Genomic DNA, 56,534 nt, shown 5'->3' with positions numbered 1-56,534 from the left:
TGGCTGCCGCCAAACACCAGAAACCGGAACGGCTCTTCGCCGGCCGATGCAGCATAGGGTGTATTTGCCGCTTCCAATACTTGCGGCCTGACCGGATTGCCGGTGGTCACCGTCTTGGCGCCAGTGGCACTGATGTCTTCCGGCAGGAACCCGCCGGCAACGGCGTCGACGCGGCCGGCGAGCGCCCGGTTGGCGCGGCCCATCACCGCATTCTGCTCGTGGATCAGCGTCGGCACCTTGCGCCGGGTCGCCGCGTAAAGCGGCGGCAGTGTCGGATAGCCGCCGAAGCCGACCACGATGGCGGGCTTGATGCTGGCGATGACGGCCGATGCCTGCCTAACCCCGCGCCAGATTTTCCAAAACGCGGCGAGCATGGCAAAAGGATTCTTCGAGCCCATCGTCGCCGACTGGATCGGATGGATGGCGGCCGCCGGGAACTGCCCGGCAAAGCGCTCGGCACGGTCGTCCGTCGCAAGATGCACCGTCCAGCCGCGCCTGGTCAGTTCATGTGCCAGCGCCTCGGCCGGGAACAGATGTCCGCCCGTTCCGCCCGCCGCGAGAAGGATAACCCCCTTCGCCATCTCACTCCGCCGGCATCGCACGCGGCGGCGGCATGAAGCCCAGCTGCTTGCGCTTTTCCGGGCGCTTGCGCGTCAGCGCCAGCACCATGCCCATCGAGATGGCGATCGCGATCTGCGAAGAACCGCCGTAGGAGATGAACGGCAGCGTCATGCCCTTGGCCGGCATCAGCTGCAGATTGACGGCCATGTTGATGACCGACTGCAGCCCGAAGACCGTGACCAGGCCGCCCACCGCGTAGCGGGTGAAATCGTCCTGCTCCCTGAGTGCCGTGTTGAGACCGCGCAGCACGATGAAGCCGAAGATGGACATGATGAAGAAACACATGATCAGCCCGAATTCCTCGCCGGCGACGGAGAAGACAAAGTCGGCATGGCTGTCGGGGATGACCCGCTTGACGGTACCCTCGCCTGGCCCGACCCCGAACCAGCCGCCATTGATCAGCGCCTCGCGGCCCATGTCGACCTGAAACGTGTCGCCCTCGCCGGTCATGAAGCGGTCGATGCGGCCGGCAACGTGCGGGAACACCGCATAGGCGGCGAACACGCCGCCGACGCCGGCAGCACCCAGCGCGACGATCCACAGCCACGGCAACCCGGCCATGAAGAACATCACCCCCCAGGTGCCGAGCACCAGCATGGTTTGCCCCAGGTCAGGCTGCGCCACCAGCAGCGAGATGACCAGCGCAAGCAGCAACATTGCGAACAGATTGCCCGGAATGTCGGGCTGCCGCTTGTGCTCGGCGAACAGCCAGGCGCAGATGATGACGAAGGCCGGTTTCAGGAACTCGGACGGCTGGATCGACAGGCCGGCTAGCGACACCCAGCGCCGCGCGCCCTTCACCTCGACGCCGATATAGAGCACCGCCACCATCAGAAACAGCATGATGCACAACATGACCAGCGCCATGCGCCGGATCTGCCTGGATTCAAGGAACGAGACGGCCAGCATTACCCCAAGCGCCGGAATGGTGAAGATAATCTGGCGTGTCGCGAAGTGGAAACTGTCTAGCCCGATGCGCTCGGCCACCGCCGGGCTTGCGGCGAAGGACAAAACGATGCCGAGCCCCATCAGCGACAGGAACGCCGCCAGGAACCAGCGATCGATCGTCCACCACCAGGTCGCCACAGGGCTTTTGTCGAGACGGCTTTGCATTATCGTGTCCCTCCGATGGGCTTCACGCCATCAATGGCGGTTGCGGCTTGCCTGAACGCCTCGCCGCGGACTTCGAAATTCTTGAACTGGTCGAAACTGGCGCAGGCCGGCGACAGCAGCACCACTGCCTCGCCGCTACTATCCCTGGCCGCTTCGCGAGCGGCGTGTTCGACTGCCGCCGCCAACGTGCCTGATATCTCGTAGGGCACCGCTTCGCCCAGCGTCGCGGAAAAGGCCGGCGCAGCTTCGCCGATCAGATAGGCCTTGGCGATGCGCGGGAAGAAGCCGCGTAACGGCTCGATGCCGCCCTCTTTCGGCAGGCCGCCGGCAATCCAGTAGATACGCGCAAAGCTCGACAGCGCTGGTGCAGCGGCATCGGCATTGGTCGCCTTGGAATCGTTGACGAACAGCACATGGCCCTTGCGGCCGACCTGCTCCATGCGGTGCGCCAGCCCCGGGAAACTCTCCAGTCCGGACTGGATTTCGCCGAGCTCGAGCCCGACCTTGAGGCAGGCGGCGGCGGCGGCCAGCGCATTCTGCGCATTGTGCTGGCCGCGCAACGAGCCGATGCCTTCGAGGAAGGCGACCCGGCTGTAGCGGCCGTGCACGGCTTCCATCAGGTTGGTGCCGTCGGCGAAATAGCCGTCGGTCAGCGGCAGGCGCTTGGAGATCCGAATGACCTGCCGGCCCGCTCGCTCCAGCCGATCGGCGATCTGGGCGCACCAGGAATCGTCGACACCGATGATTGCCGTCTCGCTGCCGGCCACCAGCCGCTCCTTGATCGAGGCGTAGTGCTGCATCGTGCCATGGCGGTCGAGATGGTCCGGCGTCAGATTGAGCAGCACACCGGCCGTCGGATTGATCGAGGGGGCAAGATCGATCTGGTAGGAAGAGCACTCAACCACATAGTGCCGCTCAGGCTGCGGCGGATCAAGCGTCATCACCGCGCGGCCGATATTGCCGCCCATCTGCGTGTCGCGCCCAGCCAATTTGAGGATGTGCGCCGTCAATGCCGTGGTCGTCGACTTGCCGTTGGTGCCGGTGATGGCAATGAAGGGCGTTGCCGGCGCCCGCGCTGTCCGCTCGCGGCAGAAAAGCTCGATGTCGCCGATGATCTCGACGCCTGAGCCCCGCGCGAGCTCGACGGTCCAGTGCGGCTTGGGATGCGTCAGCGGCACGCCGGGCGACAGCACGAAGGCGGAAAACCTCGCCCAGTCCGCGCCGCGCAGGTCCGCTGTCGTGATGCCGAGCGCGCCGGCCTTGGCGACGCTGTCGGGATTGTCGTCCCAGGCCAGCACATCCGCGCCGCCCTCGATCAGTGCGCGCGCCGTAGCAATCCCCGAGCCGCCGAGCCCGAAGAGCGAAACGCGCTTGCCTGAAAAGGATGCGGCGGGGATCAAGCGGCCTCCTATCTGAGCTTCAGGGTCGACAGGCCGACCAGCGCCAGGATGACGGCGATGATCCAGAAGCGGATCACCACCTGGCTTTCGGTCCAGCCGAGCTTTTCGAAATGATGGTGGATCGGCGCCATCAGGAAGACGCGCTTGCCGGTCATCTTGAAGTAGCCGACCTGGATGATGACCGAGAATATCTCGACGACGAACAGGCCGCCGACGATGACCAGCACGATCTCGTGCTTGGTCGCCACCGCGACCGTGCCGATCAGCCCACCCAGCGCCAGCGAGCCGGTGTCGCCCATGAAGATCGCCGCCGGCGGCGCATTGAACCAGAGGAAGCCAAGCCCGGCGCCGATCACCGCTCCAAGGACCACCGCAAGTTCGCCGGTGCCGGGTACGAAATGAATCTGCAGATATTCGGCGAACACTGCATTGCCGGAGAGATAGGCGATGACGCCGAAGGATGCGGCGGCGATCATGATCGGCACGATCGCCAGCCCGTCGAGGCCGTCGGTCAGGTTCACCGCATTGCCGGCGCCGACGATGACGAAGCACGAGAACGGGATGAAGAACCAGCCGAGATTGACGAGAAACTCCTTGGCGAAAGGGAATGTCAACGATGACGAGAAGGGCGCCTGGCCGTTATGCATGATCACCCAGGCGGCGATGCCTGCGATGACGAATTCGAGCCCCAGCCGCGCTTTGCCGGAAAAGCCGAGATGCGATTGCTTCGTCACCTTGAGGTAGTCGTCGTAAAAGCCGATTGAGCCAAATCCCAGTGTCACCAGCAGCACCACCCAGACGTAGATGCTCGACAGGTTCGCCCACAGCAGCGAGGAACCGACGATGCCGGACAGGATCATCAGTCCGCCCATGGTCGGCGTTCCCGCCTTCTTGAAATGCGTCTGCGGCCCGTCGGCGCGGATCGGCTGGCCCTTGCCTTGCCGCAGCCTCAGCGAATTGATGATGGTCGGTCCGAAGATGAACACGATCAGCGCCGCTGTGATCAGCGCTCCGCCGGTGCGGAATGTTATGTAGCGGAAGACGTTGAAGACCGAGATCTTGTCCGCAAATTCGACGAGCAGTGTTAGCATGCGCTTGCGTCCCCCGGACCGATCCTAGGTCTGTCTGCTGGTTGTGGCTTCCGCCGGAAACGTGCCGAGCAACGCCTCGACCAGCTTTGAAAAGCCTATGCCCTTCGACGATTTGATCATGACCACGTCGCCGGGCTTCAATTCCGATAGAAGAACCGGTTTCAGATCTTCCGCGCCGGCGCGGTACTCCGTCCTGATCTCGCCGGGCAAGACGTCGGCCAGCGCCCGCATTTCCGGACCGCCGAGAAAAACCGTGCGCGTGTCGGTGCCGACGATCAGGTCGGCAAGCGCGGCATGCAATTTCGCCGAATGGCTGCCGAGCTCGAGCATATCGCCGAGCACGGCAATGCGCCTGCCTTCGCCCGACACCGGTGTCGTGTTGAGCAGTGCCATCGCAGCGCTCATCGACGCCGGATTGGCGTTGTAGCTCTCGTCGATCAGCGTGATCGGCCCCTTGGGATGACGCAACACATAGCGCTTGCCGCGTCCGCGTTCGGGCGAAAGATCGGCCAGCGCCTGCGCAACCCTGGTGACGTCGGCGCCGACCAGATGCGCTGCACCCAGCACCGCCAGCACATTCTGCACCATATGGCGGCCCGGCGCGCCGATCCTGGCGACGATCTCATGCCCGCCAATCTTAGCGGTGATGACGGAGTGATCGGCATTGAGCTCGCATTTGATCAGTTTGAAGGTCGCCCGGGCATTCTCGCCGAACCCGTAAACATGCTCGACGCCGGCCTCTTTCGCCAACTTCTCCAGCAGCTTCCAGCGCGAGTCGTCGCGGTTGAGAAGGGCAGCGCCACCGGGCTCCAGCCCTTCGAAAACCTCCGCCTTGGCCTTGGCGATCTCGTCCATGTTGCGGAAGAAGCCGAGATGAGCGGCGGCGATCAGCGTGATGATGGCGACATGCGGCCGGACCATCTTGACCAGAGGCCGGATCTCGTCCGGATGGTTCATGCCGATCTCGAAGACGGCATAGTCGCAATCCTGCGGCATGCGCGCCAGCGTCAGCGGCACACCCCAGTGATTGTTGAACGACTGGGCCGATGCATGCACGGTACCGACCGCGGAGAGAGCGTGTCGCAGTGCTTCCTTGGTGGTGGTTTTGCCCGCCGATCCGGTCACGGCAATCACCCTCGCGTTTGAGCGTGCGCGCGCGGCAACACCGAGCTTTTCCAGCGCGACGAGCACGTCTTCAACAACGATCATCGGTGCCGTCAGCCGTCCCAGCGACGGCAGCTTGCCCTCGGCGACGACCAGCACGCCGGCGCCCGTCTTGATGGCGGCGGTGACGAAATCATGGCCGTCCATGGCCTCGCCCTTGATGGCGAAGAAAGCGTCTCCCGGCTGCAGGCTGCGGCTGTCGATGGAAATGCCGGCGATGCCCTCAGGCATCGGACCGAGCGGCCGGCCATCCATGGCGGCAACCAGCGCCTCGGAGGTCCACAGATAGCTCACGCCGCTTGCTCCCGCAGCGCCGAGCGAACTTCCTCATGGTCGGAAAAATGCAGGGTCTCGGTGCGGATGGTCTGGCCTTCCTCATGGCCCTTGCCGGCCACGATCAGCGTGTCGCCAGCGTGAAGCATCCCGACCGCCTCGTGGATGGCCTTGCGCCGGTCGCCGATCTCGATGGCGCCAGGTGCGGCCGCGAGAATCGCGGCGCGGATCGTCTCGGGGACTTCCGAGCGGGGATTGTCGTCGGTGACGATGACGACGTCGGCCAGTCTTGTGGCGATCTCGCCCATGATCGGCCGCTTGCCCCGGTCGCGATCACCGCCGCAACCGAATACGACGATGACGCGGCCGGTGGTAAAGGGGCGCACCGAAGCCAGCACGTTTTCCAGCGCATCCGGCTTGTGCGCGTAGTCGACATAGACCGGCGCGCCATTGGCAGCCGTCCCAACGAGGTCGAGCCGCCCCGGTGCACCCTTCAATTTCTCTAGCGCTATCAATGCCTTGGCAACAGATGTTCCAGTCGAAATGGCGAGGCCCGCTGACACCAGCGCATTGGCGATCTGGAAGTCGCCGGCCAGCGGCAAGTCGACTTCATGGAGAACGCCGTCAACTTCGACCTCGGCGCGTTGGCGGTGGCGCTCGTGCTCGACCCGCTTCAGCCGCAGGAAATCGCCGTGGCGGCCGACCGTCAGCACGTTCAGTCCCGCTGCCCGCGCCGCCTTGATCGTCGGCTCCGACCACGGGTCATCGGCAAAGATGATGGCCGGCGCGCCCTTCGGCAGCAGCGCGTCGAACAGACGCAATTTGGCGCGATGATAGTCCTCGACCGTCGGATGATAGTCCATATGGTCGCGGCCGAGATTGGTGAAGCCGCCGGCCGCAAGCTTGACGCCGTCGAGCCGGCGCTGGTCGAGGCCATGGCTGGACGCTTCCATCGAGGCGTGGGTGACGCCGGCCTCCGCCAACTCCTTGAGCAGCCTGTGCAGCGCGACCGGATCCGGCGTGGTCAGCGAGCCATATTCGTTGCGGCCCGGCGCCACCACACCGGTCGTGCCGATCGAAGCGGCGACCAAACCCGCCTGCTCCCATATCTGTCGGGTGAATGCGGCGACGGAGGTCTTGCCGCTGGTGCCGGTCACCGCGACCATGGTTTGCGGTTGCTTGCCGAAATAACGGGCAGCACTCAGCGCCAGCGCAAGGCGCGGATCGTCTACGACAAGAACTGGAACTGGCAGCCCGGCGACCGCACTGCCCTTGCCGACCACGATCGCTGCAGCGCCGCGGCTCGCGGCATCGGCTGCATAGGCTGCGCCATCCGCCTTGGAGCCGGTGAGCGCGAAAAAGACGACACCCCGTGTTACCTGGCGGGAATCCGACGAAATCCCTGTAACCTCCATGTCGAAGGAAGCTGTCCCCCCGACAGGCAGGATACCGGCTAGATTTTTCAGCTTCATCGAACCCCGTTCATCGCAACAAAATAGCGCGCAGTTGCCGGCGCGCCCCAAGAATCATTGATAGGAAACCAGCGTTGCACCATTTTCATGGCTGAAATCTGGCTTCACGCCAAGCATGGAAGCCGCACGTCGGATGATGTTTGCAGCCATGATGCCCGCGTTCGAGGCGGCCGTAGCACCCATGCCGGGCTTTTCCGGCTTCGGTTCGTCGGCGATCGTAAGCACTATGTATTGCGGATCGTCCATTGGGAAAGCCGCAACGAAGGCGTTGAAATTCTTTTCCTTCGAGTAGCGGCCGTTGACGACCTTCTCCGCCGTTCCCGTCTTGCCGCCCACCCGGTATCCTGGCACCCGTGCATTGCGGCCGGATCCCTTTTCGGCATTGAGTGCATAGAGATAGCGCATGCCCTCGACGGTCTTGTCGCTGACCACTTTCTTGGCCACCGCCATCGCCTGCTCCTGCGTGCGCGGCAGGAAGGTCGGGTCCATCAGATAGCCGCCATTCATCAGCGCGGCGCAGCCGACCGCTGTCTGCAGCGGCGTCGTCGACACGCCGTGGCCGAAGGCGATAGTAATCGAATTGACCTGCTTCCAGACCTTGGGCTCGGTCGGCCGAGCGACTTCCGGCAGTTCGGTCTGCATCTTCTCGAGGATTCCCAGGCGATGCAGGAATTCGCGGTGTCCGTCGATGCCAACCGCTTCGGCTTCCTTGGCCGAGCCGATGTTGGACGAGTAGATGAACACTTCCGGCACCGACAGCACCCGGCCTTTGCCATGGAAATCATGGATGGTTTGATGGCCGATCCTGATCGGGCGCGACGCGTCGAAGCGGCTTTGCAGCGTTATCTTGCCGGAATCGAGCGCCATGGCGGTGGTGAAGCTCTTGAAGGTCGAGCCCATTTCGTAGAGGCCGGCCGACATACGGTTGAGCCGGTCCTTGTCCTGAGCGTTATAGGGATTGTTCGGATCGAAATCCGGAACCGAGGCCATCGCCAGCACCTCGCCGGTCTTGACGTTGAGCACAACGGCGCCCGCCGCGATCGCATGGTACTTTTCCATGCCGGTGGCGACCTCGTCACGCAGTATATGCTGGACGCGCAGGTCGATCGAGAGCTGCACCGGCTTCAAATCCTTGGCTACCGCCAGGCCCGACGCCTGAAGGTCGCTCAAACCCTGTTCGTCGATGTATTTCTCCATGCCGGAGATGCCCTGATTGTCGATGTTGGTGAGGCCGACAATGTAGGACGAGGTTTCGCCGGCCGGATAGAACCGGCGCTTTTCGGTGCGGAAGCCGAAGCCGGGGATGCCGAGCTGCATGATGTCGGCCTGCTGCTTCGGTGTCAGTTGACGCTGCAGCCAGACGAAGCCGGCGCCGCTCTTCAGCTTGTTGTATGTCTGCTCGTAGTCGATCTCGGGAAGTACCGTCGACAGCTTTTCGATCGCCTCGTCGGCATCGACGATGCGGCGCGGTTCGGCAAACAGCGACGCGGTCTTGATGTCGGTCGCCAGCACTTCGCCGTTACGGTCGACGATGTCGGGTCGCGATGCCGTCACCCGGCTCTGCGGGCCGCCCGACAGGTCGGGATTCTGGAAACCCAGATAAACCAGCCGCCCGGCAATGGTCGAATAGATGCCGAAGAACACCGCCATCGTCATGACGATGCGGGTCCTGCCCTTGCCACCGGTCGCCTTGCGGGCACCTTCGACCACGATCGATCCGCCCGCGCCGGGCTTCGAACCGCGCTTCAGCAGCCTCCCAATCTTTGGAAATCTGGCAGCCATTGGAAATCCGGTGATCATTGGACGATGCCTCTGGTCACCACGGGATCCTTGCCGCCGACATCGGCCATGCCACCCAGCCGCTGCGATGAAAGGTCCTCGATGTTGACGGGTTTCGCCGGCAGATCGTCCAGCCCGACGATCTGCCGCGCGTTGACCGGCTCGAGTCCGAGTTGCGATTTGTAGATTTCGGTGAGCTTCTGCAGGCGCGACGGCTGGGTAAGCAGGCTCCAGTCCGCCTTGAGCAGGTCGATCGTGTCCTCTTCATAACGGATCTGCGCCTGGATCTTGTGCACTGCCGCCAGTTGCTCCTCGGCCTCGCGCTTGGTCTTGTAGGTCAGGGCAGCTGCCGAAACCATGACGGCGATCAGGACTATGTCGCTGGTACGAAACACGTGCTCACCTCTCTCCCGGTCGATCGGCGCCGGGAAGCTTTGGGCCAGGCAGTTTTGGCAGGCCGAAAATCGAAAAATCGCCGGCACGGGCCGGCGCCTCTGTACGGATCGCAGCGCGCAGCCTTGCCGAGCGCGCCCGCGGATTTGCCGATATCTCGGCATCGCCAGGCGTCACGCCGCCGCCCTTCTTGGTGAAGGTGGCGGTGCGCGCCTGCGCCTCGGGCAGATGCCGCGATCCGGTGGCTGAATCGGCTCTGTCGGCGATGAAGCGCTTGACGATGCGGTCCTCGAGCGAATGGAAGGTCACCACGGCAAGCCGGCCGCCCGGTTTCAGCACGCGCTCGGCGGCAAACAGTGCCTTGGCCAGTTCGCCGAGTTCGTCATTGACGAAGATGCGCAGCGCCTGGAAAACGCGGGTGGCCGGATGGATCTTGTCTTTTGGCGCGCGACCGATATGCGTCTCGATGGCATCGGCAAGGTCGAGCGTGCGCTCGAAGGGGCGTTTTTCGCGACGGCTCTCGATCATGCGGGCGATGCGCCCGGCATGGCGTTCCTCGCCGAGAAAACCGAAGATGCGGGCAAGATCGCCCACCTTGAAGGTATTGACGACGTCGCCGGCGCTCAGGCCCGCCTGCGCCATGCGCATGTCGAGCGGTCCATCGGCCCGGAACGAAAAGCCGCGCTCCGGCTGGTCGATCTGCATGGAGGAGATGCCGATGTCGAGCACGACGCCATCGGCACTTTCAACCTGCTCGTCGAGCGTGGAGAACGGTGCCTGGACAAGCCTGAGCTTGCCGCCGGACTGCTGTTCAAGGGCCCGCCCCGCCGCGATCGCATCCGGATCGCGGTCGATGGCGACGACCGAGGCTCCGCTTGCCAGAATGGCCTTGGTGTAGCCGCCGGCACCGAACGTGCCGTCGACGATCACCTCGCCTTTTGTCGGCGCCAGCGCCTCCAGAACTTCGGCAAGGAGGACCGGAATGTGACGGGCTGGTCCGCCAACGGCATGAACTTCATCGCCGTCGCCCGCCATCATTCCGGCCGCTCCCCGGACTTCGTGCCCTGCCGAAGCTGCAAAAGCCGGGCGCGTGCTTCCGTCCCATAGGCGCTGAGCCGTCCCGGCTCCCAGATCTGAAAGAAATTGCCGCGGCCAACGAAGGCCACCTCCGCTGAAATGCCGGTATGCTCGCGAATGAAATCGCTCATCGTGATACGGCCGTCCTGGTCGAGCTTCAGAAACGTTCCATCGCCATGGCAGAAGAACGACATGTCGTCCGCCGTCTGCAGGAACGGGTCTTCCTGGGCGATACGCTGCTCGTAGCGATCGAGCAGGTCGAGCCCACCGACATCCATCGCCGGGCGATCCAGGCAGCGTAGCGCATAAAGTTCCGAATAGCCGCGTTTCTGCACAACGGCACGGAAATGCGCCGGCACGGACACCCGTCCCTTCGCATCGATCCTGTTCACCGCGTTCGACAGAAACCGGTCCATTACGCGTTACGGCCGCTTGCGCCGCCGCACCCCTCTGCATCTTCCCGTCCGCGCCGCCCCGCCCCGGTCGACTTCCAAAACCCGCTTCATCATGACGGGCGAACGCAGGCAAACGCGCAGCCGCCGCGGCTGCCCGATTGGCGTACGCTTCACCCTGACACGGAACGAAGGCTTGAGTATCGGAATGGGATATCATGGGGTGTTATGGGCGTCAACGGGAACAGTCTTCAAAACGCGCCTGCCACGACTGGGGAGAGCAGCTTTGACGGCACTCCGGTCTTTATCCTCTATTAAGCCTAACGAAGCGTTTAGAGCCGTGTGGTCCAACCGGAGGCGGCTTGCTGCGGATCGCTGCCCCGCATAGCCTCGGCATCTTCTTTTCCGGTTAGTAACGAGGTTTGAAACCATGTCCGAAACAGCCAAGTCGCGCGCCGCGGCACTTCCCCATCTGCGTCGCGGCAGGCTTGCCAAGGGCGACCCCATCCCCTTGCCCCTGACGATGGCCGCCATCTTTCATGCGCCCGGCGACGCCACCGGCTTCGATCAATATGGCCGCTTCAGCAATCCGACCTGGGATGCGGTCGAGCACATGCTGGCGCATTTGGAAGACGCCCCATGCGTTGCCTTTCCCTCGGGGATGGCTGCCATCTCGGCGGTATTTTTCGGTCTGCTCAAAGCCGACGACCGTATCCTGCTGCCGTCCGACGGTTATCATACGACGCGAGCGCTGGCAGACCGTTTCCTGAAATCCTTCGGCGTAGCTTATGATATCCGGCCGACATCGAGCTTCCTCGACGGCGGCTTCGATGGGTATCGGCTTGCCTTCGTCGAAACGCCCGCCAACCCAGGACTGGACATATGCGACATCGCAGCCGTCGCCGAAGCCGTGCACAAAGCGGGCGCGGTGCTTGTGGTCGACAACACGACGATGACGCCTTTCGGCCAGCGCCCGCTCGATCTCGGCGCCGATATCGTCATTGCCGCCGACACCAAGGCACCAAACGGCCATTCCGATGTGCTGTTCGGCCATGTCGCCAGCCGCGACGCGGACATTATCTCGAGGGTGACCGACTGGCGCGAGACGTCGGGCGCCATCCCCGGGCCGTTCGAGGCATGGCTGGTGCATCGCGGCCTCGAAACGCTGGAGGTGCGTTTCGACCGCATGTGCGCTTCCGCCGAAATGATAGCGCGACGGCTGAAAAACCATCGCGCGATCAGCGGCTTGCGCTTTCCGGGACTGGAGAGCGACCCATCGCACAATCTTGCCCGCGCCCAGATGGAGCGCTTCGGATTTCTCATCTCGTTCGTGCTCGCCTCGGAGGACAAGGCCGAAGATTTCATCAACAACTGCGCCTTGATGCAGGCAGCGACATCGTTCGGCGGCGTACACACCTCGGCCGAACGGCGATCAAAGAGGGGAGATGCCGTTCCGCCCGGTTTCGTTCGCCTGTCGATCGGCTGCGAGCCGGTGGAAGAGCTTTGGCAGGCGATCGAGGCGTCGCTAGACGCAATCGGGGGCTGAATCGGCAATCACGAATTCAGATCGCCGGCGTCGATCTTGCGCCGGCCAGCAAATTCATGCCGCGCTGTCGGGTTTCAATCGTCTCCGCGCTTCGCTCTTTATTTCGTCGATCGACGCAAACCGCCCCGGCCCGCTGTCGATCCCCTCCTGCACCAGTCTGCGCAATTCCTCGACGGTGTAGCCGAGCAGGTCGCGCCGATCCTTCCATTGCCTCAGCGCGTCGCGGATCACCTCGCTTGCCGAGGCATATTCGCCGGCGGCGACCACGTCGTCGACCGCCGCGGCCAGTTCCGGCGACAGCGTGATGCTGCGTTTATCGACCTGGCCCATGACGCGCTCCTCAGTACTGCCATCCAAATGGTACGATTTAATCGCACCATTTTCAAGGAATGTCGCGCGGGATTGCCGGGTCGAAAAGTGAATCAGCGGCTGCGCCCGAAGACGCAACCTGCTGATATCAGGAGATTTCTTTTTGTTCGGGAAACTGCCAGCTGGCCTGTAAGCCGGGTTCTGTATGGCCCTCGCCCCTTACGGGGCGAGAACGTGGCGGCCATTCATCTTGGGCGCATGTTGCCATACGCCTCACGCAACCTACCCGGACGGTGAGCCGGAAACAGCCCTCGAGGGTTTCCCCTCGCACCGCCCCTATTCGGTCTTGCTCCCGGTGGGGTTTACCGTGCCGCTCCTGTTGCCAGTCGCGCGGTGGGCTCTTACCCCACCCTTTCACCCTTGCCACGATTGGATCGTGGCGGTTTGCTTTCTGTGGCACTTTCCCTGGGGTCGCCCCCGCCGGCCATTAACCGGCACCGTGTCTCCATGGAGCCCGGACTTTCCTCACCCGCAGCCTTTCGGCTTCGCGGGTGCGGCCGCCCGGCCAGCTGGCAAGGCGTATAAAGGGGTTCAGGCCCGAAAACGCAAACGAAAAAGCAAGTTATCGCTTGTCAGGCGGGCGCTCCAAGTGCTGCCAGCTGCACCTTGACCTTGCCGCAATAGGCTGCGGACACCGGGTTCATCCGTGTGGCGGCGTGGCCGGCATTGTATTTCAGGATCGTGCCGCAGGTCGTGCCACCGCCGAGATCCCGCGCCATGGCAAGGTACTTCATGCCGTATTTGATGTTGGTATCGGGATCGTAGAGACCCTGAACAGAACCGCTATAGCCCATCATCCTTGCCGTCGCCGGCTTGATCTGCATCAGGCCGATCTCGCCGGCGCTGCCGACCTGGTTCGGCTGGTAGTTGCTCTCGATCTTGATTACGGCATTGGCGAGCGACACCGGGACGCCATAGCTGGCGGCATAACGCGCAATGATCGCCGAATACTGTCCGCTGGCGCCGACAACCGCCGCCTGGGGCGCTGGCCTGCTTTTCGGAGCGACCGACGCCGTTGCCATGTGGTCGATGCGTTTGCGGTTACGCTTCACATGCTGTTTGGAGATTGTCTTTCTCGCAGCGGTTGGCTTTTTTGCGGAGGCTGGCTTTTCCGTCTTTACCGCGGCCGCTTTTTCCACTTTTGCGGTGGCGGTCTTCTCTACTTTCGTACCACGGGTTGCTTTCGGCGTGGCGGTTTTGCCGGCTGCGGCACTGAAGCCCTGATCGGCCCGTTGGCTCAGCGGTGCGCTGTTCGCTGCACTGAAGGCAAAAGTCATTACGCCGGCAGCAATGGCTGCCGTTAAAACGGTCAATTTCTGCATGTGATCCTGTTCTGTTTGATCTGCACAAAGAACTTCGCGCAGATACCCTCAATCAACATCGGAACATCTGGGGGATAGAGGTCCGACAATCTGTACGGATCGCCTTTGACGACCGAATTGGCGCCAAAGAAGGCGAGGCAAGTCACTTTGGGTAACAGATTGTAACTTTGAAGCTTGGGAAAGACTATTTGAGAGAGGCTATCCTTGCGGAAGCGAGCAGCCTTTCCAGCGTGCGGATCGTCGATCCGTCAGCCATGCCATCGACCAGGCGCTGCCGGAAATGCCGCTGAAATGCCTCGACCACGATTTCGGTCTGCCGGTCGAAAGCGCCGGTGATCTCGACGCCATAACCATAGAGCGCCAGCATCGACTGCAGCGCCTCGACCTCGGCGCCGGTATCGCCTGGCTTCAGCACGGCGCCGCGCCGGATCGGTGCTGCCGACACAACATGGCCGACACCGGCGGCGAACAGGATTTTCCATGGGAATTTCTCGCCCGGATCGACCTTGCGCCCCGGTGCCACGTCGGAATGGGCGAGCACCCGCTGCGCCGGAATGGAATGGCGCTTGATGATCCCGGCGCACAGGCCGATCACCGCGTCGATCTGCGGTTTTGGAAAGTTGCGATAGCCGAGCGTATGCCCCGGATTGACGATCTCGATGCCGATCGAGCAGGAGTTGACGTCGCTCTGTCCGAACCACGAGCTCTTGCCGGCATGCCAGGCGCGGTCGCTTTCCCTTACCATCTGAACAATGCGGCCGTCCTCATGGACCAGATAGTGCGACGAGACCTCGCTTGCCGGATCGCACAGCCATGCCTCGGCACCGGCGCCGGTCGCCATGCCGGTGTAGTGCAGCACGATCATATCGGGTCCGAGCGTCCCGCGCCGTGGTCCGAAATTCGGCGATACCCTGACCTCGGCGCTCGGCTCGTCGGGCGGAAAGCCGCTCATGCGTGCCGCAGGCCTCGCTCGATCATCTCATAGGCCGCGTTGATCGCCGCCAGCCTGGTCGTCGCGATCTTGATGAATTCCTGCGGCAGGCCGCGTGCGATCAGCCGGTCCGGATGATTGTCGGAGACCAGCTTGCGGTAGCGCCTGCGGACCTCCTCGAACGGCTTCCCACGCTCGATGCCGAGCACGACATAAGGATCGGCGGCACCCAGATCGACATGCCGCGCCAGGATGCTCTGGTAATGCGCCTCATCGATGCGGAAGATCTCGGCGATGCGATGCAGGAATTGGCCCTCGCGCTCATGCACCAGCCCGTCGGCCTTGGCGATGTGGAACAGCCCGTCGAGTATATCCTCCAGCATCAGGCAGTTCGAATGGCCCGAACCGCAAAGCTGCGCCATCCGCTCGGCATAGGTCTCGAAACCGGCAATGTCGCGTTTGGCCAAATCGTAGAGCCGCGCCACATTGCGCCTCTGTTCCTTCGGCACCTCGAATATGTCCTGGAAGGCGCGCACCTCGTCTTGCGTGACGATGCCGTCTGCCTTGGCCATCTTGGCCGACAGGGCGATCATCGCCACCGAGAAGGCGACGCGCCGGCGCAGATCGGCATCGCCGGAGAAAACCGTGCGCACGGCCTCGACCACTTCGGCGACGCCTGACGACGCTGAAGATGAAACGCGTGTGACGAAGTCGCCGAGGCGGTCCCAAATCGACATGAGGGCTTCATAGGACCAACCGCCCATCGCTATCAAGCCAAGACAGTGCCGCGGGGGCTGGCCCAATCGATTTGACGCAATTCCTGCTGCGGCGGCGGGCGCTAGCGCTCACCCGTGGAAAATCCACAGAGGGCAGCCGCGGCGCGCAAGCAATGAGCCCGGCGATTTGCGCCTGGTGCCGTCGTTTCGGCGGCACGTAAGGGGCGAGACGGTACTTTTCGCGTGCGGTTACCAGCATCGTCGCACTCGGCCGCGAGGCGCGGATATCGTAAGCAGCAGAAAGGCCGGCGTGTGAGCCGGCCTTTCTTGGTTTGTCACATTGACTACTGCGCAGGGGCAGCCGGCGCAGGAGCGGGCGCCGGCGCCGGCTCGGCAGGCTTGTTTGCGTCAGGAGCGGCCGGCTTCATCGTCTGGTCGGATGCCGGCGGGTTGGTGCTCTGCGTCGTGGTGTTGTCGGTGCCGCTGTTGCTGCAGGCGGCAAGGCCAAGCAACGCAAGCGCCGACACCGACGCAAGAATGAGTTTCTTCATGATATCTCTCCTCTAATCACGCCACCGTTACCGGCGACGATCGAGGGCACAATGCATCAGCTCATGATGAGTTTCGTAACGTTGCGTTTCCGCGTGTAACATCAAGCGCTTGGCCGTACAAAGCGTCGAGCATTAACAGGATGCATAAATGAAAATGCCCGGAGGCGCTGCAATGACCGCAAAATGGGATTTCTGGATCGACCGCGGCGGTACCTTCACCGACGTCATCGGCCGTGACCCCGAGGGCGGGCTGCATCCCAGGAAACTCCTTTCGGAAAATCCCGAAGCCTATGCCGATGCTGCCATCCAGGGCATTCGCGAACTGCTCGGCGTCCAGCCCGGCGCCCCAATCCCCTCCGCTCTGATCGGCGATGTCAAAATGGGCACCACGGTCGCCACCAATGCGCTTCTCGAGCGCAAGGGCGACCGCGTGCTGCTGCTCATCACCAAAGGGTTCCGCGATGCGCTGAGGATTGCCTATCAGGCGAGGCCCGATATCTTTGCCAAGCAGATCATCCTTCCCGAACAGCTCTATGAGCGTGTCGTCGAAATCGACGAAAGGGTTCGCGCCGACGGCAGTGTCGAGCGCCTGCTCGACATCGCCGTCGTGCGTCCTGCCATCGAACAGGCCAAGGCGGACGGCATCGATGCGGTCGCAATCGTCTTCATGCATGCCTGGAAACACCCCGAGCACGAAAAGGCGGTCGCCAAAGTCTGTCGAAAGCTCGGATTCTCGCAGGTCTCGGTCAGTCACGAGGTCTCGCCGCTGATCAAGCTGGTCGGCCGCGGCGACACCACGGTGGTCGATGCCTATCTGTCGCCGATCCTGGCAAGGTATGTGCAGAAGGTGGCGGAGGAACTGGGTGCCCTCTCCCCCCTCGAGGGGGAGATGGCTGCGCAGCAGCCAGAGGGGGTCATCTCAGAAGGCACCGCCAGAGTGTCGCACCCAGTTGAGCCGACCCCACCCGGCGGCTTCGCCGCCACCCTCCCCTCAAGGGGGAGGGAAAGCCCTCGCCTCATGTTCATGATGTCGTCGGGCGGCCTCACCGCCGCCGACATGTTCCAAGGCAAGGATGCGCTGTTGTCCGGCCCGGCTGGCGGTGTCGTCGGCATGGTCGAGACGGCAAAACTCGCCGGTTTCGGCAAGGTCATCGGCTTCGACATGGGCGGCACCTCCACCGATGTCGCGCACTATGATGGCGACTACGAGCGCGCCTTTGACACGGAGGTCGCCGGCGTACGCATCCGCGCGCCGATGATGCGCATCCACACGGTCGCCGCCGGCGGTGGCTCGATCCTGCATTATGAGGCCGGCCGCTTCCGCGCCGGGCCGGATTCGGCCGGCGCCAATCCCGGCCCGGCCGCCTATAGGCGCGGCGGCCCGTTGGCCGTCACCGACGCCAATGTCATGCTGGGCAAGCTGCAGCCCGAGTTCTTCCCGGCTATTTTTGGACCGGGCCAGGACGAACCGCTCGACGTGCAGACGGTTCGCGAAAAATTCGCGGCCCTTGCCGCCGAGATCGGCGACGGCCGCTCGCCGGAAACCGTCGCCGAAGGGTTCATCACCATCGCCGTCGAAAACATGGCCAACGCCATCAAGAAGATTTCGGTGCAGCGCGGCTACGATGTCACCGAATACCTCCTGAACTGTTTCGGCGGCGCTGGCGGCCAGCACGCTTGCCTGGTCGCCGATGCGCTTGGCATGGAGGCGGTGCTGATCCATCCGTTCTCTGGCCTGCTCTCGGCATACGGCATCGGCCTGTCCTCTGTATTTGCGTCACGCCAGCAGGCGCTGCTGAAGCCGCTGGCGGAAGATTCCGAGCCAGCAATCGATGAACTCATCGCAACGCTGCGCAAAGCCGTCATCGACGAACTCGCTGCGCAAGGCATCAGCGAAGACGCGGTCGCCTCGAAGCCGGTGCTGCAGATCCGATACGACGGCACCGATACCGCGCTGCCAGTGAACTTTGGGCACGGCTCGATTGCGCAGGCCAAGGCGGACTTCGAACTGGCGCACAAGGCGCAGTTCGGTTTCGTCTACGACGACAAGCCGATGATCGTCGAATCGGTCGGCGTCGAAGGTACCGATACCGGCGGCACCGGCCGCGACGAAGGCGATTCAGTTGTTGAAGACGTGGCCGCAAGTTCTTCCGGGACCCGGAAAATCTTTGTCGACGGCGTCTGGCGCGACGCCGGCATCTTCCCTCGCGAAACGCTGAAGCCCGGTAACAAGATCGCCGGCCCCGCTTTGATCATCGAGCCGAACCAGACCATTGTCGTCGAGCCGGGCTGGCAGGCCGAGATCACCGCCAAGGACCACGTATTGATGCGGCGCGTCGAGAAGAAGCGCCGGCACGCCGCACTCGGCACCGAAGCCGATCCGGTGATGCTGGAGGTCTTCAACAACCTGTTCATGTCGATCGCCGAACAGATGGGCGTAACGCTGCAAAACACTGCCTATTCCGTCAACATCAAGGAGCGGCTCGATTTCTCCTGCGCCGTTTTCGATCGGAACGGCGCGCTGGTCGCCAACGCGCCGCATATGCCAGTGCATCTCGGCTCGATGGACCGCTCCGTGGAGACCATCATCCGGCTCAACTCCGGCGACATCCATCCCGGCGATGTCTTTGCCCTCAACGCACCTTACAATGGCGGCACCCATCTGCCTGACATTACCGTGGTGACGCCGGTGTTTTCCCTCCCCCTTGAGGGGAGGGTGGCCGCGAAGCGGCCGGGTGGGGTCCTCTCAGAAGGCACCACAAGTGCGTCGAGCACTGCCGCAGCGACCCCCTCCGCCGCCTCCGGCGGCACCTCCCCCTCAAGGGGGGAGGAAATCCTCTTCTACGTCGCCTCGCGTGGCCACCATGCCGACATCGGCGGCACGGCGCCCGGCTCGATGACGCCGCTTGCCACAACCGTCGACGAGGAAGGCGTGCTGTTCGACAATTTCCGCATCGTCGATCGCGGCCGGTTCCGCGAGAAGGACCTGGAGACGCTGCTCACCGACCACCCCTACCCGGCGCGCAATCCGCACCAGAACATCGCCGACCTCAAGGCGCAGATCGCCGCGAACGAAAAGGGCGTCGCCGAGCTGCGCAAGATGGTCGCGCATTTCGGCCTTGGCGTGGTCGAAGCCTATATGGGTCACGTCCAGGACAATGCCGCCGAAAGCGTGCGCCGCGTTCTGGAGCGGCTGCCCGACAGTTCCGAATACGAATATCCGACCGACACCGGCCAAAAGATCAAGGTGAAGATATCGGTCGACCGGGAGAAGCGCGAAGCGACCGTCGACTTCACCGGGACGTCGCCGGTGATGAAGAACAATTTCAATGCGCCAGAGCCAGTCGCCCGAGCAGCTGTGCTTTATGCCTTCCGCGTCATGGTCGAAGACAACATCCCGATGAATGCCGGATGTCTGCGGCCGATCAATATCATCATTCCCGACGGCTCGATGCTGAAGCCCGCCTATCCCGCGGCAGTCGTCGCCGGCAATGTCGAGACCTCGCAGCACGTCACCAACGCGCTGTTCGGGGCGATGGGGGCGTTGGCCAATGCGCAAGGCACGATGAACAATCTCACCTTCGGCAACAAGCAGTACCAGTATTACGAGACGATCTGCTCGGGCTCGCCGGCCGGCCGGATGAACGACGGCCGCGGCTTTGCCGGCACCTCCGGCGTCCACACCCATATGACCAATTCGCGCCTGACCGATCCGGAAGTGCTGGAACTGCGTTTCCCGGTATTGCTCGAGGATTTCCATATCCGCGAAGGCTCCGGCGGCAAAGGCAAATGGAATGCCGGCGACGGCACCAAGCGCACCATCCGCTTCCTCGAAAAGATGGAATGCGCGATCCTGTCCTCGCATCGCAACCGCCCGCCGCAGGGACTGGACGGAGGCGGCGATGGCGAGGTCGGCTCGACCAAGGTCCGCCGGAAGGATGGCCGCGTCGAGGTCCTGAAGGCCTGCGACCAGACCGTGCTCGACGCCGGCGAGGCGGTCATCGTGACGACGCCGACCCCCGGCGGATTGGCCGCTCCTAGAGGAGGCAGCCAGAATTCGCTCCCGCGAGTCAGGTGGGGTGGTTTTCGAGAACCGAAGCGGAGCGGACATTTGGGTCCGTGAGCGTCGGAAGCGCAGAAAACCGCACCAGATGACCACCGGAGTAGAATTCTCGATGCCTCCGGCTGTCACTGGCCTGTCATGACCCTGCGCTACCCGCTTGCGGCAAAGCAAACGGGGAATCGCCTTGCCATGACGGACATTTCTGGGGAACTGGTTTTTCGCCGCGGCAAGGAAGTCGGCAAGGCCGTCTACCAGAACCGTCCGCTGTCGAAAGCCGGCATCTCCGAGCGCTTGTTTGCCTTCCTGTTCTCCGGCCTTGTCTACCCGCAGATCTGGGAAGACCCCGAAATCGACATGGACGCGATGCAGCTCGGGACGGGCCACCGTATCGTCACCATCGCGTCTGGCGGCTGTAACATCCTCGCCTATCTCACCCGGTCGCCGGAAAGGATCGACGCCGTCGACCTCAACGCCGCGCATATTGCGCTGAACCGCATGAAGCTCGCAGCGGTGCGTCACCTGCCGTCGCAGGGCGACCTGTTCCGTTTCTTCGGCGCGGCTGGGACCGGGCACAATTCGCAGGCCTACGATCGCTTCATCGCACCGCATCTCGACCCGGTCAGCCGCCATTATTGGGAGCGCCGCAACTGGCGCGGCCGTCGCCGCATCGCCGTCTTCGACCGTAATTTCTACCAGACCGGCCTGCTCGGCCTGTTCATCGCCATGGGCCACCGCACCGCAAAATTCTTCGGTGTCGACCCGGCCGGCATCATGGACGCCAAGAGCATCGCCGATCAGCGCCGCTTCTTCGACGAAGAGCTGGCGCCGGTCTTCGAAAAACCGCTGCTAAAATGGGCGACATCGCGAAAGGCTTCGCTGTTCGGCCTCGGCATTCCGCCGGCCCAGTACGATTCGCTGATCACCTCGGGTGACGGCACCATGGCCAGCGTGCTGAAGGCACGACTGGAAAAGCTCGCCTGCGATTTTCCGCTGAAGACCAATTATTTCGCCTGGCAGGCTTTCGCCCGCCGCTACCCTAATCCGGGCGAGGCCGCCCTGCCCGCCTATCTCGAAAAGCGCAACTACAAGACGATCCGCAACAATGTCGATCGCGTTGCCATCCACCACGCCAATCTGATCGAGTTCCTTGCCGGCAAGGATGCCGGCTCGGTCGACCGCTTCGTGCTGCTCGATGCACAGGACTGGATGACCGACGACCAGCTCAACGGGTTGTGGGCCGAGATCACCCGAACCGCCTCCACCGGCGCCCGCGTCATCTTCCGCACCGCGGCGGAACCCAGCCTGCTGCCCGGCCGCGTCTCGAATTCGCTGCTCGACCAGTGGCGCTACGAGAACGACGCCTCGCGCGAGTACTCGGCCCGCGATCGCTCGGCCATCTATGGCGGCTTCCATCTCTACGTGAAGCACGGCGCATGAGCGCGACCGAATTGCCGGCCAGCCATGCCGAGTTGATGGACGGCGTCTATCGTTGGCAGCGCCACATCTACGACCTGACCCGCAAATACTATTTGCTCGGCCGCGACCGGCTTATCGCCGAACTGGATGTGCCGGCCGGCGGCACCGTGCTCGAGCTTGGCTGCGGCACCGGCCGCAACATCATCCTCGCCGCCCGCCGCTATCCCGGCGCGCGCTTCTTCGGCCTCGATATTTCGGCCGAGATGCTGGAGACGGCCACCGCCGCCCTTGCCCGCGAAGGCCTCTCCGGTCGCGTCACGCTGGAGCGCGGCGATGCCACGGATTTCGACGCAAAGGCGCTGTTCGGCGTCGAAAGTTTCGACCGCGTCTTTGTCTCATATTCGCTGTCGATGATCCCCGGCTGGGAGAAGACGGTATCCGCGGCTCTTGCTGCCCTGTCGCCTGGCGGCTCGCTGCATGTCGTCGATTTTGGCCAGCAGGAAGCCCTGCCCGGCTGGTTCCGCACGCTGCTGCGCGGCTGGCTGAAAAAATTCCATGTCGAGCCACGTCAATCGCTGCGCGCGGTTCTGGATTCGGAATCTGCAAGAGTTGGCGCAAGCTTCCGTTTCCAAACGCTTTATCGCGGCTATGCCTGGCTCGCTGTGGTCGGCCCCAGTCGATAGCCAGGATGTGTTGAGATTCAGGTCAGGCCGAGTCGAAAACGGTGGGTTCCGAGAACCGGAGCGGAGCGTACTTTTGGGTACGTGAGCACCGGAAGCGCAGGAAACCGCCGTTTGCAGGCCGGCATCACCTGAATATCGATACAGCCTAATGCAGCACCTTGACCAGCGCCGCTACCATCGCCTGCGGCCGGTAGCCGAGCCTGGCCGGCGTCAGCCCGAGCCGCAACACAACCAGTTGCTCCGAGGGGATGATGGCGACCGTTTGTCCGTCATGCCCCTCCATCCAATAGGTGTCCTTGGGCAGGCCGACGGCAATGCCGGCGCCGGGGTTTTCCTCGTCGCCCGGCCCTTCGATCCATAATTGTCCCTTGCCGTAGACGTTCGAGGCAGTTGCCGGTTCCCGCATCCAGTCGACGAAGCCGGCGGGCAGGATCGCTTTGCCGTTCCAGACGCCGCCCTGCAGCAGGAACTGGCCGAAGCGCGCCCAGTCGCGTGACGTGGCATAGAGATAGGACGAGCCGACGAAGGTGCCGTGCTCGTCGGCTTCAAGCACAGCGCTCTGCATGCCGAGCGGATCGAACAGGGCGGTCCTCGGCCAGGCCAGTGCCTTGTCCTTGTCGCCGATTGCGTCCTGCCACAGCCTGGACAGCATCACCGCCGTGCCGCTCGAATAGGAAAACACCTTGCCGACCTCGCCGGTCAGCGGCTTGGATCCGGCAAAGCCCGCCATGTCCGGTTCGAGATAGAGCATCCGCGTTACATCGGCGACGTCGCCATAATCCTCGTTGAATTCCAGCCCGCTCGACATCGCCATCATGTCGGCGAGGCTGATCATGGCGCGGCCATCTCCCTTCCAGGGACCGAACAGACCCTGGTTGGTCATCGCCAGCTTGCCGTCCTTCACCAGCGTGCCGACGATCGCCGCATTCACCGTCTTGGTCATCGACCAGCCCAATAGCGGCGTCTTTTCGGAAAAGCCGTCGCCATAGCGCTCTGCGACGATGCGGCCGTTCTTGACCACCACCACCGCCCGCATCCCGGCGCCGGTCATTGAAGGATCGTCGAGGACTTTCGCGACCTCTGGATCCTGCGAGGCACCGACATCGTCGCCTTCCGGCCACATCGCATCGGGCAGCGGCGCCGGCGTCGGTGCAGCTCCCGCGACAGCCTCGGCGGCGGCAATATCGCCGTCGGGAACCGAGGCGCAGCCGAGCCCGTCGCGCGCAACCGCGACACTCTTGCCGAGCGCGCCGAACAGGCCCGCCGAAACCGTTCCCTCCTCCTTGTCGACCGACACTCTCATCAGCTTCAGCAATGGATGACCCGGCGCCTGCACATCGACGGCAAGCACGTCGTCGGCATCTCGCCCTGCAATGAAGACGTTCGAGCAGACGATCTTGGCCGCATAGCCGGAACCAACGCGGATCAGTGCCGGCGGGGCGAAATACAGCCAGCCGGCGAGTACCGCGGCGGCCAGCACAGCCAGGCCGAGCAGCCATTTGACGAACTTCAAAAGGATCTGCATTTTGAGTTCCCCCGGCGCGCTCGATCTACGTCATCGATTTGCCGCCATTGTTTCGGCAAAATCGCGGCTCTTGTCGAGCGCCGTCAACCGAATATCAACCATGATCGGCGATCACAGGTGCATGTCGCCCAAAAGTGCGCAGCGGTTTTGGGACAAGGACATGCATAGACAGAGATCTAAGCGCGTCGAAGCGACGCGCTTGGGACAGACCGGGCGATCCTGTGGGGTGACCGTCCGGCGGGGCTTGAATGCGTGCGTCCCAAAACCGCGCAACGGTTTGGGAACGCATGAAACGAAGATCAAGGCGCATCGCGTAAGTCGGTTTCAGACACGCCGCGCCCGGTCGAGGGGCCACCCGCGGAAAGACCCATCAGCGGCCGGCTGAAACCGGCTCGGGAAGTAGCGATGCGCCGTTTCGCGGTCCTCATCACGCTGATGCTGCTTGGTGCCTGCTCGACGGTCGAGGATCTGACGCCATCGCTGTCGTCATCCAGCGCCCCGACGGTTGCGGTACGCGCGCCGCGTTTTGCCGATTCCGACCCGCATGAATGGGACAGCGGCGCACCGTGGAGCTATGCCGTCCACGGCACCGACGTCTCCAAATACCAGACCTCGATCGACTGGCCGGCGGCCAGGGCCAGCGGCATCTCTTTCGCCTTCATCAAGGCAACCGAAGGCGGAGACCGGTTCGATGAAGCTTTCAACGAGCATTGGAGCCGCACCAAGGCCTCAGGCGTCCCCCGCGCCGCCTATCATTTCTTCTACTTTTGCACGCCCGCCGCTACCCAGGCGCGCTGGTTCATCCAGAACGTGCCCAAAGACGGTTCGGCGATGCCGCCGGTTCTCGACATGGAATGGAACCCGAAATCGCCGACCTGCAAGCTGCGGCCCGATCCCGCCACGGTACGCAGCGAGATGAGCACATTCCTCGAAATCGTCGAAAAACACTACGGCAAGAAGCCGATCATCTATACGTCGGTCGACTTCTTCGAAGATAATGGTTTATCGGGCTTCCCCGGCTACCCCTACTGGCTGCGCTCCGTCGCCGGGCATCCGCGCCAGAAATACGGCAGCCATCCCTTCACCTTCTGGCAGTATACCGGAACGGGCGTCGTGCCGGGCATGGCCGGAAACGCCGACATCAACGTCTTCAACGGCTCCGAAGCCGCGTGGAAGGAGTGGTTGCGGCAGAACACCCGTTGACACCAGGCCTGCCGCCTGCTTTTCGACACAGCCAATGACGAATGCCCGCAACCGCTGGTAATCTTCTCGGAAGGATGGCGATGCGATCGCGCTTTGGATTTCTCGCGGCGCTGCTCCTGACCGCCGTGCCGGCCGCGGCACAGCAATGCGGCGGCGATTTCGAGGCATGGAAGCAGGGTGTGGCGGCGGAGGCCAGGGCGGCGGGCGTCGGCGCTGCCGGCCTTGATGCGCTGGAAAACGCCACCCTCGATGAGAAGGCATTGGCACGCGACCGCGCCCAGGGCGTCTTCACCCAGACCTTCATCGAATTCTCGAACCGCATGATCTCGTCGCATCGGCTGAAGCAAGGTGCGGCCAACCTGCAAAAGTATGCCGAGATCTTTGCCCGCGCCGATCGCGAATTCGGCGTGCAGGCGCCGGTCATCGCCGCTTTCTGGGCCCTGGAAACCGATTTTGGCGCCGTGCAAGGCGATTTCCACACACTGAACGCACTGGTCAGCCTCTCGCATGACTGCCGCCGCCCGCAGTTGTTCCGGCCGCAGATCGTGCCGCTGCTGATGCTGATCGATCGCGGCGTGGTGCCGGCCGACGTGACCGGTGCCTGGGCCGGCGAGATCGGCCAGACGCAGATGTTGCCTTCCGACTATCTCGGTCACGGCGTCGACGGCGACGGCAATGGCCTGGTCGACCTGCGCGGCAGCGCGCCGGACGTGATCATGAGCACGGCCAGCAAGATCCAGTCGCGTGGCTGGAAGCGCGACCAGCCCTGGATCGAGGAAGTCCGTGTTCCCGACGATTTGCCGTGGGAGCAAACGGGGCGCACCAACAAGCTGCCGTTGACGCAATGGACCCAGTGGGGCGTTACCAGGCCCGACGGCACGCCGCTTCTCGACAACGGCCTCAAGGCCGGCCTGGCGCTGCCCATGGGTCGCAACGGGCCAGCCTTCCTCACCTACGACAATTTCGACGTCTATCTCGAGTGGAACCAATCCTTCACCTATGCCCTGACCGCGGCAAATCTTGCCGCCCGGCTGGGGGGCGCGCCGCGATTCGATCCGCGCAACCCCGAACCCGGCCTCAACGGCGACCAGATGAAGGCGCTACAGACCAAGCTCGAGGCGAAAGGCTATGACGTCGGCACCGTCGACGGCATTCTAGGCACCAACACCCGCGAAGCGATCCGCAAGGAGCAGATGCGGCTGGGCCTGCCGGTCGACGGCTGGCCGACGCTCGAGCTGCTGGCGAGACTGTGAATGGTGAATTGTGAATTGTGAATTGTAAATGGAATAGCACCGGAGCCGCACTGAACACCAGAGCTACTACTATTCACTATTCACTATTCACTATTCACTATTTTCACATCACTGCTAGGCAAGCAGGAAATCGATAAAGGCTCGCAGCGGCGCGGGAACCTGCCGGGAACTTGCGTGATATAGATAAAAACCCGGAAATCTCGGCGACCAGGCTTCGAGAACACGGATTAGCTTTCCCGCTTCGATCCACGGCCGGACCTGGTATTCCAGCATGTAAGCCACGCCGACCCCATCCAGAACCGCCCCGATCATCAGGTCCGTATCGTTGACCGTCAGGCCACCGCTGACGGCCACTTCCAGGGCACGTTGGCCTCGGGCGAACTCCCAGCGGTAGAGATTGCCGCCGCTCGGCCACTGGAAATTGATGCACTGGTGCTGATGCAGGTCCGCGGGGTGACGGGGTATCGGGTGATGCTCCAGATAGTTCGGCGCCGCCACTGCAGCCATCTCGAGCTCCTCGCTGAGCTTCACCGCCACCATATCCTTGTGCAGCCGCTCACCCAGTCTGATTCCGGCATCGAAGCGGCCCTCGACGATGTCGGTGAGCATGTCGTCGACAATGATTGTGAGGGCGATATCGGGATAGGCGCGGCGGAAATCGCCGAGGATCGGCGCGATGAAACGCGTGGCGGCGATGCGCGGAACATTGATGCGCAGCGAGCCTGCTGGCCGGCCGCGTGATGCATGAGCGTCCGCGACGGCCCCTTCCAGTTCGCTGAATGCCGATGCGATGCGGGCAAACAGCTTCTCGCCCTCAGCGGTCGGCGACATGCTGCGCGTTGTGCGGTTGAGCAGGCGGACACCGAGACGCTCTTCCAGCCCGCGTATCGTCTGGCTGAGTGCTGGAGGCGAAATCCTGAGCTTGCCCGCGGCGCGGACAAAGCTGCCCTCTTCGATAATTGTTGCAAATGCCGTGAGTTCGGAAAACTCGCTTCCTCGCATTATGTACCTCAGGCTTAACAAGTCAGTTAGATAATAGGCTATTCTCTGAGCAATAGCATGCTCCTAGCTTTTCCCCGGAACGCCGCTCGATCGAGGCGACCGTAGTCAGACGAAGGAACAGCCATGCATCGTCCACTTGAAGGCAAAACCGCACTTGTGACCGGTAGCTCGCGCGGCATCGGACGCGCCATCGCGGAGGGGTTCGCGGCCAAGGGTGCTGCCGTGGTCGTCAACTATGTCGGCAACGAGAAGGCAGCCAGGGAAGTCGTTGCCGCCATTGAAGGGAATGGCGGAAAAGCCGTCGCCATCCAAGCGGACGTCTCCAGCATCCTCCACATTCGCAAGTTGTTCGACAAAACCGAACGGCAGATGGGGCCGATTGACATCGTCGTCGCCAATGTCGGTGTCGCCGTCATAAAGCCGCTCGTCGAGGCCACCGAAGCGGACTTCGATCACGTCTTCGGCGCCAATGCCAAGGGCACCTTCTTCACGCTTCAGGAAGCGGCGCGCCGCGTTCGCGACGGTGGCCGCATCATTGCCGTCTCCACCGGTGGAACCAGGATGTTCTTCACGCAGACGGCGCTTTATCTCGGCAGCAAGGGAGCCGTCGAGCAGTTCGTCCGCGTCCTCTCGCGCGAACTCGGCCCGCGTGCCGTTACCGTGAATGCGCTTTCACCGGGCTTCACCGACACCGACCTGCTTCCGGAGCGGGACCGGGCCGTGGCCGCCGGCATGTCGCCCTTCGGCCGGATCGGAGCACCGCGCGACGTCGCCGATGTCGCGGTTTTCCTGGCTTCCGACGAGGCTCGCTGGCTGACCGGCGAGAACATCCAGGCCGGCGGCGGAGTAGCCTGACTACGCGGGCCGAATGGTGAATGGTGAATGGTGAATGGTGACAATTCACCGAAGCGGACGGAACGCAAGAACTACTTCCAGTCACTATTCACTATTCACTATTCACTATTCGCTATTCACCATCAACTAATCCGCCATCGTCTCCAGGCTGGCAAACCCCTGCGGCGCATCGCCTTCGTCGAATGGCGTTGCTACCTCGACGAAGGTGTCGGGATAGAAGCCGTTGAACCGTGTCCGGAGCGACAGCGAATAGGCGCCGATGTGGCCGATCTCGATCCAGTCGCCGGTATCGACGGTTTCGGGCAGCCAGAACGGCCGCGACAATATATCGACGGAATCGCAGGTCGCGCCGCAGACCTTGAATGGCACGATGGTCTTGTCCTCGCCATTGCGCGAGCGGATCGCGGGATCGGGGATGAAGCGTGCCGGCAGCGTGATCTTGCCGGTCCAGGAATCCGACAGCGACGCCCAGATGCCGTCATTGATGTAGAGCCTTTTGCCCTTGCGCAGCAGCACGCGCACGATCAGCGACAGGCAGCGCGCCACGATCACCCGGCCGGGCTCGGCCACCAGCGGCATCTGGTCGAACTGGTACTCCTGGAGGTCGCCCGATAACCGCGACATGATCTGGCCGAGCGACGGCATTTCCGGTTTGCGGCTGTTCGGGTCATGGCCATATTCGGCCGGAAAGCCGCCGCCGACATCGAGCCCGGCAATGTCGAAACCGACGCGGTTGCGCACCCAGTCGGCGGAGGCCAGCGCCCGCTCATAGGTGTCGGGATCCTCGATCTGGCTGCCGACATGAAAGCACAGCCCGACCTTGTAGCCGGTCCGGTTCAGCCGTTCGGCGAGTTCCACCGCATTGGCCGGTCCGGCGCCGAACTTCTTCGACAGTTCGTAGGCCGCCGAGCCTTTCGTCTGGATGCGCACGAACACGGTGATCGCGCCCGGATCGATGTCGAGCGCCCGCACCACCCTGGTCAGCTTGGTGATTTCGTCCTCATGGTCGAGCGAAATGACGCGAATGGCGTACTTTTCCAGCGCCAGCCTGATGTCCGACTGCGCCTTGACCGGGTGCATGTAGAGCATCTCGGCGTCCGGCGAGACGGCGCGCACGGCAGCGAATTCGCCGGGCGAGGCCACATCGAAGGCGCTGACGCCGGCCTCGACCAGTGCGTTGAGCACGATCTGCTCGCCATTGGTCTTGACCGCATAGGCGGTCTTGCCGGGAAACATGCCCATGAACTGTTTGGCATCCGCCTTCAGCACCTGCGGGCGGAAGCAATAGATCGGATCGTCCGGGCGCAGCGCCAGCGCTGCCTCGCGGGCATTTTCGAATCGCTGCATGGACGAATCCCTTGACTGAGGCTGCGCACAATTAATCCAAGCTAGCGGCTAATGAAAACAATTCTATGTCTCGCCGCCCCGGCTTCGCGGCGCTACGCCTTTCTGTACGCCGGTTATGGGCGAGCTAGGCCATCGCTCAGGTTTCGGGTGGCCCTTGCGGCCGGATCGGGTATGGCGTGAACAGACGCCTGAAGAGCAAGGCATCTCGTCTGGGAGGACGATCAATGGCGATGGCTGCCACCACCACAATGCGCGGGCCGATGGTGCTCAAAGACTGGGCGCAGCTTCTGCTGCTCGGCGCCATCTGGGGCGGTTCGTTCTTCTTTGCCCGCATTGCGGTGGCGGAACTTCCGCCGCTGGTGCTGGTGCTGTTCCGCGTCACCATCGCGGCGGCGGCACTTCAGCTCTATCTTGCGGTTCGCGGCCCGTCCTTTCGCCTCGCTTTGCCGCATGCCGGCCTGTTCTTCCTGCTGGCGCTCGCCAACAATGTCATCCCTTTCTCGCTGATCTTTGCCGGCCAGACCGAGCTTGGCGCCGGCGTCGCCTCGGTGCTCAATTCGACGACGCCGTTCTGGACGCTGATCCTCGCCAACGCCCTGACCAGCGACGAAAAGCTGTCATGGAACAAGCTTGCTGGCATCGCCCTCGGTATCGCGGGAACGGCGGTGATGATCGGTCCCGGCCTCGTCGCCGGGCTCGGCGGCCCGGTCTGGGCGAAATTCGCGCTGATCGGTGCCTCGGTCTCCTATGCGGTGGCGCTGATGATCGCCCGCCGCTTCAAGGGTGTGCCGTCACCGGTCATTGCCACCGGCCAATTGACTTGCTCGACCATCATCATGATCCCGGTCGTTCTGTTCACCTACGGGACCGCCAATCTGTTTTCGGCCTCGCCGCCGGTGTGGGCGGCGGTGCTGGCGCTGGCGCTGCTGTCGACCGCCTTCGCCTATATCCTCTATTTCAACCTTGTCGCCTCGGCCGGCGCCACCAACGCCTCGCTGGTCACGCTCATCGTGCCGGCCAGTGCCATCCTGCTCGGCTTCCTGTTCCTGGGCGAGCGGCTCGAACTGTTCGAATTGGGCGGCATGGCGCTGATTGCGCTTGGCCTCGTCACCATCGACGGTCGCCTGTTCGGGCGGCGTTAATGCATGTTCCCAAAATGTCAGCTCGAAATCGATTCGATTTCGGCCAACGGTAGCGCTGCCATGCCCCGGCTTTGCCACAAATTATTCACAGGTCCCGAGCCGGCTTTTGACAAAGAGTTTCAATGCCTAACGGCAAACGGCAGGTCGCAAATTCCACAATTTCGTCGCATTGCAGCAAAGTTTCTCCTTGCCTGTGGCACAAATGACCCTAGACTCTCGCCATAGCTCTTTAAGAGGAGGCTATGACATGGGACTGACGAGGCCGATCAACGCATTGATGATTTGTGCTGCGTTTGCATTCATCGGCGCCCTCATTATGGGCGTCCTTCCATAAGGCCGCTGAGCGGGGGAAGACCAGCACCGAATACTCCAAACCATTGAAAAGGCCGGGCATTTTGCCCGGCCTTTTGCATTCCCCCGATCTTTGACATTTCAAAAAGGGGCTTTGCCGCTTTACGCCGCGGCGGATCCAGCCGCCTCGACTTCGTGCGACCTGATGCCGATCATGTGGCAGATGGCAAAGACCAGATCGGCCCGGTTCATCGTGTAGAAGTGGAAATCGCCGACGCCGCGCTCGACAAGGTCCAGCACCTGCTCGGCGGCCACGGCAGACGCCACCAGCGCATGCGTTTGCGGGTCGTTCTGCAGCCCATCGAAGCGCTCGGCCAGCCATGCCGGCACCAAGGCGCCGCAACGCGCCGAGAAGTTGGCGACCTGCGTGAAATTGTGCACCGGCAATATGCCAGGCACGATCGGTATGTAGATGCCGGCCCGCCGTGCCCGCTCGACATAGCGTTCATAAAGGTCGTTGTCGAAGAAGAACTGGGTGATCGCCCGCGTCGCTCCGTTGTCCGCCTTGCGCTTCAGCATGTCGAAGTCGGTGGCGAAATCCGGGCTTTCCGGATGTTTTTCCGGATAGGCCGAGACCGATATGTCGAAATCGCCGGCGCCCTTCAGCGCATCGACCAGTTCGGCGCCATTGGCATAGCCTTCCGGATGCGGCCGGTAGGCCGCGCCGACGCCCTCGGCCGGATCGCCGCGCAGGGCGACGAAACGCTTGACGCCCATGTCGGCGAATTCCCGGATCACCGCATCGACCTCGTGACGCGCCGCATCGACGCAAGTCATGTGCGCCGCCGGTGTCAGCGTCGTTTCATTAAGGATACGCTTGACGGTGCGGGCCGTGCGCTCGCGGGTCGAACCACCGGCGCCATAGGTGACGGAGACGAATTTCGGCTTGAGCGGCTCCAGCCGGGTGACCGTGTCCCACAGCCTTGCTTCCATCTCATCGTTTTTCGGAGGAAAGAACTCGAATGAAACCCTGACCTTGTCGCCGATGTCGGGGCGGCGGGAGAAGCGGAACTGGTTCATCAGGCTGTTTCCCCTATCGGATACGCATTGGCCGGTTGTCTGTCGTTGGAAGGCTCGGCAATCAGCATCCGCCGATCGCGGCCGAGCCAGAGTTTGACGGTGAGCTTGGCCTCGTTGCCGCCGCGCGGCTCGAATTCCTGGCTGTCCTCGAGGTCGAGGCCGGCCTCGGAAAACCAGTCGCCAATTTGCCGGTCGGAAAAGCCGAGGCGCATATGCGCGTGCTCCTCGCGCAAGAACTCCAGCGTGTGCGGCGCGAAATCGACGATCACCAGCCGGCCGGCCGGGCGCAACAGACGAGCCGCCTCGCGGATGGCACGGGCAGGATCGTCGAGATAATGCAGCACCTGATGGATGGTAACGAGATCGAAGGCGTCGCGTTCGACCGGCGGCGCAAAAATGTCGCCCTGCCGCACCTGCGCATTCGAAACGCCGGCCTTGTCGAGATTGGCGCGCGCCACCGTCAGCATCTCGCGCGACATGTCGATGCCGACACCGCGCCGATAGAGCGGCGAAAAGATCTCGAGCAGCCGTCCGGTGCCGGTGCCGAGATCGAGCATCGACTGGAACGGCCGCTTGCCGACGAGCTTGATGAGGGCTGCTTCGACCGCGCGGTCCGGCACATGCAGCGAGCGGATGTGGTCCCAGCTTGCGGCGTTTACCGAGAAATATTCGGCAGCCCGGTCCTGCCGCTTGCGCTTGACCGCGGCCAGCCGTTCGAGATCACGCTCGACCTGCGGATCGGCGCCGCGGATGCCGGAAACCAGCCTGAGCACGAAATCGCGCGAGGAGTCGGAATCCGATAGCCGGAAGAACGCCCACGAGCCCTCCTGGTAGCGGCCGATCAGCCCTGCCTCCAGCAGCAATTTCAAATGGCGCGAGACGCGCGGCTGCGATTGGCCGAGGATTTCGGTGAGATCGGACACGGTCAGATCGCCGCGCGACAGCAGCGCCAATATACGCAGCCGGCTGGATTCGGCAGCCGCCTTCAATGTATCTACCATCGTGTCGAGAGCGACATGCATGCGAGCATTCTCTTTGAAAAGATATAAACATATGTTTATGTCGGTTTTGATAGGCTTGCAAGCGCTATGTCGCTTCCGGACAAGAAAATGACGCATGCGTGGCGGACCGCGCAAGGCCGCAAGCATGATCGAGGCGAGACCCATGTTCGAAACGCGCAGCGGCGAAAAGCTTCTGGAAACCGACCCGGCAACGATGCCGCCGGATGGCCATGTCGTCTTCATCGGCCGCATCGCTTCGCCTTGGGTCACGCGGGAGACCTGCCCCAAGAACATGAAGGCAGCGCGGGAGACGGGACAGCCGGCGGTTCTCACGATCGATCCGCTCTATCGGGACGGCCTGCTTGGGCTGGAACGTGCCAGCCACGTCGTCATCCTGTCTTGGCTGCACCATGCGCCGCGGCAACTGATTGTCCAGAAACCCCGCCATGCCACGGAGCCGAAAGGCGTCTTTTCGCTACGCTCCCCTGCCCGGCCGAATCCTGTCGGACTGCATATTGCCAAGCTCGTCGCACTCGACATCGACACCGGCCGTGTCGAGCTTGACGCCATCGACGTGCTCGACGGCACGCCGGTCATCGACATCAAGCCCTATTTCGCCTCGACCGATGCTTTCGCCGAGGCGACCATGGCTGGGCGGAACGAGTCGTCCAGATCGGACGAGCAGTGAGCGCCCCGACCGGCCGCCGCCGCGCCATCGCCAAGGCGCTGACAGCGCTTCTGCCGCTGGCGCCTTATGCCGACATGGAAAAGATCCGTGCCGATGCCGGCGCCGTGCACATGAAGAGCTTGCCGCCGAGCATTGCCGTGTGGCTGGCGACGATTGCGCATATTCGCCACGCCCACACCGACTACGAAAAACTGCTCGCCGAAGGCTATGACCGCGATTCCGCGCGGTTCTTCGTCATCGAGCAAACCAACATCGTGCTGACCCGCTGGCGCGCCACCCGTTTGCTCGACGATGAGGATGAGGCGTAGAGGATGGCAAGCACACGCGTCGAGTTCTGCGCTCTTCACCGTTGTGATTAGCGAAATCGAGACGTGACGGCCAATCTCCCCCCAAGTGGGGGAGATGTCCGGCAGGACAGAGAGGGGCGCTGTCCCGCCAACCTCACGTCGGCAACATCGGAACCTTCGAAACCTCAAAACAAAAAACCCGCCTCGGTGGGCGGGTCGTCGGTGCGAATCAGCACCAAAATTAATAGCATAGCTGCCGGCACAAAGCAAGAACAAAATACGCCGTGACCGGCAAAGTCGCCTTGCCTGGAAAACAACTAGGCCCGGTAAATCCACTGCTCCGGCACGCGCACCGATATCTCCTCGCCGGCCGTGATCGTGCCGGGCTTCTCGACCCAGGCTACGAGCCCGCGCAAGCGCTTCGCCGCCTTCGGGAACAGCAGCGCGCCGCCGTCATGATCGGCCATTCCGGCATTTTCGGCGACGGATCGCCCTGCGATGCGGCAAGGCCCATTCTGCGCGTCGATCTTGACGGCAGCGCCGCCTTTGAAGAACAGCAGCGTGCCAGACGGCAGCATGGAGAGGCGCGGCAGGCCTTCGATCAGGAGATTGGCGCCGATCCATTCCGGCTTGATCTCGGTAATGCCAATCCGTTCGGCAACGATTGCCAGTTCGTCCGCCGCGACGATCGACAATTGCCGCTCGTTGCGCATCTCGGTGCCGCGCGGATACCAGGGTTCCCGCCCGCCGGAGCGCCGCGTCGTGCCGGCGTGGAAATCGCCCTCGATGCCGTCGAAACCGAGTTGCAGCGCATCCACCGCTCGTGTCTCAAAACGATCGAATGGTGCGAGATAGAGCGCCGCCACCCTGGCGGCGAGTTTTCGCGCCGGCACGATCTCGACCGGATTTCCGGTTGCGGGAAACAGATCCGGCATTGGTTTCATTCCTAGCGACCGGATGCAGTTAGCCGAAGTCGATTCATAGGGTCCAGTCGAAAGCGTTGATGCTCCAATCAAGACGGCTGATACGGGTCGGCACCACCAGCTTCCCGGTTGAATCAGCCCCATGCAAAAGCGTGCCGCATTGCTGCCGCGCTGCATCGGTTGATAATATCGGTCAGGTTAAGCCCGCGGAGGTTATGCGGAGGTTATCATGCATCCCGCATCGGCAATCGCGCAGCTCTGGCTACTCTGGGTTGTCTCATGGGCCGCGGCCGCCTTCTGGGCCGACCGGGCCGAAAAACGCGCCGGCTTCGAGGCCGAACTGCCCTACCGGGCGGTGCTGGTGGTCGGCACGATCCTGCTCTTCATCCCGGCGCACGGTTATGCCGGCCCGCTGAGGCTTTGGACGCCGAACCTTGCCGAAGCGTGGATCTGCGTCGCGCTGATTGCTGCAGGCCTGGCATTTGCCTGGTGGGCGCGGCTGCATCTCGGCCGCCTGTGGTCGGGCACGGTCACCGCCAAGGCAGAGCACCGCGTCATCGACACCGGTCCCTACCGGCTGGTTCGCCACCCGATCTACACCGGGCTGCTTCTGGCGATCCTCGCCACCATGGCGGCGAAAGGCACCGTCTGGGGCGTTGCCGGCGCCATTCTTCTCACTGCCGGCATCGTCATGAAGGCAAGGCTGGAGGAGCGTTTTCTGCGCGGCGAACTGGGTAGCGCTTACGACGACTATGCCAGGCGCGTTCCGATGCTGGTTCCGTTCGCGCGGAAATAGTCAGAGCATGCGCAACAGCGCGCCGCCGATCGAGTAGCCGGCGCCGAAGGCGCAGAGCAGGCCGTAGTCGCCGGCTTTCATATCGGCATGGTTCTCCGACAGGGCGATGATGGCACCGGCGGCAGCCGTGTTGCCGAGGCGCTCCAGCACCATCGGCGCGCGGTCATGGTCGACGTCATGGCCGAACGACAGTTTCAGGATCATGGCGTTCATCCGCGCATTGGCCTGATGCAGCCAGAAGCGCCGGATCGCTTGCGGAGTCAGCCCGTGTTCGGCCAGGAACTCGACAATGAACTTGTGGCCGGCGACGGTGACTTCCTTGAACACCTTGTTGCCGATCTGCTTGATCAGATTGCCTTCCAGATCGATCATGTACGGATCGTCCTGGGTGGCGCGGGTATAATAGCCGAGATTGGTACGGATGCTGTTCGACATCTGCGTCCAGGCGCGCGTGTCGAGCACCTCGAAGCGTCCCGGCCGCTTCTCGCCCTGGGCGAGCCCCTCGACGATCATCGACACGGAAGCGTCGCCGAAGATGAAATGCGTCTGCCGGTCGCGAAAATTGAGATGGCCGGTGATGATCTCCGGCGTCGTCACCAGCACGCGTTTGTGCGCCCCTGCCCGCACCAGATTGACCGCAATGTGCAACGCCGCCGCCGCCGAAGAGCAGCCAAGCCCCATGTCGAAGCCGGCGCCTTTCGTGCCCAGCGCCTGCTGCATTTCGATGGCGATAGCCGGATAGGGCCGCTGATGGTGCGAGGCCGAGCAGATCACCAGGTCGATATCCCCGGGCTTCAGCCCGGCATGATCGAGCGCCTTGCCGGCCGAGGCGATGCCGAACTCGGCCTCCAGCGACAGCGCATCGTCGGGCCGGGCCGGGAAGCGCGGCGCCATGCGGGTCGGGTCGAGGATGCCCTCCCGTTCGATGACATGGCGGGTCTGGACGCCCGAGGCATGGACGATGAAGGCACTGTCCGATTTCTGCAGGAGCGGCTCGCCCGACACCTCGCGGCGGACGTTCTCCATGTCCACCCAGCTGTTGAAGCTGGCGACGAGCTCCTCATTGGTGATCGAAGCTTCGGGGATTTCAACGCCGATGCCGCTGATGATGACGCGATGCATTTCCAGTTCGTCCCGTGCGCAGGCGTTGCGGCTTCATGTCGACGCCGCAATAAGCTCGGCGCAACCTCTTTTGCACCTAGCCAGTTTATGCCGGCTTAAATCAAGTCCCTGGAAGGTCTTTACCAGGCGCAGAGCTTGGTATTGGTCTGCGGGTTGTTCCAGCAGGCACCGTCATCGTTGCTGCGCACGAATTGCCCGGGCAGCGGCACGTTGCGGCGGCCGAGATTGACATAGCCATAGGCAAAACCCGGCCCGTCGATCTCCAGGACGTAAGTCGGATAGCCCGGCGCCGAGATGCGAAAGCTGCCGGCATCGTCCAGCGCCCGGTAGCTGCACGAGAAATAGCCGTCGTCGCTGGTGAAGCAGCGCGCTCGCTTGGCCTCCGCCGATATCGAAAAGGCAAGCACAGCGGCCGCACAAATGCTGCCGCCGAAAATGAGCTTTTTCAGTGTCATCATCCACCCCCCAATGGCCCATGAAGGGCCGTTATCCCTTCCCCAGCGAGATGCGCATGACGGCGAAAGCCGGTCAAGCATCCGCTGCTGGCTGTTTTTGGGTGTAGCTAAGAGTTTCTAGGCAGAACGCCGCGCCACGATGAAGACACGGGGAAAGCGCAGCAACACCTTGCCGCTTGCCATTTTCGGATAGGCTTCGCTGATCCTGTCCGTGTAGCGCTTCAGGAAAAGTTGTCGCTCGTCTTGATCGAGCGGATCGAGGAACGGCTTCAGCCCGGTCGACTTCACCCATTCGACGATCGCCTCGGCATCGGTCAGCGGATGGTTGTAGATCGTGTGCCAGATATCGAGCCGATCCGCGAATGGCGACAAAAGGTCGTAATAGAACGCGACCGGCGGCAGCGGCGCGCGGGCAGCGTCGCCGAGCTTTTCGGCAAACGGCATCTCGGCCGCGGTCTCCCGCATCAGCCGGTGCGATGGCTCGCCCATATTGTCCGGCATCTGCACGGCAAGCGCGCCGCCGGGCGCCAAAAATCCCATCAGCCGCTGGAAGACCGCCGGATGCTCCGGCAGCCATTGAAACACCGCATTGGCGAAGATCACGTCGACGGGTTCGTTCGGCTGCCACGTCGCCGCATCCGCCAAGGCAAAGGTGACGCCGGGCAGGCCGGCCTTCGCCTTCTCGATCATGTCGGGCGACGTATCGAAGCCGCTGATCTGCGCCTGCGGCCAGCGCTCGACCAGCAATTCGGTCGAATTACCCGGCCCGCAGCCGATGTCGACAACCCGGCGCGGTGCGTGCACCGGCACCTGCGCGACCAGATCGCGCGCCGGCCGGGTGCGCTCATCCTCGAATTTCAGGTAGAGGGCGGCGGACCAATCGGCCATCTTGGTTCCTCAGATCATTTGAGAATTCGCCGCCCTGTAAATGTCTTACCGCGTCAGCCGCTTATACGTCATCCTGTGCGGGTTGACCGCATCCGGACCAAGCCGGCGGATCTTGTCCTGCTCGTAATCCTCGAAATTGCCTTCGAACCATTCGACGTGGCTGTCGCCCTCGAAGGCGAGGATGTGCGTCGCCAGACGATCGAGGAACATGCGATCGTGCGAGATGATGACGGCGCAGCCGGCGAAGCTCTCGAGCGCGTCTTCAAGTGCGGCCAGCGTTTCGGTATCGAGATCGTTCGTCGGTTCGTCGAGCAGCAGCACGTTGCCGCCGGTCTTCAGCATCTTGGCCAGATGCACGCGGTTGCGCTGGCCGCCGGATAGGTTGCCGACCTTCTGCTGCTGGTCGCCGCCGCGGAAATTGAACGATGCGCAATAGGCGCGGGTGTTGGCTTCGAACTTGCCGAGCTTGACCACTTCGGCGCCGCCCGAGATCTCTTCCCAGACGGTCTTGGTCGGGTCGAGTGCGTCGCGGCTCTGATCGACATAACCGAGCTTGACCGTCTCGCCGACGCGGATGGTGCCGGCGTCCGGCTTTTCCTGGCCGGTGATCATGCGGAACAGCGTCGTCTTGCCGGCGCCGTTCGGGCCGATGACGCCGACGATGCCGCCCGGCGGCAGCTTGAATTCAAGATCGTCGATCAAAAGCGTGTCGCCAAAGCCCTTCGACAGGCCCTCGACCTCGATCACCACATTACCGAGCCGCTCGCCATGCGGAATGACGATCTGCGTGTCGCTCGGACGCCGCTTGTCGGCGGCATCCAGCAGGTCCTGGAACGCCTGGATACGCGCTTTCGACTTGGTCTGCCGGGCCTTCGGGCTGGACTGGATCCACTCGCGCTCGCGGCCGATCGCCCGCTGGCGCGCATCGTCCTCGCGGCCTTCCTGCTTGAGCCGCTTGGCCTTGGCTTCGAGATATTTGGTGTAGTTGCCCTCATAGGGAATGCCGCGGCCGCGGTCGAGCTCGAGGATCCATCCGGTGACATTGTCGAGGAAGTAGCGATCGTGGGTGATGATCATCACCGCGCCCGGATAGGCGCGCAGATGCTTTTCCAGCCACGCCGTCGTCTCGGCGTCGAGATGGTTGGTCGGCTCGTCGAGCAGCAGAAGGTCGGGCTGGCGCAGCAGCAGCTGGCAGAGCGCGACGCGGCGCCGCTCGCCGCCCGACAGCTTGGTGACGTCGGCGTCCTTGGGCGGGCAGCCCAGCGCTTCCATCGCCATCTCGACCTGCTGTTCGAGATCCCACAGGTTGAGCCGGTCCATCTCGTCCTGGAGTTTGGCCGACTCGTCGGCCGTCTCGTCGGAATAGTTCATCATCAATTCGTTGTAGCGCTCGATGATGGCAGTCTTGGCGGCGACGCCTTCCATGACGTTCTCGAACACGGTCTTGCTCGCATCGAGTGCCGGCTCCTGCGCCAGGTAACCGACGGTCGCGCCTTCGGCCAGCCACGCCTCGCCGCTCCACTCCTTGTCGATGCCGGCCATGATCTTGAGGATCGTCGACTTGCCGGCGCCGTTGGGACCGAGGATGCCGATCTTGGCGTCCGGGTAGAAGGACAGATGAATGTTCTCGAGCACCTTCTTGGTGCCGTAGGCCTTGTTGAGGCCGGCCATGTGATAGATGAACTGGCGTGCCACGCGCGCTTTCCCTGAAAAGTCGACTGATGTCGGATTGAATGGAAGTTGGGGGCTATGTAAGCGATGCGGCCCCGAACGGCAAACAGTTTTGGCCCCAAGCGGATTTGGTCGCACCCGCAAACGCTTAGCCGCTTCATTTCGTGCCGGCGCCCTTGCGAAAGCTCCCATTAACCATTCCGCGTCAAAACAGTGTTGGATGGGAAATCGCTGGCAGCCGCGATTTCGGGGAGAGAGATCGGGCCGTGCTGAACAGTTTCCTGCTTTTTGCCGAAGCGGTTCTCTATTTCGGCATCATGGTCACGCTTTTCCGGTTCAGGGGCCGCATCGGCCTCGGCGTCTTTGTCTGCGCTCTTGGCGTCATGCATTTCCTGGAAACCTACCTCGCCAGCGTCTTCTACGTCGCGCTGCCGTTCGGCATGGTATCGCCGGGTTCGGCCGTGCTGTTTTCCGGCAAGCTGGTCATGCTGCTCCTGCTCTACATCAAGGAGGACGCGGCAACCGTCCGGCAGCCCATCTACGGCCTGCTGCTCGGCAATGCCCTGATGATCGGCCTCGTGCTGATCCTGCGCCTGCACGATATTGCCGCCCTGCCCGGCGGCAAGCTTCCCGACATCGGCTTCATCGACGAGATGGGCTGGCTGATGGTGTGGGGCACGACGCTGCTGTTCATCGACGCCATCCTGATCATCCTGCTCTATGAAAAGCTCGGCAAATATCTGCGCAAGGCGCTTTTCACCCGCATCCTGGTCTCCGTCGCCTGCGTGCTCACCTTCGACCAGGCAGGCTTTTTCACGGCGCTGCATTTCGTCACCGGTGCGCCGGTGGCGGTGTTCTTTGGCGGCTGGTTCGCCAAGATGGCAGCGGCCCTGGTCTACAGCACTATGCTGGTCGCCTATATCAGGTGGTTCGAGGCGCGGCAGGTGCCGGCGCCGCGCGGGCTTTCCGACATTTTCGACACGCTGACCTATCGCGAGCGCTATGAAGCGCTGGTCGAGCATGTCGGTCGCGACGGCCTCGCCGGCCTGCTGCACAGGGGGCGCTTCGACAGCGATGGCGAGGCCGCCGTTGCAACCAGCCTGCGAACCGCCAGGCCGCTCAGCCTGCTGATCATCGATGTCGACCACTTCAAATCGATCAACGACCGCTTCGGCCATGCCGAGGGCGACAAGGTGCTGAAAGCCCTGGCGATTTTGCTTGGCGAACTTGTCGGGACCGAAGATCAATTGTTCAGGATCGGCGGCGAGGAATTCGCCATCCTCGGCTGGCGTCCGCAGCCGCTCGCCAGACTGCTGGGCGAAACCGTCAGGCAAGCGGTCAAGACGTCCGCAAGCACCAGCCGGTTCGACATCACCGTCAGCGCCGGCATCTCGACAGTCAGCGAGACGACCCGTTGCCTTGCCGATCTCTTTGCGCTCGCCGACCAGCGTCTCTACAAGGCCAAATCGACCGGACGCGATCGCGTTGTCGGCGAACCGGGCGGCAACGAAGCAGACGGCCGCAACACATGGACCAGGCCGGAGCGCAGCGCCGGCGCGTAACGCTACCCTGGCCTCCGATTGGCTCAATCAGGATCGTTTGCGCCGCTGCCATCCGCCGATCGCAACCGAAATCGCCATCAGCGCGATCGCCAGCCATTTCAACGCGGTAATAATCGGACCGGCATCGATGTCGTAGGCAATGAACAGAAGGATGCCCGGCATCAGCAGGCCGCAGAGCACGAGCGTGATCCGGTTGATCTGCCATGACACTTTTGCGGCAAGCGCCTGGTCGCCGGGCACGGCGACGAGCGCGGCACGTAGCGACTTCGGCGCCACCAGTGCGGTCGAAAGACTCAGCGAAATCGGCAGGCCGATGCCGATGATCAGGAAGGCGCATGCCGCCAGGAGCAGCGAAAACTTGAGCGCACTGGTTTCGGCCGGCACCGGGAACAGCAGCGCCGCCAGCGGCAGGAAGACACCGAAGATCCCGAGCGCAGCAATGGCGATGAAGATCGCCGCGTTGACCAGCGTGAACAATTGGTAGGTGCCGCCGCCGACGGGTTTGGCAAGCGTGGTCATGCGCACCCACTCCACTTCGGTGTAGGAAAAGCCCGGCCACTCCATATGGCCGTCGCGGATCGCCGTCATGCCCTTGGCCCAGAACGCCAGCCGCGCCAGCGCGCCGCTCGTCATGCCACTCATCGCCACCCCCTACGAATGATGCCCAGGGATCATACCATCCCCGGTGCAAAGCGACAGTTGCGTTCGGCCTGTCTACTGGAACCCGACGGCATCGACCGTGCCCTTCGGGCAGCCGGCCTTGGTTGTCGGTGCCGAGGCAAGCAGCAGGGCACCGAGCGAGGCGTTCGAGGCGATCGGGCCGGCCAGGCCGAGCGTCAGCTCGCCGATCAGCCGCCTGCCGCTCGAGGGATCGACCACGCAGGATACGCGGACCCGGTCGCCCGCGCCTTTGCCGAAGGCACTGTCGAAGGTGCTGGCAATCTGATCGGACGTGAGCTGCTTGCCGATGTTCTTGGTGAAGAGATCGCGCACCGGCGAAGCGTTCACCGCGCGCATCAGGTTCAAGGCGTCGGAGAAATACTCCTGCTGGCTCTTGCCGTAGCAGGTGCCGTGCTTGATCCATTCATGCCTTTCGAGGGCGGATGCGGTGCCCGGCATCACCTGGTCGAGTTCCGACCGCGTATTCGGGTCCAGCGTGACCGGCGGCAAATCCCGCCAGTGCGCCGGATCGTCGTTCGCCTTGTCGCCTGCCGCGACCTGGCAATAGAAATTTCCATTCGGCTGCGGCCACAACCCATGCAAGGTGAAGTGGGTCGCATCGAAACCGGCGGCGGTCTGCGCCCGGCATTCGGCCTTGCTGGATTTGGTCTCACAGAAAGCCGGCTGCCAGCTCAGCGCGAAGACATATTCCGGTTTTCCGGACGCCGATGGCTTGTTCGGATCGGCAGGCGCCGGTGCAGCCGGCATCGTCGATGCGCTGCCGCCCGAAACGTGGCCGCAGCCGGTCTTGACCCAGCGGCGCTCCGGATCGGCGCCCGGCACGCGAATGAGATAGTGCGTGGGCACGTCCTTGTTGCCGGCCAGGAGATCATAGCTCTGGCCAGCCGCGGTCGAGATGTTGCCGGGATTCTTGCCGCTCTTGATCGCCTGCGTTGCCGGACAGGCGGTATCGGCGACGAAAGCGCCGGTCATCTTCACATCGGCCCGCGCCGCGCCGGCAAGCAGCACGGCCGCAAGCGCCAATCCGAAAACAAAACCTGTCCGCATAAGGGTCCCTCGGCTGAAAAACTGCGGCAACAGACTGCCGATGCCACCATGTCAGAATTGCGAACGTGCGGTAAACGTCAGCGCGCAAATCGGTCACGCCGGATTGACGCAAAACCGGCGCCGGCGCAAACAAAACTCGCGTCCGGTATCGTGTCGGGGCGTTGGAGACGACGCGGCGATGTCATTCGACCAACAGCTTGTGCTTCGATCGCCGACCGGCGCCGAGCTCAACCTTTATGTGAAACACGCCATCGGCCAACCGCGCGCCATCGTTCAGATCAACCACGGGTTGGCCGAACACGCCGCGCGCTATGCCCGCTTCGCCGATTTCCTCGGCGCGCGCGGCTACCAGGTCTTCGCGCACGACCACCGTGGCCACGGCGCCACCAAGGCGCCCGACGCGCCACCTGGCAGGTTCGCCGATGCGAATGGCGGTGCCAAGGTCATCGCCGATGTCGCCGCCGTCCACGATCTGATCGCCAGGGAAAGGGCTGGCCTGCCGGTCATCGTCTTCGGCCATTCCTTGGGCGCGTCGGTCGCGCTGAACTTTGTCCTCCGCAACTCGGCGCGCATCCATGCCGCCGCGATCTGGAACGGCAATTTCTCGGCCGGACTGCTCGGCCAAATCGCGCTGGCCATGCTTGGTTGGGAAAAGTTCCGGCTTGGCTCAGACGTGCCGTCGCGCATGCTGCCCCGGCTGACGTTCCGGGCCTGGGGCAAGGCGGTGCCCAATCGCCGGACGCCGTTCGACTGGCTGTCGCGCGATGCCGTTGAAGTCGAGAAATACATCGCCGACCCGCTCTGCGGCTGGGACGCATCGGTGTCGATGTGGCAGGACATCGTCAAGATGACGCTGCATTGCGGCAGCGACCGCAATTTTTCCGGCGTGCGGCGCGACCTGTTCGTCAATCTGGTCGGAGGCGAGCAGGATCCGGCCTCGGACGGCGGCAAGGCGGTCAGCCATCTTGCCGGCCGGATGCACATGATGGGTTTTTCGAATCTCGTTTCAAAGGTTTACGCCGAAACCCGCCACGAAAGCCTGAACGAGATCAATCGAGACATCATCATGGAGGATTTTGCCGCCTGGGCCGACCGTGTGCTGAGGGCACAGTGATACTTGGCCCATTGCAAGGGCCGTGACAGCGGCACCCGGGATTGATAGTGGGATGTCGCCCAAAGCATGCCCTTGGGCTCGACCCGAGGGTGCGCAGCGGTTTTGGGATAACGACATGCACAAAAAAGATCTAAGCCTGCGCTTTCGACCAACCATGGTGATCCATGACTGAGCCTCCGCTCAAAGGCATCCGCGTCATCGAACTCGCGCGCATCCTTGCCGGGCCATGGGCCGGGCAGTTGCTTGCCGACCTCGGCGCCGACGTGATCAAGGTCGAAAGCCCGGACGGCGGCGACGACACCCGCAAATGGGGACCGCCCTTCGTCATCGGCCATGACGGCGAGAACCTTTCGGCCGCCTATTACCATTCCTGCAACCGCGGCAAGCGCTCCATCGCCATCGATTTCTCGACGCTCGAGGGCGCCGAGAGGGTGCGCCGACTGGTCGCGACATCGGACGTGCTGATCGAAAACTTCAAAGTCGGCGGACTGAAGAAATACGGCCTCGACTATGACGGCCTGAAGAAAATCAACCCGCGGCTGATCTATTGCTCGATCACCGGTTTTGGCCAGTCGGGACCGTACGCCCCGCGCGCCGGTTATGATTTCATCATCCAGGCCATGGCCGGCATGATGTCGATCACCGGCGAAGCCGGCCGCGAACCGCAGAAGGCGGGCGTGGCTATTTCAGATGTTTTCACCGGGCTTTATTCGGTCATTGCCATCCAGGCGGCCCTTCGCCATGCCGAGAAGACCGGCAAAGGCCAGCATATCGACATGGCGCTCTTCGACACCCAGATCTCGACGCTCGGCAACCAGAACCTCAACTATCTCGTCTCCGGACAATCGCCGGTGCAGATGGGCAATGCGCATATGAACATCGCGCCCTACGAAGTGGTGCCGGTGAAAAATGGCCACATCATCCTGGCGGTCGGCAATGACGGCCAGTTCGCAAAGTTCTGCGCTGCCGTCGGTCTCGACGAGCTGGCGTCGAACCCTGACTTCGCCACCAATCCCGCCCGCGTCGCCAACCGGGCGAAGCTGCGCGAGCACATGATCGAGGCGCTGAAAGCCTTCGATCGCGACCCGCTGCTGGCCAGACTCGAGACAGCCGGAGTGCCGGCCAGCCCTATCAACAACATCGGCCAGATGTTTGCCGACCCGCAGACCATCGAGCGCGGCATGCGGCTCGACCTCGATGACGGCCATGGCAATCTCTTGCCCTCGGTGCGGGCGCCGATGGTCATGTCCGGCACGCCGCTGGTCTATGAGCGCCCGTCGCCGCGTCTCGGCGAACACACCGAAGAAATCCTTGCCGAACTGGAGAGGTCAGGAAAATGAAGACCGGCGGACAACTCATCGTCGATGCGCTCGAAGCCAACGGAACGGACCGTATCTATTGCGTGCCCGGCGAATCCTATCTGGCGGTGCTCGACGCGCTGCATGATTCACCGATCCGCACCATCGTCTGCCGCCAGGAGGGCGGTGCCGCAATGATGGCCGACTGCCATGGCCGCCTGACCGGCAGGCCCGGCATCTGCTTCGTCACCCGCGGCCCGGGCGCCACCAATGCTTCGGCCGGCATCCACATCGCCATGCAGGATTCAGTCCCCCTCATCCTGTTCATCGGCCAGGTCGCTAGCCACGCCAAGGGGCGCGAGGCATTCCAGGAGGTCGACTACGTCAGGTTCTTCGGCGATATCGCCAAATGGGTGGTCGAGATCGACGACGCCGCGCGCATCCCCGAATTTGTCACACGCGCTTTTTCGGTGGCGACGTCCGGCCGGCCCGGCCCGGTCGTCATCTCGCTGCCCGAGGACATGCTGACCAGCCTCGCCGAGGCACCGGAAGCCCGGCATTACACCCCTGTCGAGACGCGGCCTGGCGAAATCGAGCTCGACGCGCTGGAAGTGTTGCTCAACAAGGCAAAGCGGCCCTTCGTCATCCTCGGCGGGACGCGCTGGGACGCGGAGGCCGTTGCACGGATGCGGGCGATAGCCGAAGCCTGGTCGCTGCCGGTCGGCTGCTCCTTCCGCCGCCAGATGCTGTTCGACCATCTCCACCCAAACTATGCCGGCGATGTCGGCATCGGCATCAATCCCAAGGTAGCAACCGCCATCAAGCAGGCCGACCTTGTGCTGCTGATCGGCGGCCGCATGGGCGAGATGCCGTCGTCCGACTACACGCTGCTGAAGAGCCCCTACCCCGACCAGACGCTGGTCCATATCCATGCCGACGCCGGCGAACTCGGCCGCGTCTACCGGCCGGCGCTGGCGATCAATGCCTCGCCTGCCGCTTTCGTCGAAGCCTTTGCCAGACGCAAGCCGGCCGCAACGCCGGTGTGGGCGGCGGAGGCAGCGAAGCTGCATGCCGCGTATCTCGACTGGTCGACGCCACCGGAAAGTGGGCCCGGCGCCGTCCAGATGGGGCCGATCATGAATTATCTCGAAACGATGCTCCCGGACGACGCCATCCTCACCAATGGCGCCGGCAACTACGCCACCTGGGTGCATCGTTACCATCGGTTCCGGCGTTTCGGCACGCAAGCCGCGCCCACGTCAGGCTCAATGGGCTACGGCACGCCGGCGGCGGTCGCCGCCAAGCAGCTTTTCCCCGACCGCGACGTGATCGCCTTCGCCGGCGACGGCTGTTTCCTGATGAACGGCCAGGAATTCGCCACCGCCGTGCAATACGGGCTGCCGATCATCGTCATCGTCGTCAACAATGGCATCTACGGCACCATCCGCATGCATCAGGAGCGCGAATATCCCGGACGCGTCGTCGCTACGGATTTGAGGAATCCCGACTTTGCTGCTTTGGCCCGCGCCTATGGCGGCCATGGCGAGACCGTGGAAAAGACCGCCGACTTCGCGGCGGCCTTCGAGCGGGCGCGGGCCAGCGGCAAGCCGTCGATCGTCGAGATCAGGCTCGACCCCGAAGCCATCACGCCGACCCGCACGATGACCCAGATTCGCGACAAGGCCTGACAAAACAGGGCAGTTGCCCTGTTTTGTCGTCGTGATCTGCCTATTCGGCCTTCTCGATCTGGCCGCGGATCTCGCCGTCCGCGTGGGCCGCGGTGTGGATGTTGACGTAGTATTTGCCCGCCTCAAGATCGGTGGCCTGGGCATCGGTCAATGTCGCCGAACCCTTGATCGGGCTCTTCAGCTTGCCTTCGAACGGTACCACCGGGTCGGCGTTTTGACCCTTTTCCGCCGGGCCGTGAATGTGTGCGGCCTTCGCCGGTCCGCTGAGGCCGGAATATCTCACGGTCCAGCTGAGTTTCTTGGTGGCGGTGTTGAACCTGAGCGTGGCGGTGCCCTTGCCCTTCGTGGTGACGGGCGGGTTCTGCTGAGCACCATCGAGCGTCGCCGTCATCTTTACGGTTTCGGCCAGGGCCGGTGACACCGAGAAGATGGCTGCAGAAATGGCCAGCGCCGAAAGCATCGGCGTGAAGGACTGGATGCGCATGGAAACCTCCGTTGTGACATCCTTGAGTTGGATGCACCGGCACAACGATTTTGCGAGCGGATGTTTCCGCGGGTAACGTTCATTTTACCCCACTAAAAAGGGGCGGTCACCCGCCCCTTTTCCGCTACAAGCCAGTTTGACAGCCCTATTTGATGGCCTTGTCGGTGATCGCTGTCGTGTAGGCGCCGGTCGGCTCCTTGCTGATGATCTTCTGGTCGAGCAGCGCCTTGGCGGTGCGCTCGTAGGTCGCCGGATCGAGCTTGCCATCGGCATTGTCGATCAGCTTGGCGACTTCGCCCATCATCCGCTTTTGGTGGTTCTCGTCCTGGCCGCCATTGTCCATGACGATGCCGGCCGCCTCGTCGGAATTGTCGACGGCGTATTTCCAGCCCTTCATCGAAGCGCGCACGAAACGCACCATCTTGTCCTCGAAGGCCGGATCCTTGAGCTTGTCCTCCAACGCATAGAGCCCGTCTTCGAGCAGATCGTTGCCCATGGCGGAATAGTTGAAGACGGTTAGCTCTTCCGGCTTGTAGCCGGCGTCGATGAGCTGCCAGTACTCGTTATAGGTCATGACCGAAATGCAATCCGCCTGCTTCTGGATCAGCGGCTGCACGTCGAAGCTCTGCTTGAGCACGGTGACGCCGTCCGGCCCGCCGTCGGTCTTGAGGCCAAGCTTGTTCATCCAGGCATAGAACGGATACTCGTTGCCGAAGAACCAGACGCCGAGCGTGTGGCCCTTGAAGTCGGCTTCCGTCTTGATCGGGCCGTCCTTCGGGCAGACCAGCTCCATGCCGGCCTTCTTGAACGGCTGGGCGATGTTGACCAGCGGCACGCCCTTCTCGCGCGCAGCCAGCGCACCGCCCATCCAGTCGACGATGACGTCGGCGCCGCCGCCGGCAATAACCTGCTCCGGTGCAATGTCCGGGCCGCCGGGCTTGATGTCGACGTCGAGGCCCTCGGCGTCATAGAAGCCCTTGGCCTTGGCGACATAATAGCCGGCGAACTGTGCCTGGGTGACCCACTTCAGCTGCAGCGTCACCTTGTCTGCGGCCATCGCCTGGAACGCGGCAAGCGACATCGCGCCGGCCAGCATCGAAACAACAAGTCTTTTCATGTTTTTACCCTCTGAAGTTAGCGCCCTAAACCCACCGCCCCTATCCACCACGGACAGAGGGATGCCAAAACGTGATTGCTCTCTCGAAAAGAGCGACCACGCCATAAAAGACCGAACCCGCAAGTGCTGCAACTGCGATTTCCGCCCACACCATGTCGATGTTCATCCGCCCGACTTCCGTCGAAATGCGGAATCCCATGCCGACCACCGGGGTGCCGAAGAACTCGGCGACGATGGCGCCGATCAGCGCCAGCGTCGAATTGATCTTCAACGCATTGAAGATGAAGGGTGCCGCCGCCGGCAGCCGCAGCTTGAACAGCGTCTGCCAGTAGCTCGAGGCGTAGGTGCGCATCAGGTCGCGCTCCATATGGCCGGAGGCGGCAAGCCCGGCGACGGTGTTCACCAGCATCGGGAAGAAGGTCATGATGATGACCACCGCTGCCTTCGACTGCCAGTCGAAGCCAAACCACATGACCATGATCGGCGCGACGCCGATGATCGGCAGCGCCGACACCATATTGCCGATCGGCAAAAGCCCGCGCCGCAGGAACGGCACGCGGTCGGCGGCTATGGCAACGAGGAAGCCGGCGCTGCTCCCCACCACATAGCCGAAGATGACCGCCTTGAAGATGGTCTGCCTGACATCGGCCCCCAGCACCGGCAGCGAGCCGACGATGCGTGCACCGATGGCGCTTGGCGGCGGCAACAGGATGAAGGGAATGCCGGCACCACGCGTCACCGCTTCCCAGATGATCAGGATCCAGGCGCCGAAGATGGCCGGAATGATCAGGCGCAGGGCGGTTGACGCCCAGCGCGATGTCGGGCGAAACGACGACAAGACCGTTACGCAGCGCCAGGCCAAAAACCACGCCGCGGCGAGCAGCAGATAGAAGGAGCCGCGAGCGCTGCCTTCATTGCCGGTTATGCCGGCGAGCAGCATCCACGCCGCGCCGTGCGCGCCAAGGAACAGCAACACCACCCCGATCATCGGTGGCAAGTTGTCGGCTTCGATTGCCACGAGCAGCAAAATGAAAATCAAAACCGTAGTCGCCATGCCGTAACCGGGCGTAGCACTGACGAGCGGCCAAAGAAGCAGCGCGCCGACAAGCAGGACAAGCGCGGCATACCCTTGCCAGGATCGAGGGGTGATTGAGGAAAGGCTCAGGATGGAGCTCATGCCGGCCTCCCGCCCATGGCGCGGTCGACTAGGCGCCCGGCAATGCCGACCAGCATAACCAGCAGTGCCGCGACCACCGAGCCGGCAACCAGCGCCGACCAGATGTCGATCGTCTGGCTGTAGTAGGCGCCGGCGAGCAATTTGGCGCCGATGCCGGCGACGGCGCCGGTCGGCAGCTCGCCGACGATCGCGCCGACCAGGCTGGCGGCCACCGCCACCTTCATCGAGGTGAACAGGAACGGCACCGAGGCCGGCACCCGTAATTTCCAGAAGGTCTGCGAGGGACTGGCATTATAGGTGTGCATCAGGTCGAGATGGGTGAGCTCGGGCGAGCGAAGCCCCTTCACCATGCCAACCACCACCGGGAAGAACGACAGATAGGTCGAGATCAGCGCCTTCGGAATCAGCCCGGTGATGCCGACCGCCGCCAGCACGACAATGATCATCGGCGCCACCGCCAGGATCGGAATGGTCTGCGAGGCGATGATCCACGGCATCAGACTGCGGTCGAGCGTCGCCACATGCACGATGCCGACGGCGATGACGATGCCGAGCGCCGAGCCGAAGGCAAAGCCGAGCAGTGTCGACGACAGCGTCACCCAGGCATTGTAGACAAGGCTGCGGTTCGAGGTAATGCTGCGCAGAAAGGTGTTTTCGAAAAAATTTACCGCCACCTGATGCGGCGCCGGCAGCGTCGGCTTCGGCTGTGCCAGCGTCTTGCCGATGAATTCCACAATGCCCGGTGTCTGATTGGCGCGGCGGTCGAGATCGCGCTGGAACGGCGCGTTGAGGATGACAGCCATGACGTACCAGACGACGACGACGCCCAGGAGAATCGAGGTCACCGGAACAAGCTTGTCGCGGAAGCTATCCATCTAGCGACACTCGGGTGCTTGGCGCCCTCCTCTCCCCAACGGGGAGAGGGTGGCCGGAGCGAAGCGGAGGCCGGGTACTTTCGCCCCGGCAATCGTTTCTTTCGTCTTCCTAGGGCCGAGCAGCCGCGAAGCGGCGTGCGTAAAGGGAGCGCCCAACCACGCTTTCGTCATCCTAGGGCGAAGCAAGGAGCGAAGCGACGCGGCGCAGACCCTAGGATCCATGCCGTTACCTTCCCGCTCCGCAACGGTGCGGAAAATGGCTCCCTGCGCACCGCTCCGAGTGGCGCTTATTCTCGACTGTTTGCGCCCTTCGGCCGAAGTCACGGCATGGATCCTAGGGTCTGCGCGCGCCGCTTCGCGGCGGCTCCGCCCTAGGATGACGAAGGCGTGGGTGGCCGCTTCGTCGTTAGGCGAAGCCGGAATCCTGTCCTGCGCCTCAATCATCATAGCTGTGCCCTGCCCTCAGCCCGTCGCGCACCCGTGCCGCGATGGCCAGGAACTCCGGCGTCTCGCGGATATCGAGCGGCCGCTTTTTCGGCAGCGTCGATTCTATTACGTCGCTGACACGCCCCGGGCGCGGCGACATCACGATGATGCGCGTCGACAGATAGACCGCCTCGGGGATCGAATGGGTGACGAAGCAGATGGTCTTGTTGGTTCGTTCCCAAAGCTCCAGCAGCTGTTCGTTGAGGTGGTCGCGCACGATCTCGTCGAGCGCGCCGAACGGCTCGTCCATCAACAAAAGGTCGGCGTCGAAGGCCAGCGCCCGTGCGATCGAGGCGCGCTGCTGCATGCCGCCCGAAAGCTGCCACGGGTATTTCTTCTCGAAGCCGCTGAGGTTGACGAGGTCGAGGGTTCGCTTGATGCGCGCCGCCTGCTCCGCCCTCGACAGTCCCATGATCTCCAGCGGCAGCGCCACATTGCGCTCGATCGTGCGCCACGGATAAAGTGCGGCCGCCTGGAAGACATAGCCATAGGCGCGGCTCTGGCGCGCCTGCTCGGGCGTCATGCCGTTGACGGAAATGGCTCCCGATGTCGGCTTCTCCAGATCGGCGATCACGCGCAGCAAGGTCGTCTTGCCGCAGCCGGACGGCCCGATGAAGGACACGAATTCGCCCTTGCCGATGGTCAGGTCGACATTCGACAGCGCCTGCACCGGACCGTCATTGGTCTGGAAGGTCAGGCCAAGCTTGCTTGCCGAAACAACGGTTGGCGATGCTCCCGTCATCGGCCGTAGCCTGTCGCTTCCGGCCACTGCCGCGGCCGGAATCCCATTGATTTTACCCCGATGTTGCTTTCCACTCGCCCAGTCCTACTCGCCCCAGTTTTACTCGCCCCAGTTCTGCTCGCCCTTGTCGCATCAGATAGACGCCCGGAGTTGCCCCGATGTCGCCCAAACCCACTTGCCATCTTATCCGCCCTGAAAGCTCTTATGAAGGCAAACAGGGCCTGAGTTATTTCGCCGGTATCGCCGCCGAAACAGTCGGCTCGTCCGGCATCTGCATGCATCTGCTGACCATGCCTCCGGGCGCCCGCGCCAAGGCGCATATGCACGAAAACCATGAAACCGCGATCTATGTGCTCTCCGGCGAAGTTCATACCTGGTATGGCGAGCGGCTCGAACAGCACATCGTGGTCAAGGCCGGTGATCTTTTCTATATTCCCCCCGGCGTGCCGCATCTGCCGGCCAATCTGAGCGACAGCCCCGCCTCGGCGGTCATCGCCCGCACCGACCCCAACGAACAGGAAAGCGTCGTCCTGCTGCCGGAACTGGACGGGTTGGTCGCCTGACGCCGGCATCGAGGCAGCAGCCGTCATCGGCACCGTCACGAACATGATTTCAGCGGCCCTATCTCCTCAAGGCCGGGAATGGTCACGAAGAAACCGTCCCCTCCTTTGTTGATGACCTTGACGACATCAGTGCTCGTCCCCTCCTCGCCCTCGGCGAAACAGGTGGAACTCAACAACAGGGTGCCAGGCGCCGTCGTCAGTCGCTGTGCGAACTGGCAGCCGCTGCCATAGGTTTCGACGCCGTCGGCGGTCAGCACGACATAATCGTCGCTGTCCTGATAACCGAGCCGTACACCAACGCAACCGACCTCATTGCCAAAGGAGCCGGCAAGGACGTCCGCCGCCGCCGGCCCGGCGGCAAGGATCACCGCGGCCATTGAGATAATCGCTCCCTGGCTCGCCAAGCTCAAACGCCCGTCGCCGGGATGCCTGTCCGTTCCACCTTGCGCGGCGCGGAAATTTCCTTCCACGTCGACAGCGCCCGATTGACCGCCGCATTCGGTTCGCGAGCGACGAACTCGCCATGGCCGGGCTTTGCCTTGACTTCGTTTTCCTCGATCGACAGTTCGCCGCGCGAGAAGACGAAGCGCGGCAGGCCGGTTACCTCAAAACCTTCGAAGACATTGTAGTCGATCACCGACTGCTGCTTCTTGGCCGTGATCTTCTTCTTGCGCTTCGGGTCCCATACGAGGATGTCGGCGTCCGCGCCTTCGACGATGGCGCCCTTTTTCGGGTACATGTTGAGGATCTTGGCGATGTTGGTCGAGGTCACCGCGACGAACTCGTTCATCGTCAGCCGGCCGGTTTTGACGCCGGTCGTCCACAGCACCGGCAAACGATCCTCGAGCCCGCCCGTGCCGTTCGGGATCTTGGTGAAGTCGCCGACGCCGTTGCGCTTCTGTTTGGTGGTGAAGGCACAATGGTCGGTCGCCACCACTTGCAGCGACCCGGCCTGCAGGCCGGCCCACAGCGAATCCTGGTGCCATTTGTTGCGGAAGGGCGGGCTCATGACGCGCCGCGCCGCATGGTCCCAGTCCTTGTTGAAATATTCGCTCTCGTCCAGCGTCAGGTGCTGGACCAGCGGCTCGCCGAACACCCGCATGCCTTTCTGGCGCGCCCGGCGAATGGCCTCGTGCGCCTGCTCGCAGGAGACATGCACGACATAGAGCGGCACGCCGGCCATGTCGGCGATCATGATGGCACGATTGGTCGCCTCGCCTTCGACTTCCGGCGGGCGCGAATAGGCGTGTCCCTCCGGGCCGCTATTGCCCGCCGCCAGCAGCTTTTGCGACAGTGCCGCCACCACGTCGCCATTCTCGGCATGGACCAGCGGCAGCGCGCCAAGGTCGGCGCAGCGCTGGAACGACGAATACAACTCGTCGTCGTCGACCATCAGCGCCCCCTTGTAGGCCATGAAATGCTTGAACGAGGTAATGCCCCTGTCGACGACGGTGGCCATCTCGTCGAACACCTGCTTGCCCCACCAGGTGATCGCCATGTGGAAGGAATAGTCGCAGGACGCCTTCGAAGTCTTGTTGTCCCACATCTGCAGGGCCTCGAGCAGAGACTGCTGCGGCGCCGGCAGGCAGAAATCGACGACCATCGTCGTGCCGCCGGCAAGCGCGGCGCGCGTGCCGCTCTCGAAATCGTCGGACGAATAGGTGCCCATGAACGGCATTTCGAGATGGGTGTGCGGGTCGATGCCGCCCGGCATCACATAGCAGCCGGTGGCGTCGAACTCGTGGTCGCCATGCAGGTCCGGGCCGATGGCGATGATCTTGCCGTGCTTGAACAGCACATCGGCCTTCCACGTCCGGTCGGCGGTGACGATGGTGCCATTCTTGATGACTTTGGACATTTTCTTGTTCCCTTATTCTCTTCGCGCTTCTTGCGAGCGGCGTTGCGAGGCGGCAGCTATCCCATCATACGACAATCACCGCCGTGTCGACCACCGCATGGAACAGCACGTCGGCGCCGGCCGCCGCCCATTCCTTGGTGATTTCCTCGGCCTCGTTGTGGCTGAGACCGTCGACACAGGGGCACATCACCATTGCGGTGGGTGCAACGCGGTTGATCCAGCAAGCGTCATGGCCGGCGCCGGAGACGATGTTGCGATGCGTATAACCCAGGCGCTCCGCCGCATCCCGCACAGCCTTGACGCAGCCCGCGTCGAAGGTGACCGGATCGAAATGGCCGACCTGATCGATTTGATATTTGATGTCGAGCGCGTCACAGATCGTGTCGATGCCTTCGCGGATGCGGCCGTCCATGGCGTCCAGCACCTCCTTTTCCGGCGAGCGGATGTCGATGGTGAAGACGGTGCGCCCGGCAATGATGTTGCGCGAGTTCGGATAAACCTCCATATGGCCGACCGCGCCGACGGCGTCGGGTTGGTAGTCCATGGCGATCTCGTGCACCAATTCGATCACGCGCGCCATGCCGAGCCCGGCATTGCGGCGCTTCGGCATCGGCGTCGAGCCGGTATGCGCCTCCTTGCCGGTCAGCGTCACCTGCAGCCATTTCAGTCCCTGGCCATGGGTGACGACACCGATGTCGATGCCCTCATCCTCGAGGATCGGGCCCTGCTCGATGTGCAATTCGAAGAAGGCGTGGATCTTGCGCTCGCCGACTTTCTCGGTACCCTTCCAGCCGATCCGTTCGAGCTCCTCGCCGAATTTCTTGCCGTCCTTGTCGACATGCGAATAAACGTCGGCCTGATCGAGCACGCCGGCGAAAACGCCGGACGCCATCATGGCCGGCGCAAAGCGCGCGCCTTCCTCGTTGGTCCAGTTGGTGACGACGATCGGGTGCTTTGTCTTGATGCCGAGATCGTTGAGCGAGCGCACGACCTCCAGGCCGCCGAGCACGCCGAGCACGCCGTCATACTTGCCGCCGGTCGGCTGGGTGTCGAGATGGCTGCCGACATAGACCGGCGGCAGGCTGGGATCGGTGCCTTCGCGGCGGGCAAACATCGTGCCCATCTCGTCGACGCCCATTTCGAGCCCCGCCTCATCGCACCAGCGCTTGAACAGGTGCCGCCCTTCGCCATCCTCGTCGGTAACGGTCTGGCGATTGTTGCCGCCGGCAATGCCAGGGCCGATCTTCGCCATCTCCATTATCGAATCCCACAAACGGTCTGAATTGATTCGCAGATTCTCGCCGGGGGCGGCCATATTCTAAAACCTCATTGGTTGCGGCACGCCAGCGTCCCCCTCCCCCTCGAGGGGAGGGTGGCCGCGAAGCGGTCGGGTGGGGTCGGCTGACATGCGCGCGACCTTCTCCTTGACCACCTGTGCGACATGCCAAGCGCTGTTTATGACATCGGGCTCATCGACGCGAAAGATGTCGAACCCAAGCGATCGCAGATAGGCATCACGGACGGCGTCGTGCCGTTTGCCCTTCTCCTGTTCGTGCAGATCACCATCGACTTCAACGACCAGCTTTACCGCAAGGCAAGTAAAGTCGACGATATAAGGCCCGATCGGACACTGGCGGCGGAATTTCATGCCGGCCGATTTCAATTCGCGCAGTTCATACCAAAGCAGCGATTCGCCTTTGGTCGCATGAACTCGAAGCGCGCGCGCCTTTTGGCGCATTTCGAAGCTCACGCGGGTCCGGGGCATCAGAGACACCTATGCGGCCGAAGGTCAGGTTGGCGCGCTGCCGCACCGACCCCACCCGGCCGCTTCGCGGCCACCCTCCCCTCGAGGGGGAGGGAAAGCTGCACCTGGTTCAATCCACCGCCCTCAGCACTTCGCGCACATGGTCGATCAATTCGTTGATCTGGCCCTTGGTGATG

Annotated in this window: 51 protein-coding genes, 1 other RNA gene and 1 pseudogene (1 of these 53 running past the window's edge); 16 read left to right on the top strand and 37 right to left on the bottom strand. The window is 63.1% G+C overall.

What is annotated here, in order from left to right; all coding sequences use genetic code 11:
* The 10 genes in view from murG to mraZ are tightly spaced (at most 54 nt apart) and all read right to left on the bottom strand, a layout consistent with a single transcriptional unit that may run on beyond the window.
* On the bottom strand, positions 1-581 hold the 5' portion of the coding sequence (murG, locus tag NKH23_RS14280; protein ID WP_352716810.1) for an undecaprenyldiphospho-muramoylpentapeptide beta-N-acetylglucosaminyltransferase. It extends 547 nt beyond the left edge of the window; 581 of the gene's 1,128 nt are visible here — the first part of the coding sequence; the start codon lies at positions 579-581; its stop codon lies off the left edge, out of view.
* Between the two features lies 1 nt (position 582).
* The gene (ftsW, locus tag NKH23_RS14275; RefSeq protein WP_352716811.1) at positions 583-1,734 is read right to left on the bottom strand and encodes a putative lipid II flippase FtsW; all 1,152 of its coding nucleotides are present in this window, start codon (positions 1,732-1,734) and stop codon (positions 583-585) included.
* Positions 1,734-3,134 carry a UDP-N-acetylmuramoyl-L-alanine--D-glutamate ligase gene (murD, locus tag NKH23_RS14270; protein ID WP_353034986.1) on the bottom strand — a complete coding sequence of 467 codons (1,401 nt, stop codon included), beginning with the start codon at positions 3,132-3,134 and terminating at the stop codon, positions 1,734-1,736. The genes ftsW and murD overlap by 1 nt, the downstream gene beginning before the upstream one ends.
* Positions 3,135-3,142: 8 nt before the next feature.
* The gene (gene mraY / locus NKH23_RS14265) at positions 3,143-4,225 is read right to left on the bottom strand and encodes a phospho-N-acetylmuramoyl-pentapeptide-transferase (protein WP_023676767.1); all 1,083 of its coding nucleotides are present in this window, start codon (positions 4,223-4,225) and stop codon (positions 3,143-3,145) included.
* 24 nt (positions 4,226-4,249) lie between these two features.
* Positions 4,250-5,683, bottom strand: coding sequence for a UDP-N-acetylmuramoylalanyl-D-glutamyl-2,6-diaminopimelate--D-alanyl-D-alanine ligase (locus tag NKH23_RS14260; protein WP_352979858.1), 1,434 nt, complete (start codon positions 5,681-5,683; stop codon positions 4,250-4,252).
* A complete protein-coding gene (locus tag NKH23_RS14255) occupies positions 5,680-7,134 on the bottom strand; it encodes a UDP-N-acetylmuramoyl-L-alanyl-D-glutamate--2,6-diaminopimelate ligase (RefSeq protein WP_352912756.1) in 1,455 nt (484 codons plus the stop codon). The genes NKH23_RS14260 and NKH23_RS14255 overlap by 4 nt, the downstream gene beginning before the upstream one ends.
* Positions 7,135-7,188: 54 nt before the next feature.
* Positions 7,189-8,916, bottom strand: a complete 1,728-nt coding sequence (locus NKH23_RS14250) for a peptidoglycan D,D-transpeptidase FtsI family protein (protein ID WP_352912755.1) — start codon at positions 8,914-8,916, stop codon at positions 7,189-7,191.
* A gap of 14 nt (positions 8,917-8,930) precedes the next feature.
* Positions 8,931-9,308, bottom strand: a complete 378-nt coding sequence (gene ftsL, locus NKH23_RS14245; protein WP_353034984.1) for a cell division protein FtsL — start codon at positions 9,306-9,308, stop codon at positions 8,931-8,933.
* A 4-nt stretch (positions 9,309-9,312) separates the two neighbouring features.
* The gene (gene rsmH, locus NKH23_RS14240) at positions 9,313-10,344 is read right to left on the bottom strand and encodes a 16S rRNA (cytosine(1402)-N(4))-methyltransferase RsmH (RefSeq protein WP_352465153.1); all 1,032 of its coding nucleotides are present in this window, start codon (positions 10,342-10,344) and stop codon (positions 9,313-9,315) included.
* Complete coding sequence (mraZ, locus tag NKH23_RS14235; RefSeq protein WP_352912753.1) at positions 10,341-10,799, bottom strand: division/cell wall cluster transcriptional repressor MraZ; 459 nt, start codon at positions 10,797-10,799, stop codon at positions 10,341-10,343. Before mraZ ends, rsmH begins: the two co-directional genes overlap by 4 nt.
* A gap of 406 nt (positions 10,800-11,205) precedes the next feature.
* Between mraZ and NKH23_RS14230 the strand changes: the two genes are divergently transcribed.
* Positions 11,206-12,321, top strand: a complete 1,116-nt coding sequence (locus NKH23_RS14230; RefSeq protein ID WP_352912752.1) for a cystathionine gamma-lyase — start codon at positions 11,206-11,208, stop codon at positions 12,319-12,321.
* A 54-nt stretch (positions 12,322-12,375) separates the two neighbouring features.
* On the opposite strand, the gene NKH23_RS14225 is transcribed toward NKH23_RS14230, so the two are convergent.
* From NKH23_RS14225 to NKH23_RS14200, 6 genes are all read right to left on the bottom strand, one after another.
* Positions 12,376-12,651 (bottom strand): type II toxin-antitoxin system ParD family antitoxin, encoded by a 276-nt coding sequence (locus NKH23_RS14225; protein ID WP_352716826.1) that lies wholly within the window; start codon positions 12,649-12,651, stop codon positions 12,376-12,378.
* Between the two features lie 153 nt (positions 12,652-12,804).
* Positions 12,805-13,203: RNase P RNA component class A (rnpB, locus tag NKH23_RS14220), an RNA gene on the bottom strand.
* A gap of 59 nt (positions 13,204-13,262) precedes the next feature.
* Positions 13,263-14,012 (bottom strand): lytic transglycosylase domain-containing protein, encoded by a 750-nt coding sequence (locus NKH23_RS14215; protein ID WP_352716828.1) that lies wholly within the window; start codon positions 14,010-14,012, stop codon positions 13,263-13,265.
* A gap of 184 nt (positions 14,013-14,196) precedes the next feature.
* Positions 14,197-14,964, bottom strand: a complete 768-nt coding sequence (locus tag NKH23_RS14210; protein WP_352979861.1) for an N-acetylmuramoyl-L-alanine amidase — start codon at positions 14,962-14,964, stop codon at positions 14,197-14,199.
* Positions 14,961-15,680 carry a TerB family tellurite resistance protein gene (locus tag NKH23_RS14205; RefSeq protein WP_352716832.1) on the bottom strand — a complete coding sequence of 240 codons (720 nt, stop codon included), beginning with the start codon at positions 15,678-15,680 and terminating at the stop codon, positions 14,961-14,963. Before NKH23_RS14205 ends, NKH23_RS14210 begins: the two co-directional genes overlap by 4 nt.
* Before the next feature lie 323 nt (positions 15,681-16,003).
* A complete protein-coding gene (locus tag NKH23_RS14200) occupies positions 16,004-16,210 on the bottom strand; it encodes a hypothetical protein (protein ID WP_023676780.1) in 207 nt (68 codons plus the stop codon).
* Between the two features lie 172 nt (positions 16,211-16,382).
* Between NKH23_RS14200 and NKH23_RS14195 the strand changes: the two are divergent.
* The 3 genes and pseudogenes from NKH23_RS14195 to NKH23_RS14185 form a co-directional block, all read left to right on the top strand.
* A pseudogene (locus tag NKH23_RS14195) lies at positions 16,383-20,237 on the top strand (hydantoinase B/oxoprolinase family protein); the annotation flags it as partial.
* Between the two features lie 174 nt (positions 20,238-20,411).
* Positions 20,412-21,710, top strand: coding sequence for a BtaA family protein (locus NKH23_RS14190; RefSeq protein ID WP_352716835.1), 1,299 nt, complete (start codon positions 20,412-20,414; stop codon positions 21,708-21,710).
* Positions 21,707-22,372 (top strand): class I SAM-dependent methyltransferase, encoded by a 666-nt coding sequence (locus NKH23_RS14185; protein ID WP_352912750.1) that lies wholly within the window; start codon positions 21,707-21,709, stop codon positions 22,370-22,372. The genes NKH23_RS14190 and NKH23_RS14185 overlap by 4 nt, the downstream gene beginning before the upstream one ends.
* 145 nt (positions 22,373-22,517) lie before the next feature.
* Here the strand turns inward: NKH23_RS14185 and NKH23_RS14180 are convergent, their stop codons facing one another.
* A complete protein-coding gene (locus tag NKH23_RS14180) occupies positions 22,518-23,897 on the bottom strand; it encodes a serine hydrolase domain-containing protein (RefSeq protein ID WP_352716839.1) in 1,380 nt (459 codons plus the stop codon).
* A 405-nt stretch (positions 23,898-24,302) separates the two neighbouring features.
* Here NKH23_RS14180 and NKH23_RS14175 point away from each other — a divergent pair, with 405 nt between their 5' ends.
* Together NKH23_RS14175 and NKH23_RS14170 are read left to right on the top strand one after the other, a co-directional pair.
* Positions 24,303-25,100, top strand: a complete 798-nt coding sequence (locus NKH23_RS14175; protein ID WP_352912749.1) for a glycoside hydrolase family 25 protein — start codon at positions 24,303-24,305, stop codon at positions 25,098-25,100.
* Positions 25,101-25,180: 80 nt separating this feature from the next.
* Positions 25,181-26,353 carry a lytic murein transglycosylase gene (locus NKH23_RS14170; RefSeq protein WP_352912748.1) on the top strand — a complete coding sequence of 391 codons (1,173 nt, stop codon included), beginning with the start codon at positions 25,181-25,183 and terminating at the stop codon, positions 26,351-26,353.
* A 114-nt stretch (positions 26,354-26,467) separates the two neighbouring features.
* On the opposite strand, the gene NKH23_RS14165 is transcribed toward NKH23_RS14170, so the two are convergent.
* A complete protein-coding gene (locus NKH23_RS14165; protein ID WP_352912747.1) occupies positions 26,468-27,355 on the bottom strand; it encodes a LysR family transcriptional regulator in 888 nt (295 codons plus the stop codon).
* 123 nt (positions 27,356-27,478) lie between these two features.
* Here NKH23_RS14165 and NKH23_RS14160 point away from each other — a divergent pair, with 123 nt between their 5' ends.
* Entirely contained in the window at positions 27,479-28,210 is a 732-nt protein-coding gene (locus NKH23_RS14160) for an SDR family oxidoreductase (RefSeq protein ID WP_352979619.1), read from the top strand.
* A 126-nt stretch (positions 28,211-28,336) separates the two neighbouring features.
* Here the strand turns inward: NKH23_RS14160 and NKH23_RS14155 are convergent, their stop codons facing one another.
* A complete protein-coding gene (locus NKH23_RS14155; protein ID WP_023721223.1) occupies positions 28,337-29,557 on the bottom strand; it encodes an alanine racemase in 1,221 nt (406 codons plus the stop codon).
* 224 nt (positions 29,558-29,781) lie between these two features.
* On the opposite strand from NKH23_RS14155, the gene NKH23_RS14150 reads away from it, so the two are divergent.
* A complete protein-coding gene (locus tag NKH23_RS14150; protein WP_352912746.1) occupies positions 29,782-30,699 on the top strand; it encodes a DMT family transporter in 918 nt (305 codons plus the stop codon).
* Between the two features lie 453 nt (positions 30,700-31,152).
* Here NKH23_RS14150 and metF read toward each other — a convergent pair whose 3' ends face one another.
* Positions 31,153-32,070: a methylenetetrahydrofolate reductase [NAD(P)H] gene (gene metF, locus NKH23_RS14145; protein WP_023676795.1), complete on the bottom strand. Its 918-nt coding sequence runs from the start codon at positions 32,068-32,070 to the stop codon at positions 31,153-31,155.
* Positions 32,070-33,092 (bottom strand): ArsR/SmtB family transcription factor, encoded by a 1,023-nt coding sequence (locus tag NKH23_RS14140; RefSeq protein ID WP_292659442.1) that lies wholly within the window; start codon positions 33,090-33,092, stop codon positions 32,070-32,072. Before NKH23_RS14140 ends, metF begins: the two co-directional genes overlap by 1 nt.
* Positions 33,093-33,234: 142 nt before the next feature.
* Here NKH23_RS14140 and tsaA point away from each other — a divergent pair, with 142 nt between their 5' ends.
* Positions 33,235-33,759, top strand: coding sequence for a tRNA (N6-threonylcarbamoyladenosine(37)-N6)-methyltransferase TrmO (gene tsaA / locus NKH23_RS14135; RefSeq protein WP_352912745.1), 525 nt, complete (start codon positions 33,235-33,237; stop codon positions 33,757-33,759).
* Positions 33,756-34,067 (top strand): DUF2293 domain-containing protein, encoded by a 312-nt coding sequence (locus NKH23_RS14130; RefSeq protein WP_292659440.1) that lies wholly within the window; start codon positions 33,756-33,758, stop codon positions 34,065-34,067. Before tsaA ends, NKH23_RS14130 begins: the two co-directional genes overlap by 4 nt.
* A gap of 296 nt (positions 34,068-34,363) precedes the next feature.
* Here NKH23_RS14130 and NKH23_RS14125 read toward each other — a convergent pair whose 3' ends face one another.
* On the bottom strand, positions 34,364-34,981 hold the full coding sequence (locus NKH23_RS14125; protein ID WP_352979621.1) for an MOSC domain-containing protein: 618 nt from the start codon (positions 34,979-34,981) through the stop codon (positions 34,364-34,366).
* Between the two features lie 217 nt (positions 34,982-35,198).
* On the opposite strand from NKH23_RS14125, the gene NKH23_RS14120 reads away from it, so the two are divergent.
* Positions 35,199-35,765: a methyltransferase family protein gene (locus NKH23_RS14120; RefSeq protein WP_352912743.1), complete on the top strand. Its 567-nt coding sequence runs from the start codon at positions 35,199-35,201 to the stop codon at positions 35,763-35,765.
* Here the strand turns inward: NKH23_RS14120 and NKH23_RS14115 are convergent, their stop codons facing one another.
* From NKH23_RS14115 to ettA, 4 genes are all read right to left on the bottom strand, one after another.
* Positions 35,766-36,887, bottom strand: a complete 1,122-nt coding sequence (locus tag NKH23_RS14115; protein WP_352578734.1) for a beta-ketoacyl-ACP synthase III — start codon at positions 36,885-36,887, stop codon at positions 35,766-35,768.
* A gap of 119 nt (positions 36,888-37,006) precedes the next feature.
* Complete coding sequence (locus NKH23_RS14110; protein WP_352912742.1) at positions 37,007-37,342, bottom strand: hypothetical protein; 336 nt, start codon at positions 37,340-37,342, stop codon at positions 37,007-37,009.
* Between the two features lie 117 nt (positions 37,343-37,459).
* The gene (gene tam / locus NKH23_RS14105) at positions 37,460-38,230 is read right to left on the bottom strand and encodes a trans-aconitate 2-methyltransferase (RefSeq protein ID WP_352912741.1); all 771 of its coding nucleotides are present in this window, start codon (positions 38,228-38,230) and stop codon (positions 37,460-37,462) included.
* A 45-nt stretch (positions 38,231-38,275) separates the two neighbouring features.
* Entirely contained in the window at positions 38,276-39,925 is a 1,650-nt protein-coding gene (gene ettA, locus NKH23_RS14100; RefSeq protein ID WP_352912740.1) for an energy-dependent translational throttle protein EttA, read from the bottom strand.
* A gap of 242 nt (positions 39,926-40,167) precedes the next feature.
* On the opposite strand from ettA, the gene NKH23_RS14095 reads away from it, so the two are divergent.
* Positions 40,168-41,463 carry a GGDEF domain-containing protein gene (locus tag NKH23_RS14095; RefSeq protein WP_353034982.1) on the top strand — a complete coding sequence of 432 codons (1,296 nt, stop codon included), beginning with the start codon at positions 40,168-40,170 and terminating at the stop codon, positions 41,461-41,463.
* 27 nt (positions 41,464-41,490) lie between these two features.
* On the opposite strand, the gene NKH23_RS14090 is transcribed toward NKH23_RS14095, so the two are convergent.
* On the bottom strand, positions 41,491-42,105 hold the full coding sequence (locus tag NKH23_RS14090) for a hypothetical protein (RefSeq protein ID WP_352912738.1): 615 nt from the start codon (positions 42,103-42,105) through the stop codon (positions 41,491-41,493).
* 72 nt (positions 42,106-42,177) lie between these two features.
* Positions 42,178-43,191: a ribonuclease T2 family protein gene (locus tag NKH23_RS14085; protein ID WP_353034980.1), complete on the bottom strand. Its 1,014-nt coding sequence runs from the start codon at positions 43,189-43,191 to the stop codon at positions 42,178-42,180.
* Positions 43,192-43,369: 178 nt separating this feature from the next.
* Between NKH23_RS14085 and NKH23_RS14080 the strand changes: the two genes are divergently transcribed.
* The 3 genes from NKH23_RS14080 (at position 43,370) to NKH23_RS14070 (ending at position 47,291) form a co-directional block, all read left to right on the top strand.
* Positions 43,370-44,305: an alpha/beta fold hydrolase gene (locus NKH23_RS14080; protein ID WP_352912737.1), complete on the top strand. Its 936-nt coding sequence runs from the start codon at positions 43,370-43,372 to the stop codon at positions 44,303-44,305.
* Positions 44,306-44,469: 164 nt separating this feature from the next.
* The gene (locus tag NKH23_RS14075; RefSeq protein ID WP_352979626.1) at positions 44,470-45,645 is read left to right on the top strand and encodes a CaiB/BaiF CoA transferase family protein; all 1,176 of its coding nucleotides are present in this window, start codon (positions 44,470-44,472) and stop codon (positions 45,643-45,645) included.
* Positions 45,642-47,291 carry a thiamine pyrophosphate-binding protein gene (locus tag NKH23_RS14070; RefSeq protein WP_352912735.1) on the top strand — a complete coding sequence of 550 codons (1,650 nt, stop codon included), beginning with the start codon at positions 45,642-45,644 and terminating at the stop codon, positions 47,289-47,291. The genes NKH23_RS14075 and NKH23_RS14070 overlap by 4 nt, the downstream gene beginning before the upstream one ends.
* A 40-nt stretch (positions 47,292-47,331) precedes the next feature.
* Here the strand turns inward: NKH23_RS14070 and NKH23_RS14065 are convergent, their stop codons facing one another.
* From NKH23_RS14065 to NKH23_RS14045, 5 genes are all read right to left on the bottom strand, one after another.
* A complete protein-coding gene (locus NKH23_RS14065) occupies positions 47,332-47,775 on the bottom strand; it encodes a CHRD domain-containing protein (RefSeq protein WP_352912734.1) in 444 nt (147 codons plus the stop codon).
* Between the two features lie 145 nt (positions 47,776-47,920).
* Entirely contained in the window at positions 47,921-48,892 is a 972-nt protein-coding gene (locus tag NKH23_RS14060) for an ABC transporter substrate-binding protein (RefSeq protein WP_023675876.1), read from the bottom strand.
* 40 nt (positions 48,893-48,932) lie between these two features.
* A complete protein-coding gene (locus NKH23_RS14055) occupies positions 48,933-50,069 on the bottom strand; it encodes an ABC transporter permease (RefSeq protein WP_352912733.1) in 1,137 nt (378 codons plus the stop codon).
* Positions 50,066-50,944 (bottom strand): ABC transporter permease, encoded by an 879-nt coding sequence (locus NKH23_RS14050; protein ID WP_352979630.1) that lies wholly within the window; start codon positions 50,942-50,944, stop codon positions 50,066-50,068. The genes NKH23_RS14055 and NKH23_RS14050 overlap by 4 nt, the downstream gene beginning before the upstream one ends.
* A 436-nt stretch (positions 50,945-51,380) precedes the next feature.
* Entirely contained in the window at positions 51,381-52,172 is a 792-nt protein-coding gene (locus NKH23_RS14045) for an ABC transporter ATP-binding protein (RefSeq protein WP_352912731.1), read from the bottom strand.
* 158 nt (positions 52,173-52,330) lie between these two features.
* Between NKH23_RS14045 and NKH23_RS14040 the strand changes: the two genes are divergently transcribed.
* Positions 52,331-52,735 (top strand): cupin domain-containing protein, encoded by a 405-nt coding sequence (locus NKH23_RS14040; RefSeq protein WP_352912730.1) that lies wholly within the window; start codon positions 52,331-52,333, stop codon positions 52,733-52,735.
* A gap of 35 nt (positions 52,736-52,770) precedes the next feature.
* On the opposite strand, the gene NKH23_RS14035 is transcribed toward NKH23_RS14040, so the two are convergent.
* From NKH23_RS14035 to NKH23_RS14020, 4 genes are all read right to left on the bottom strand, one after another.
* Entirely contained in the window at positions 52,771-53,112 is a 342-nt protein-coding gene (locus NKH23_RS14035) for a hypothetical protein (protein WP_352912729.1), read from the bottom strand.
* Positions 53,113-53,141: 29 nt separating this feature from the next.
* Complete coding sequence (hydA, locus tag NKH23_RS14030) at positions 53,142-54,593, bottom strand: dihydropyrimidinase (protein WP_352912728.1); 1,452 nt, start codon at positions 54,591-54,593, stop codon at positions 53,142-53,144.
* 64 nt (positions 54,594-54,657) lie between these two features.
* Complete coding sequence (locus NKH23_RS14025) at positions 54,658-55,908, bottom strand: Zn-dependent hydrolase (protein WP_352912727.1); 1,251 nt, start codon at positions 55,906-55,908, stop codon at positions 54,658-54,660.
* Between the two features lie 3 nt (positions 55,909-55,911).
* The gene (locus NKH23_RS14020; protein ID WP_352564410.1) at positions 55,912-56,358 is read right to left on the bottom strand and encodes an endonuclease domain-containing protein; all 447 of its coding nucleotides are present in this window, start codon (positions 56,356-56,358) and stop codon (positions 55,912-55,914) included.
* Positions 56,359-56,534 lie beyond the last annotated feature (176 nt).

The organism is Mesorhizobium sp. M1328 (assembly GCF_040318075.1).
Taxonomy (GTDB): domain Bacteria; phylum Pseudomonadota; class Alphaproteobacteria; order Rhizobiales; family Rhizobiaceae; genus Mesorhizobium.
This window is presented reverse-complemented; position numbering and strand designations above follow the sequence as displayed.

Excerpts from the sequence above, each read along its gene's own strand:
- NKH23_RS14045 (WP_352912731.1), bottom strand. The coding sequence starts at position 52,172 with ATGACGGGAGCATCGCCAACCGTTGTTTCGGCAAGCAAGCTTGGCCTG.
- NKH23_RS14210 (WP_352979861.1), bottom strand. The coding sequence starts at position 14,964 with ATGAGCGGCTTTCCGCCCGACGAGCCGAGCGCCGAGGTCAGGGTATCG.
- NKH23_RS14050 (WP_352979630.1), bottom strand. The coding sequence starts at position 50,944 with ATGGATAGCTTCCGCGACAAGCTTGTTCCGGTGACCTCGATTCTCCTG.
- NKH23_RS14200 (WP_023676780.1), bottom strand. The coding sequence starts at position 16,210 with ATGAAGAAACTCATTCTTGCGTCGGTGTCGGCGCTTGCGTTGCTTGGC.
- mraZ (WP_352912753.1), bottom strand. The coding sequence starts at position 10,799 with ATGGACCGGTTTCTGTCGAACGCGGTGAACAGGATCGATGCGAAGGGA.
- NKH23_RS14230 (WP_352912752.1), top strand. The coding sequence starts at position 11,206 with ATGTCCGAAACAGCCAAGTCGCGCGCCGCGGCACTTCCCCATCTGCGT.
- NKH23_RS14175 (WP_352912749.1), top strand. The coding sequence starts at position 24,303 with ATGCGCCGTTTCGCGGTCCTCATCACGCTGATGCTGCTTGGTGCCTGC.
- NKH23_RS14085 (WP_353034980.1), bottom strand. The coding sequence starts at position 43,191 with ATGCGGACAGGTTTTGTTTTCGGATTGGCGCTTGCGGCCGTGCTGCTT.
- NKH23_RS14170 (WP_352912748.1), top strand. The coding sequence starts at position 25,181 with ATGCGATCGCGCTTTGGATTTCTCGCGGCGCTGCTCCTGACCGCCGTG.
- NKH23_RS14185 (WP_352912750.1), top strand. The coding sequence starts at position 21,707 with ATGAGCGCGACCGAATTGCCGGCCAGCCATGCCGAGTTGATGGACGGC.
- NKH23_RS14060 (WP_023675876.1), bottom strand. The coding sequence starts at position 48,892 with ATGAAAAGACTTGTTGTTTCGATGCTGGCCGGCGCGATGTCGCTTGCC.
- NKH23_RS14110 (WP_352912742.1), bottom strand. The coding sequence starts at position 37,342 with ATGACACTGAAAAAGCTCATTTTCGGCGGCAGCATTTGTGCGGCCGCT.
- NKH23_RS14180 (WP_352716839.1), bottom strand. The coding sequence starts at position 23,897 with ATGCAGATCCTTTTGAAGTTCGTCAAATGGCTGCTCGGCCTGGCTGTG.
- NKH23_RS14055 (WP_352912733.1), bottom strand. The coding sequence starts at position 50,069 with ATGAGCTCCATCCTGAGCCTTTCCTCAATCACCCCTCGATCCTGGCAA.
- NKH23_RS14065 (WP_352912734.1), bottom strand. The coding sequence starts at position 47,775 with ATGCGCATCCAGTCCTTCACGCCGATGCTTTCGGCGCTGGCCATTTCT.
- rsmH (WP_352465153.1), bottom strand. The coding sequence starts at position 10,344 with ATGATGGCGGGCGACGGCGATGAAGTTCATGCCGTTGGCGGACCAGCC.
- NKH23_RS14075 (WP_352979626.1), top strand. The coding sequence starts at position 44,470 with ATGACTGAGCCTCCGCTCAAAGGCATCCGCGTCATCGAACTCGCGCGC.
- NKH23_RS14190 (WP_352716835.1), top strand. The coding sequence starts at position 20,412 with ATGACCCTGCGCTACCCGCTTGCGGCAAAGCAAACGGGGAATCGCCTT.
- NKH23_RS14150 (WP_352912746.1), top strand. The coding sequence starts at position 29,782 with ATGGCGATGGCTGCCACCACCACAATGCGCGGGCCGATGGTGCTCAAA.
- NKH23_RS14205 (WP_352716832.1), bottom strand. The coding sequence starts at position 15,680 with ATGTCGATTTGGGACCGCCTCGGCGACTTCGTCACACGCGTTTCATCT.
- NKH23_RS14255 (WP_352912756.1), bottom strand. The coding sequence starts at position 7,134 with ATGAAGCTGAAAAATCTAGCCGGTATCCTGCCTGTCGGGGGGACAGCT.
- ftsW (WP_352716811.1), bottom strand. The coding sequence starts at position 1,734 with ATGCAAAGCCGTCTCGACAAAAGCCCTGTGGCGACCTGGTGGTGGACG.
- NKH23_RS14080 (WP_352912737.1), top strand. The coding sequence starts at position 43,370 with ATGTCATTCGACCAACAGCTTGTGCTTCGATCGCCGACCGGCGCCGAG.
- NKH23_RS14165 (WP_352912747.1), bottom strand. The coding sequence starts at position 27,355 with ATGCGAGGAAGCGAGTTTTCCGAACTCACGGCATTTGCAACAATTATC.
- NKH23_RS14070 (WP_352912735.1), top strand. The coding sequence starts at position 45,642 with ATGAAGACCGGCGGACAACTCATCGTCGATGCGCTCGAAGCCAACGGA.
- NKH23_RS14125 (WP_352979621.1), bottom strand. The coding sequence starts at position 34,981 with ATGCCGGATCTGTTTCCCGCAACCGGAAATCCGGTCGAGATCGTGCCG.
- NKH23_RS14155 (WP_023721223.1), bottom strand. The coding sequence starts at position 29,557 with ATGCAGCGATTCGAAAATGCCCGCGAGGCAGCGCTGGCGCTGCGCCCG.
- NKH23_RS14090 (WP_352912738.1), bottom strand. The coding sequence starts at position 42,105 with ATGAGTGGCATGACGAGCGGCGCGCTGGCGCGGCTGGCGTTCTGGGCC.
- NKH23_RS14115 (WP_352578734.1), bottom strand. The coding sequence starts at position 36,887 with ATGCATCGCGTCATCATCAGCGGCATCGGCGTTGAAATCCCCGAAGCT.
- tsaA (WP_352912745.1), top strand. The coding sequence starts at position 33,235 with ATGTTCGAAACGCGCAGCGGCGAAAAGCTTCTGGAAACCGACCCGGCA.
- NKH23_RS14040 (WP_352912730.1), top strand. The coding sequence starts at position 52,331 with ATGTCGCCCAAACCCACTTGCCATCTTATCCGCCCTGAAAGCTCTTAT.
- NKH23_RS14120 (WP_352912743.1), top strand. The coding sequence starts at position 35,199 with ATGCATCCCGCATCGGCAATCGCGCAGCTCTGGCTACTCTGGGTTGTC.
- hydA (WP_352912728.1), bottom strand. The coding sequence starts at position 54,593 with ATGTCCAAAGTCATCAAGAATGGCACCATCGTCACCGCCGACCGGACG.
- NKH23_RS14020 (WP_352564410.1), bottom strand. The coding sequence starts at position 56,358 with ATGCCCCGGACCCGCGTGAGCTTCGAAATGCGCCAAAAGGCGCGCGCG.
- NKH23_RS14225 (WP_352716826.1), bottom strand. The coding sequence starts at position 12,651 with ATGGGCCAGGTCGATAAACGCAGCATCACGCTGTCGCCGGAACTGGCC.
- NKH23_RS14140 (WP_292659442.1), bottom strand. The coding sequence starts at position 33,092 with ATGCATGTCGCTCTCGACACGATGGTAGATACATTGAAGGCGGCTGCC.
- NKH23_RS14250 (WP_352912755.1), bottom strand. The coding sequence starts at position 8,916 with ATGGCTGCCAGATTTCCAAAGATTGGGAGGCTGCTGAAGCGCGGTTCG.
- NKH23_RS14215 (WP_352716828.1), bottom strand. The coding sequence starts at position 14,012 with ATGCAGAAATTGACCGTTTTAACGGCAGCCATTGCTGCCGGCGTAATG.
- NKH23_RS14025 (WP_352912727.1), bottom strand. The coding sequence starts at position 55,908 with ATGGCCGCCCCCGGCGAGAATCTGCGAATCAATTCAGACCGTTTGTGG.
- metF (WP_023676795.1), bottom strand. The coding sequence starts at position 32,070 with ATGAACCAGTTCCGCTTCTCCCGCCGCCCCGACATCGGCGACAAGGTC.
- NKH23_RS14160 (WP_352979619.1), top strand. The coding sequence starts at position 27,479 with ATGCATCGTCCACTTGAAGGCAAAACCGCACTTGTGACCGGTAGCTCG.
- NKH23_RS14035 (WP_352912729.1), bottom strand. The coding sequence starts at position 53,112 with ATGGCCGCGGTGATCCTTGCCGCCGGGCCGGCGGCGGCGGACGTCCTT.
- tam (WP_352912741.1), bottom strand. The coding sequence starts at position 38,230 with ATGGCCGATTGGTCCGCCGCCCTCTACCTGAAATTCGAGGATGAGCGC.
- mraY (WP_023676767.1), bottom strand. The coding sequence starts at position 4,225 with ATGCTAACACTGCTCGTCGAATTTGCGGACAAGATCTCGGTCTTCAAC.